At 63.9% G+C, this 57,155-nt stretch carries 47 protein-coding genes and 1 pseudogene (1 of these 48 running past the window's edge); 20 read left to right on the top strand and 28 right to left on the bottom strand.

Going from position 1 to position 57,155, the window contains the following annotated elements; all coding sequences use genetic code 11:
* Both AC3WLP_RS18555 and AC3WLP_RS18550 read right to left on the bottom strand, forming a co-directional pair.
* A protein-coding gene (locus AC3WLP_RS18555) for a dicarboxylate/amino acid:cation symporter (protein WP_012053211.1) crosses the window boundary here: on the bottom strand, window positions 1-1,274 show its 5' portion. The gene continues 34 nt to the left of window position 1, outside the view; 1,274 of the gene's 1,308 nt are visible here — the first part of the coding sequence; its start codon is at window positions 1,272-1,274; the stop codon falls past the left edge of the window.
* A gap of 71 nt (window positions 1,275-1,345) precedes the next feature.
* On the bottom strand, window positions 1,346-2,425 hold the full coding sequence (locus AC3WLP_RS18550; RefSeq protein ID WP_003247270.1) for a 4-oxalomesaconate tautomerase: 1,080 nt from the start codon (window positions 2,423-2,425) through the stop codon (window positions 1,346-1,348).
* 147 nt (window positions 2,426-2,572) lie between these two features.
* Between AC3WLP_RS18550 and AC3WLP_RS18545 the strand changes: the two genes are divergently transcribed.
* Both AC3WLP_RS18545 and AC3WLP_RS18540 read left to right on the top strand, forming a co-directional pair.
* The gene (locus AC3WLP_RS18545; protein ID WP_003247268.1) at window positions 2,573-3,466 is read left to right on the top strand and encodes a LysR family transcriptional regulator; all 894 of its coding nucleotides are present in this window, start codon (window positions 2,573-2,575) and stop codon (window positions 3,464-3,466) included.
* A 153-nt stretch (window positions 3,467-3,619) separates the two neighbouring features.
* Entirely contained in the window at window positions 3,620-4,339 is a 720-nt protein-coding gene (locus AC3WLP_RS18540) for an RHS repeat-associated core domain-containing protein (RefSeq protein ID WP_085983054.1), read from the top strand.
* Window positions 4,340-4,430: 91 nt separating this feature from the next.
* On the opposite strand, the gene AC3WLP_RS18535 is transcribed toward AC3WLP_RS18540, so the two are convergent.
* Complete coding sequence (locus AC3WLP_RS18535) at window positions 4,431-4,727, bottom strand: DUF3144 domain-containing protein (RefSeq protein WP_014753990.1); 297 nt, start codon at window positions 4,725-4,727, stop codon at window positions 4,431-4,433.
* Window positions 4,728-5,123: 396 nt separating this feature from the next.
* Between AC3WLP_RS18535 and mtlD the strand changes: the two genes are divergently transcribed.
* Window positions 5,124-7,247 (top strand): bifunctional mannitol-1-phosphate dehydrogenase/phosphatase, encoded by a 2,124-nt coding sequence (gene mtlD, locus AC3WLP_RS18530; protein WP_014753992.1) that lies wholly within the window; start codon window positions 5,124-5,126, stop codon window positions 7,245-7,247.
* Window positions 7,248-7,326: 79 nt separating this feature from the next.
* On the opposite strand, the gene AC3WLP_RS18525 is transcribed toward mtlD, so the two are convergent.
* The 5 genes from AC3WLP_RS18525 to AC3WLP_RS18505 are packed head-to-tail and all read right to left on the bottom strand — an operon-like array spanning window position 7,327 to window position 13,167.
* Window positions 7,327-8,511, bottom strand: coding sequence for an acetyl-CoA C-acyltransferase (locus AC3WLP_RS18525; RefSeq protein WP_014753993.1), 1,185 nt, complete (start codon window positions 8,509-8,511; stop codon window positions 7,327-7,329).
* Window positions 8,508-8,960: an acyl-CoA thioesterase gene (locus tag AC3WLP_RS18520; protein ID WP_088513122.1), complete on the bottom strand. Its 453-nt coding sequence runs from the start codon at window positions 8,958-8,960 to the stop codon at window positions 8,508-8,510. The genes AC3WLP_RS18525 and AC3WLP_RS18520 overlap by 4 nt, the downstream gene beginning before the upstream one ends.
* Window positions 8,960-10,123 (bottom strand): iron-containing alcohol dehydrogenase, encoded by a 1,164-nt coding sequence (locus AC3WLP_RS18515; protein ID WP_088513121.1) that lies wholly within the window; start codon window positions 10,121-10,123, stop codon window positions 8,960-8,962. Before AC3WLP_RS18515 ends, AC3WLP_RS18520 begins: the two co-directional genes overlap by 1 nt.
* A gap of 33 nt (window positions 10,124-10,156) precedes the next feature.
* Entirely contained in the window at window positions 10,157-11,932 is a 1,776-nt protein-coding gene (locus tag AC3WLP_RS18510) for an acyl-CoA dehydrogenase C-terminal domain-containing protein (protein ID WP_088513120.1), read from the bottom strand.
* Window positions 11,929-13,167, bottom strand: a complete 1,239-nt coding sequence (locus AC3WLP_RS18505; protein WP_088513119.1) for a 3-hydroxyacyl-CoA dehydrogenase — start codon at window positions 13,165-13,167, stop codon at window positions 11,929-11,931. The genes AC3WLP_RS18510 and AC3WLP_RS18505 overlap by 4 nt, the downstream gene beginning before the upstream one ends.
* 85 nt (window positions 13,168-13,252) lie before the next feature.
* Between AC3WLP_RS18505 and AC3WLP_RS18500 the strand changes: the two genes are divergently transcribed.
* Window positions 13,253-14,176 carry a LysR family transcriptional regulator gene (locus AC3WLP_RS18500; RefSeq protein ID WP_088513118.1) on the top strand — a complete coding sequence of 308 codons (924 nt, stop codon included), beginning with the start codon at window positions 13,253-13,255 and terminating at the stop codon, window positions 14,174-14,176.
* 101 nt (window positions 14,177-14,277) lie between these two features.
* A complete protein-coding gene (locus AC3WLP_RS18495) occupies window positions 14,278-16,239 on the top strand; it encodes an alkyl/aryl-sulfatase (protein ID WP_088513117.1) in 1,962 nt (653 codons plus the stop codon).
* 28 nt (window positions 16,240-16,267) lie between these two features.
* Here the strand turns inward: AC3WLP_RS18495 and AC3WLP_RS18490 are convergent, their stop codons facing one another.
* Genes AC3WLP_RS18490 through AC3WLP_RS18475 form a run of 4 tightly spaced genes read right to left on the bottom strand, consistent with a single transcriptional unit; the run spans window position 16,268 to window position 20,126 of the window.
* Window positions 16,268-16,561 (bottom strand): DUF202 domain-containing protein, encoded by a 294-nt coding sequence (locus tag AC3WLP_RS18490; RefSeq protein WP_014754000.1) that lies wholly within the window; start codon window positions 16,559-16,561, stop codon window positions 16,268-16,270.
* The gene (locus AC3WLP_RS18485; RefSeq protein WP_003247256.1) at window positions 16,554-16,940 is read right to left on the bottom strand and encodes a YidH family protein; all 387 of its coding nucleotides are present in this window, start codon (window positions 16,938-16,940) and stop codon (window positions 16,554-16,556) included. Before AC3WLP_RS18485 ends, AC3WLP_RS18490 begins: the two co-directional genes overlap by 8 nt.
* Window positions 16,940-18,250 carry a DUF1329 domain-containing protein gene (locus AC3WLP_RS18480; RefSeq protein ID WP_017147819.1) on the bottom strand — a complete coding sequence of 437 codons (1,311 nt, stop codon included), beginning with the start codon at window positions 18,248-18,250 and terminating at the stop codon, window positions 16,940-16,942. The genes AC3WLP_RS18485 and AC3WLP_RS18480 overlap by 1 nt, the downstream gene beginning before the upstream one ends.
* 22 nt (window positions 18,251-18,272) lie before the next feature.
* Entirely contained in the window at window positions 18,273-20,126 is a 1,854-nt protein-coding gene (locus AC3WLP_RS18475; RefSeq protein WP_017147820.1) for a DUF1302 domain-containing protein, read from the bottom strand.
* A gap of 214 nt (window positions 20,127-20,340) precedes the next feature.
* On the opposite strand from AC3WLP_RS18475, the gene AC3WLP_RS18470 reads away from it, so the two are divergent.
* Window positions 20,341-21,285: a LysR family transcriptional regulator gene (locus AC3WLP_RS18470; protein WP_014754004.1), complete on the top strand. Its 945-nt coding sequence runs from the start codon at window positions 20,341-20,343 to the stop codon at window positions 21,283-21,285.
* 12 nt (window positions 21,286-21,297) lie between these two features.
* Here AC3WLP_RS18470 and AC3WLP_RS18465 read toward each other — a convergent pair whose 3' ends face one another.
* The 3 genes from AC3WLP_RS18465 to AC3WLP_RS18455 form a co-directional block, all read right to left on the bottom strand.
* Entirely contained in the window at window positions 21,298-22,551 is a 1,254-nt protein-coding gene (locus AC3WLP_RS18465; protein WP_014754005.1) for an MFS transporter, read from the bottom strand.
* A 104-nt stretch (window positions 22,552-22,655) separates the two neighbouring features.
* On the bottom strand, window positions 22,656-23,822 hold the full coding sequence (locus tag AC3WLP_RS18460) for an acyl-CoA dehydrogenase family protein (protein WP_003247251.1): 1,167 nt from the start codon (window positions 23,820-23,822) through the stop codon (window positions 22,656-22,658).
* Between the two features lie 14 nt (window positions 23,823-23,836).
* Entirely contained in the window at window positions 23,837-25,384 is a 1,548-nt protein-coding gene (locus AC3WLP_RS18455; protein WP_012053225.1) for an AMP-binding protein, read from the bottom strand.
* Window positions 25,385-25,628: 244 nt separating this feature from the next.
* Between AC3WLP_RS18455 and AC3WLP_RS18450 the strand changes: the two genes are divergently transcribed.
* The 4 genes from AC3WLP_RS18450 to AC3WLP_RS18435 all read left to right on the top strand — a co-directional run bounded on the left by AC3WLP_RS18450 (window position 25,629) and on the right by AC3WLP_RS18435 (window position 29,983).
* Window positions 25,629-26,411: an aldolase gene (locus AC3WLP_RS18450; RefSeq protein ID WP_004577435.1), complete on the top strand. Its 783-nt coding sequence runs from the start codon at window positions 25,629-25,631 to the stop codon at window positions 26,409-26,411.
* 44 nt (window positions 26,412-26,455) lie between these two features.
* Window positions 26,456-27,343, top strand: a complete 888-nt coding sequence (locus AC3WLP_RS18445; protein ID WP_088513116.1) for a dihydrodipicolinate synthase family protein — start codon at window positions 26,456-26,458, stop codon at window positions 27,341-27,343.
* 148 nt (window positions 27,344-27,491) lie between these two features.
* A complete protein-coding gene (locus AC3WLP_RS18440) occupies window positions 27,492-28,706 on the top strand; it encodes a benzoate/H(+) symporter BenE family transporter (RefSeq protein ID WP_014754008.1) in 1,215 nt (404 codons plus the stop codon).
* Window positions 28,707-28,765: 59 nt separating this feature from the next.
* Window positions 28,766-29,983, top strand: coding sequence for an MFS transporter (locus tag AC3WLP_RS18435; RefSeq protein WP_014754009.1), 1,218 nt, complete (start codon window positions 28,766-28,768; stop codon window positions 29,981-29,983).
* A gap of 35 nt (window positions 29,984-30,018) precedes the next feature.
* On the opposite strand, the gene AC3WLP_RS18430 is transcribed toward AC3WLP_RS18435, so the two are convergent.
* Window positions 30,019-31,329 (bottom strand): phospholipase effector Tle1 domain-containing protein, encoded by a 1,311-nt coding sequence (locus tag AC3WLP_RS18430; RefSeq protein WP_088513115.1) that lies wholly within the window; start codon window positions 31,327-31,329, stop codon window positions 30,019-30,021.
* A gap of 227 nt (window positions 31,330-31,556) precedes the next feature.
* On the opposite strand from AC3WLP_RS18430, the gene AC3WLP_RS18425 reads away from it, so the two are divergent.
* Genes AC3WLP_RS18425 through AC3WLP_RS18400 form a run of 6 tightly spaced genes read left to right on the top strand, consistent with a single transcriptional unit; the run spans window position 31,557 to window position 38,368 of the window.
* On the top strand, window positions 31,557-32,516 hold the full coding sequence (locus AC3WLP_RS18425) for an AAA family ATPase (protein ID WP_003247242.1): 960 nt from the start codon (window positions 31,557-31,559) through the stop codon (window positions 32,514-32,516).
* A 4-nt stretch (window positions 32,517-32,520) separates the two neighbouring features.
* Window positions 32,521-33,465 carry a DUF58 domain-containing protein gene (locus AC3WLP_RS18420; RefSeq protein ID WP_004577431.1) on the top strand — a complete coding sequence of 315 codons (945 nt, stop codon included), beginning with the start codon at window positions 32,521-32,523 and terminating at the stop codon, window positions 33,463-33,465.
* Window positions 33,462-33,956 (top strand): DUF4381 domain-containing protein, encoded by a 495-nt coding sequence (locus AC3WLP_RS18415; RefSeq protein WP_003247240.1) that lies wholly within the window; start codon window positions 33,462-33,464, stop codon window positions 33,954-33,956. Before AC3WLP_RS18420 ends, AC3WLP_RS18415 begins: the two co-directional genes overlap by 4 nt.
* Window positions 33,949-35,025: a vWA domain-containing protein gene (locus tag AC3WLP_RS18410; protein ID WP_012053232.1), complete on the top strand. Its 1,077-nt coding sequence runs from the start codon at window positions 33,949-33,951 to the stop codon at window positions 35,023-35,025. Before AC3WLP_RS18415 ends, AC3WLP_RS18410 begins: the two co-directional genes overlap by 8 nt.
* The gene (locus AC3WLP_RS18405; protein WP_003247238.1) at window positions 35,022-36,740 is read left to right on the top strand and encodes a tetratricopeptide repeat protein; all 1,719 of its coding nucleotides are present in this window, start codon (window positions 35,022-35,024) and stop codon (window positions 36,738-36,740) included. Before AC3WLP_RS18410 ends, AC3WLP_RS18405 begins: the two co-directional genes overlap by 4 nt.
* Window positions 36,737-38,368 (top strand): BatD family protein, encoded by a 1,632-nt coding sequence (locus AC3WLP_RS18400; RefSeq protein WP_014754011.1) that lies wholly within the window; start codon window positions 36,737-36,739, stop codon window positions 38,366-38,368. The genes AC3WLP_RS18405 and AC3WLP_RS18400 overlap by 4 nt, the downstream gene beginning before the upstream one ends.
* Before the next feature lie 72 nt (window positions 38,369-38,440).
* On the opposite strand, the gene AC3WLP_RS18395 is transcribed toward AC3WLP_RS18400, so the two are convergent.
* Entirely contained in the window at window positions 38,441-38,872 is a 432-nt protein-coding gene (locus AC3WLP_RS18395) for a DUF2628 domain-containing protein (RefSeq protein ID WP_003247236.1), read from the bottom strand.
* A 489-nt stretch (window positions 38,873-39,361) separates the two neighbouring features.
* Here AC3WLP_RS18395 and AC3WLP_RS18390 point away from each other — a divergent pair, with 489 nt between their 5' ends.
* The 3 genes from AC3WLP_RS18390 to AC3WLP_RS18380 are packed head-to-tail and all read left to right on the top strand — an operon-like array spanning window position 39,362 to window position 44,831.
* Window positions 39,362-40,600, top strand: coding sequence for an exonuclease SbcCD subunit D C-terminal domain-containing protein (locus tag AC3WLP_RS18390; RefSeq protein ID WP_012053234.1), 1,239 nt, complete (start codon window positions 39,362-39,364; stop codon window positions 40,598-40,600).
* Complete coding sequence (locus AC3WLP_RS18385) at window positions 40,597-44,241, top strand: AAA family ATPase (RefSeq protein WP_088513114.1); 3,645 nt, start codon at window positions 40,597-40,599, stop codon at window positions 44,239-44,241. Before AC3WLP_RS18390 ends, AC3WLP_RS18385 begins: the two co-directional genes overlap by 4 nt.
* Window positions 44,238-44,831, top strand: coding sequence for a glutathione S-transferase (locus AC3WLP_RS18380; RefSeq protein WP_088513113.1), 594 nt, complete (start codon window positions 44,238-44,240; stop codon window positions 44,829-44,831). Before AC3WLP_RS18385 ends, AC3WLP_RS18380 begins: the two co-directional genes overlap by 4 nt.
* A gap of 72 nt (window positions 44,832-44,903) precedes the next feature.
* Here AC3WLP_RS18380 and AC3WLP_RS18375 read toward each other — a convergent pair whose 3' ends face one another.
* From AC3WLP_RS18375 to AC3WLP_RS18325, 11 genes are all read right to left on the bottom strand, one after another.
* Window positions 44,904-45,080, bottom strand: coding sequence for a hypothetical protein (locus tag AC3WLP_RS18375; RefSeq protein ID WP_012053237.1), 177 nt, complete (start codon window positions 45,078-45,080; stop codon window positions 44,904-44,906).
* Window positions 45,081-45,202: 122 nt separating this feature from the next.
* Window positions 45,203-46,333, bottom strand: coding sequence for a lactonase family protein (locus tag AC3WLP_RS18370; RefSeq protein ID WP_231138363.1), 1,131 nt, complete (start codon window positions 46,331-46,333; stop codon window positions 45,203-45,205).
* Window positions 46,299-46,589 (bottom strand): DUF5629 family protein, encoded by a 291-nt coding sequence (locus AC3WLP_RS18365; protein WP_003247229.1) that lies wholly within the window; start codon window positions 46,587-46,589, stop codon window positions 46,299-46,301. The genes AC3WLP_RS18370 and AC3WLP_RS18365 overlap by 35 nt, the downstream gene beginning before the upstream one ends.
* A 151-nt stretch (window positions 46,590-46,740) precedes the next feature.
* Entirely contained in the window at window positions 46,741-49,140 is a 2,400-nt protein-coding gene (locus tag AC3WLP_RS18360; RefSeq protein ID WP_003247228.1) for an efflux RND transporter permease subunit, read from the bottom strand.
* The gene (locus AC3WLP_RS18355; protein ID WP_012053239.1) at window positions 49,137-50,177 is read right to left on the bottom strand and encodes a WD40/YVTN/BNR-like repeat-containing protein; all 1,041 of its coding nucleotides are present in this window, start codon (window positions 50,175-50,177) and stop codon (window positions 49,137-49,139) included. The genes AC3WLP_RS18360 and AC3WLP_RS18355 overlap by 4 nt, the downstream gene beginning before the upstream one ends.
* Before the next feature lie 271 nt (window positions 50,178-50,448).
* Window positions 50,449-53,106, bottom strand: coding sequence for an aminopeptidase N (pepN, locus tag AC3WLP_RS18350; RefSeq protein ID WP_014754019.1), 2,658 nt, complete (start codon window positions 53,104-53,106; stop codon window positions 50,449-50,451).
* 13 nt (window positions 53,107-53,119) lie between these two features.
* Window positions 53,120-53,950: a DUF2797 domain-containing protein gene (locus AC3WLP_RS18345; RefSeq protein ID WP_014754020.1), complete on the bottom strand. Its 831-nt coding sequence runs from the start codon at window positions 53,948-53,950 to the stop codon at window positions 53,120-53,122.
* Window positions 53,947-54,207, bottom strand: coding sequence for a YeaC family protein (locus AC3WLP_RS18340; RefSeq protein WP_003247224.1), 261 nt, complete (start codon window positions 54,205-54,207; stop codon window positions 53,947-53,949). Before AC3WLP_RS18340 ends, AC3WLP_RS18345 begins: the two co-directional genes overlap by 4 nt.
* 13 nt (window positions 54,208-54,220) lie before the next feature.
* Window positions 54,221-55,108 (bottom strand): rhomboid family intramembrane serine protease, encoded by an 888-nt coding sequence (locus tag AC3WLP_RS18335; protein ID WP_012053241.1) that lies wholly within the window; start codon window positions 55,106-55,108, stop codon window positions 54,221-54,223.
* Window positions 55,105-56,076, bottom strand: coding sequence for a metallophosphoesterase (locus AC3WLP_RS18330; RefSeq protein WP_003247221.1), 972 nt, complete (start codon window positions 56,074-56,076; stop codon window positions 55,105-55,107). The genes AC3WLP_RS18335 and AC3WLP_RS18330 overlap by 4 nt, the downstream gene beginning before the upstream one ends.
* Entirely contained in the window at window positions 56,076-56,966 is an 891-nt protein-coding gene (locus tag AC3WLP_RS18325) for an NAD(+) kinase (RefSeq protein WP_003247220.1), read from the bottom strand. The genes AC3WLP_RS18330 and AC3WLP_RS18325 overlap by 1 nt, the downstream gene beginning before the upstream one ends.
* Here AC3WLP_RS18325 and AC3WLP_RS18320 point away from each other — a divergent pair.
* Window positions 56,965-57,155: pseudogene (locus AC3WLP_RS18320) on the top strand (DUF1853 family protein); the annotation flags it as partial. The gene AC3WLP_RS18325 and the pseudogene AC3WLP_RS18320 sit on opposite strands and share 2 nt — an antisense overlap.

The following is a 57,155-nucleotide window of genomic DNA, read 5'->3' as shown; positions in this document are numbered from 1 at the left end:
GCCGATTCAGCGACGGGGGTGACCACCGGCTCGCCGTTCAGGCGGCTGTGCAACGTCTGGCGGTCACAGGCGTTTTCCGACAGCGATACCACCACCGTCGCCACAGCGTTGCTGGCAAGACTCGTCAGCGCACGGGCTTCCGACATGAAGCGGTCGACCCCGATCAACAGGGCCAGGCCGGCCAGGGGAATGTCATGGATCACGGTAAGGGTCGAGGCCAAGGCCACGAAACCACTGCCGGTGACACCTGCCGCGCCCTTTGAGGACAGCAGCATGATCGCCAGCATGGTGACCACCTGGCCCAGGCTCAGGTCGATGTTGCAGGCCTGTGCGATGAAGACGGCTGCCAACGACAGATAGATCGCAGTACCGTCCAGGTTGAACGAGTAGCCAGTGGGCAGCACCAGGCCAACCACGCCTTTCTTGCACCCAAGCTTCTCGAGTTTCTCGAGCATGCGCGGCAGCACCGGCTCGGTGGAGGAAGTACCCAGCACGACGAGGAACTCTTCGCGGAAATAGCGCAGCAACTTCCACAGGCTGAAGCCATGGGCGCGGCAGATGCCACCGAGCACCACCAGCACGAAGAAGGCGCAGGCGATGTACAACGTCCCCACCAGCTTGGCCAGCGCACCAAGGGACGTAATGCCGTACTGGCCCACGGTGAATGCCAGTGCGCCGAAAGCGCCGACCGGGGCAAAGCGCATCAGGTAGCCGAAGATGCGGAACACCATGGTCGAGGCCGACTCCAGCACGTCCAGTACCGGCTTGCCCTTTTCGCCCATCGACGAGAGGGCGAAACCGCTGAGTACGGCGATGAACAGCACCGGCAAGACCTCACCCTTGTTGAAGGCACCGATGAAGGTGTCCGGGATGATGTGCATGAAGAAGTCCACCACGCTCAGCTTGGCGGCCGACGCGGTGTACTGGCTCAGGCCCGCTGTGCTCAAGGTAGCAGGATCGATGTTCATGCCGGCACCTGGCTTGAACAGATAGACCGCCGCCAGTCCGATCACCAGGCTGACCACCGTCAAACCCAGGAACAGCAGCAGGGTCTTGCTCATCAAGCGCCCCAGGGAACGCTTGTCGGTCATGCCGGCGATGCCGGTGACGATGGTGCAGAACACCACCGGCGCGATCATCATCTTGATCAGCTTGATGAACGCATCACCCAGCGGCTTGAGGGCCACGGCCTGTTGCGCCCAGAAGTGTCCGACCACCACGCCCAGCAGGACGGCGCAGAGAATCTGGAAATACAGCGATTTGGCGAGTCTCATGGCATCACCCATTGTTGAAATTGTGCGGATGCGCTTGTTACGAATGAGCAGGTCTGGATTGGTGCCTGGAGCTACCCGGCCAACCTGCGGAATGTAGGGGCGTAGACGAACCCTGAGAAGAGCCGTCGGGCGGTTCGCACCACCGAAGCCTGGATCGTCTGGCCCTCGGCACCGCTGCGCGTCAGCGCAACATCGATGCCGCCACTTGGGTGCTCCAGGCGGACCTCGGCCAGTTGCTGCGCGCCTTCGCCCAACAGGTCGGCAATCACGGTGCCAGGGCTGACGCAGGCAGTCGCCAACCCCACCGCTCCCGTGATCGCCAAGGCACGATGGCAGTTGTGCGGCATGAAATAGCGAACCTGCAGCGTGCCGTCGTAGCGCGGCTTGGACACCAGCACTGGCTTGGGGATGACCATGCCACTGACATCGCCCAGGCCCATGGCCTTTCCGGCCTTCAGCCGCAACGCTTCCAGGCGTTCGAGCAGCGCGCTGTTGGCGTCCAGCTGAGCCGGGGTTTCCGAGCCGCTGACACCCAACTGGCTGGCCTCCACCACCATCATCGGCATGGCCATGTCGATGCAGGTCACCGGCACGCCATCAATCACGTCCTGGGCCTTGCCCGTGGGGAACAGCTTGCCGGTCTTGCTGCCGACCGCGTCGAGGAAGGTCAGGTGCACCGGGGCGGCAGTGCCCGGCACCCCATCGATCGCCGTACGGCCTTCGTAGCGCACGATACCGCCGGGCGTTTCGACCAACGAATTGACGAAGGTGCCAGTGTTGAGGTTACGGATGCGCACCAAGGTCTTGCCTTCCTGGCCTTTTACCAACCCCTGTTCGATGGCGAATGGCCCAACCGCACACAGCATGTTGCCGCAGTTGGGGGCCGTATCGACCCGGCGCTGTGCGACCATCACCTGCACGAACAGGTAGTCGACGTCGGCGTCGGCGTGCAATGACGGGCTGATGATCGCCACCTTGCTGGTCTGCGGGCTGCCGCCACCGATGCCGTCGATTTCCAGCTCATGGCCAGAGCCCATCAGGTTGATCAGCAATTCGTCGCGCTCGACCACATTGGCAGGCAGGTCCCAGGCGTGGAAGAACGGCCCTTTGGAGGTACCGCCGCGCATGAGTACGCAAGGAATTCGTTGCATGATTTCGCACTCTTGTTGATCAATGGACATCATTGATGCTGTGAGCAAAAGAGTGACAGGGATGGATAAATCAATCCAATGCAAATATCGTAGCTATTATTGCGATTCAGACATAAATAAAGCGCCAGGCCAGTCGAAGGTTTTCTTATGGAATATGAGCTGCAAGACATCAGATCTTTCGTGAAAATCGCCGAACTTGGCAGTTTTCATGAGGCCGCCGAAGCGCTTCACCTGTCCCAGCCGGCCCTGAGCCGGCGGATCAAGAAGCTGGAGGAAGGCCTGGGCACCTCCCTACTGGAACGCACCACTCGCCGGGTCAGCCTGACCAGCGTGGGCCGCGACTTCCTGCCCAAGGCCAGGCGCCTGCTGGATGATTTTGAAGACTCGATCCTCAGCATCCGCGAACTGGCCGAGCGCCAGACCGGTCAGGTTACCCTCGCCTGCATCCCTACCGCGGCGTTCTACTTCCTGCCGTCGGTGATCCGCGATTACAACGAGCAATACCCGAAAATCCGTATTCGCCTGCTGGACCTTAGCGCCAACGACGGGCTCGAAGCCGTGCTGCGCGGCGAAGCCGACTTCGGCATCAACATGATGAGCGGCCAGCACCCGGACATCGAGTTTGTCTCGCTGGTGCAGGAGCACTTTGTACTGGCCTGCCGGCGTGACCACCCACTGGCGAACCGCGCCTCCGTTACCTGGACAGAGCTGGCTGATTACCGCCTGATCGGCGTCGGCCGCCTGAGTGGCAACCGCATGCTGCTGGACCATGCGTTGTCCGGGCTCAACCTGCGGCCCAAGTGGTTCTACGAAGTGCAACACCTGTCCACGTCGCTGGGCATGGTCGAGGCCGGGCTGGGCGTGTCCGCCATGCCCAGCCTGGCCATGCCCAATGCCGACCACCCCACGCTGGTGAGCGTGCCGTTGATCGAGCCGCAAGTCACCCGCACGCTAGGGCTGGTGTACCGGCGCGGCGCATCGCTGTCGCCGGCTGCGGAGAAATTCGTTTCGATCCTGCTGCAGAAATGGCCAAATCGCTGAAGGAAGCGGCGCGCACAAAATCTAGTAAAACTGCCAGTTGCTAATAAAGGCTGTCTGCAGCAGGTTATGTGCAGGCGCACTGTTAGGAAGCATTCTGACGTGAAACACACAGGTGAACACTTTAATTACCGAATATTTGTCGACGAGAGGCGAATGAAGAAACAGCCGCTGTCGTATACAGCTTACGGGGAACTGTGGGCCAGGCCAGACGCGTGCTTAGGGTACAATGGCGAGTGGAAGGACGAGATTTTACAATCGTATAGTCTTGGCCAGGGTCATCGCTACTATAGCCCTGCCTTGATGCGATTTCTCAGTCCAGACGCGTTGAGCCCGTTTGGGCAGGGTGGGGTAAATACATACTGTTATTGCCTGGGCGATCCGGTAAACAGGCATGACCCATCAGGCCGGATAAGCATCATTAAGCTAATGATGCCTTGGCGTAAAACAGGTCTTACTCAATTTCTGAAACAACATAAGATACCTAAGGAGACACTCAAACCATTTTTAAAATACTGGAAAGGAAACTTTTCAGTGTACAAAAAGCAGGAAGATGGGACCTACAAACACTTCTTGATAAAAGCAAAAGGCAAAAAAGGGAAACATGACGCTCTTCCCCATCCTGTCCTGCGCGATCAACTTGCGGGCAAGATTGTTTACACAAAAGGTGATTTAAGAATCGACCCATGGCTGGATGACGGTCGCGAGAGAAACTATGCTCGTGTTGATAAATATTTTGAAGAGTATGGTTTTGAAAGGGTCACCTACCCTCCTAAATTGCTCACAAACACCGCCCCTGCACAGCCACAACAGAACGAACCCGTTGTTAATGGGTTGTCAGAATCATTGGTTCTCGCTTTACGCAGAGTTCCATAAGGCATAAAGTGAAAGCAATGCATCAAAAGGCCTACATGCACGATAATTCACGCGTTTCATTGGATGAAACTTTCGCGATCTCGCACAGAAACTAGTCGTTCTTACCCAGCATGTACCGGTCAAAATGCTCGATATGCTCATCGAGGTTGTCCTCGAGCATCATCCGGTACTGATCGCAGAAGTACTTCAGAATCTCTTCCCGTGCCGCGCCCAGCTCCGCGCCGTTCTTGAAGCTGCGGGCGCTCATCCAGGCGCTGAAGCGCGCGGCACCGAAGGTCAGCGAGGCGCTGACCTTGCCCAGGTCTTCGAACTTTTCGATCTGCTGGTTCGCCAGTTCGATGTGCGCATCGGCGCGATCGTAAAAGGCCTGGTCGGTAGCTTGGGTCATTGGGGTTCACCTTGTTGCGCAATGCGAGCGGGAGGCCAAGCCTTGCATGTCGCGGCGCATACGTGCAAGGCTGAAAAAGGATCACCCATGACGAAAAGGAAGCAAAGCACCTCATGCTTGGAATCACACGTATCCATCGCTATTTGCGCCCACTGCCTGCAAAACCGACTGCAGCCAGTGGGCGTGACCTCAAGGCCAAACGCGCCACCCGCCTCACCTCAACGGTTGCCAACCTCCTCTGCACGCCCCGCTCCGCCCCGCCTTACCTCTGCGTCACTCCTGAGCGTCCCCCTGTCGAACGTGTGCCCCCGACCTGACTGCCTGCACTGCAGCTCACACACCGTTCTCGCCTGTTGCAGGCGGGATGCCTGACGCAACGACAAGGGGCAACAGCCAATGCTTTTCTTTCACGGTAAACACATTTTCAGCGCCATCTTCGATATGGATGGCACCCTCTTCGACACCGAGCGCCTGCGCTTCAAGACACTCAAGCAAGCGTCTCTGGAAATCTTCGGCAAAGCGCTGAGCGAGCAGACCTTGATTGGCTCGCTGGGCCTGAGCGCAAAAAAGGCCGAAGCCCTTGCCAAGGCGCATAACGGCGACGACTTCCCGTACGCCGAAATCCGCCAACGCGCCGATGAACTTGAGCTGGAGTACGTGCGCAATCACGGCGTACCGATCAAGGCCGGCCTGCTGGAGGTGCTGGAGCGCCTGCGCAAGTCGGGCCTGACCATGGCAGTGGCCACCTCCAGCCGCCGTGCCATCGCCGAGGAATACCTGATCAACGCCAACGTGCTGAAGTACTTCGACATCACCGTTTGTGGCGATGAAGTCGGCCAAGGCAAACCCCACCCCGAGATTTTCCTGAAAGCCGCCCGCGCGCTCAATTGCGAGCCGGGCCAGTGCTTCATGGTCGAGGACTCGGAAAACGGCATGCTGTCAGCGATGCGCGCCGAAGGGCAGGCGATCCTGATCGAGGACATCAAGCCGCCTGCGCCGGAAATCAAGGCGGGCGCGCTCAAAGCCTACCGCAGCATGCATGCGTTTCTCGCCGACCTGAGCGAGTGCGTACCCGACCTGGGCATGCCTGCATTGAGCGAGCCGTTCCCGGCCTCGATGAACCAGTTCAGCGTGGGCATTCATGGTTTCGGCGCCATCGGCGGCGGTTACCTGACGCAGGTATTTTCCCATTGGGACGGCTACACCCGACCGCGTGAAATCATTGCCGCAACCCGCTCGCGCATGCTGCGCGAAAGCGTCAGCGCCTTCGGCCGCTACAGCGTGCGCTACGGTGCCACATCGTTCGACCAGACCATCGACAACGTGCGCATGATCGACATGGACGATGACGACGCGGTCATCAGCATGTACACCACTGCCGAAATCATCGGCCTCAGCCTGCCCGAGCAGGCCATCAGAAGCCAGGCCAGGGTGATCGCCCAAGGCCTGCTGCAACGCTTCGAGCGCCGAGGCCGCGAGCTGACCCTGCTGATCGTGCTGAACAAGGTTGGCGGTGCGGCGTTCGTGCGGCGTCATGTGCAAGCCGAGCTGGCGTTACTGTGCCCGCCTGCGATCAGCGAGCAGGTTTTGCAGAAGACCCATTTCGCCGAAACGGTGGTCAGCCGCATCGTGTCCAAACTGGGCAATGACGCGCTGGTGCGGCAACTGCGCATCAAGTCGCAGATGTTCCAGAACAGCCTGGAAGACGAGCCCGCAAGCACCTGCAAACCTTCAGCGCCGCTACCGGAGTACGAACGGCTGATCGGCCACTTCAGGCCCTTTGCACAGCCCAGCAGCGCCATGAGCCAGCTGCATCTGGTGCTGTTCAACAGCGAAGCCGACATGCCGCTTTACGCCGAACGCGGCAGCGATCTGCTCGAACGCCTGCGCCAGGTGAAGACAGTGCCAGACATCGCCCAGATCCAGATCATCAAGAACCGCCTGTGGAACGGCCCGCATGCCATCGTGGCCTGGTACGCCAGCCTGCTGGGCCATGCCTGGGTCGGCCAGGGCATGGGCGATGCGCGGGTGAGTGAGTTGGCCGAGCGCCTGATTCGCCAGGAGGTCGCGCCCGCACTGGTGGCCGAATACCCACAGATGGCCGAGGTGGTCAGCCGCTTTGCCGAGGCATTCCTCGAGCGCTGCAAAACCTCGTTCAAAGACCCCTGCGCCCGGGTAGGCCGCGACCCCTTGCGCAAGCTGCAACGCAACGAACGCATCCTCAGCAGCATCGACCTTGCCCGCAAGCACGGTATTGCAACCCCGGCCCTGGCGTTTGGCGCCGGGCTCGCCATTCACCACGCCCTGAACTGCAGCAACAGCAAGGACCTGGAAAGCCAGGCAATCAGGCAGGTTTACCTGGATAACCAGGAAAGCGTCGAAGCCGTGCTCACCCATGCCAACAAACCGTTCCCCGGGTTGTGCCCCGTCAAGGACGCGGAACTGATCGCTGCCATCCGTGAAGGCTTCCGCCAATTGCCACAGCCAGCTTCGCGCCACGCGGTTGCTGTAGGCTCATAACCAGCCCTGGCCGGGACACCGTGGGCGCGGGTTGCGCCTGCGTCCCGGTCAGCGCCATGGGCTGGCCTTGGATACCGGCCTAAAGCACTTCGAACAGGCCTGCTGCGCCCATGCCGCCGCCCACGCACATCGTCACGACCACGTACTTCACCTTACGTCGCTTGCCCTCCAGCAAGGCATGGCCGACCATCCGCGCGCCGCTCATGCCGTAGGGGTGGCCGATAGCAATGGCGCCGCCATTGACGTTCAGTTTCGCCGGGTCGATCTGCAACTGCTGGGCGCAATACAGCACCTGGCAGGCAAACGCCTCGTTCAGCTCCCATAGCCCGATATCGTCTACCGTCAGGCCCTGTTGGCGCAGTAGCTTGGGCACCGCCAATACCGGGCCGATGCCCATTTCCTCGGGGGCAAGGCCAGCCACGGCGATACCGCGGTAAAGCCCCAGGGCTGCGATGCCCGAGCGCGCCGCCAGCGCGCCCTCCATCAGCACGCAGGCACTGGCGCCATCGGACAACTGACTGGCATTGCCGGCCGTGACACAACCGCCTTCGACCACGGGCTTGAGCCCCTGTAGATCGGCCAGGGTCGTCGCCGGTCGGTTCCCTTCGTCCTGGATCAGGCGCACCTCTTCATGGCTGACAACACCTGTCAGCTTGTCCACCACCTTCTTGCGTGCGGTGACCGGCACGATTTCAGCGGCGAACAACCCTGCCGCCTGCGCCGCCGCCGTGCGCTGCTGAGACTGCAGGGCGTAGACATCCTGTGCTTCGCGGCTTATGCCATAACGCCGGGCCACCCGTTCGGCCGTTTGCAACATCGGCATGTAGGCGTGCTCGCTCATGCGCAGCACTGCGGGGTCGTAAGCCTCACTGGCCAGCTGGTTGTGCACCTGCTGCACCAGGCTGATCTGCTCCTGGCCTGCGCCAATGGTCACTTGCATGCCATCAACCATGATCTGCTTCGCCGCCGTGGCAATGGCCATCAGGCCTGAAGCGCACTGGCGGTCGACGGTCTGACCGCTGACCGTTTGGGGCAGGCCGGCGGCCAGCGCCGACAGCCGACCCGGGTTGATCGCGGCAGTGCCGCTCTGCATGGCAGTCCCCAGCACCAGGTCATCGACCTGCGCCGGTTCGATACCGGCACGTTCTACCGCGGCGCGGATAGCGACAGCCGTCATGCTGGGGGTTTTCAGGTCGTTGAAGGCGCCACGCATGGCTTTGCCGATAGGGGTGCGAGCAGTGGCGACGATCACGGCGTCTTTCATGATGGCTGTTCCTCAGGGGATAGGGGCTGCAGTTCGCTCAACACGCGCCGCAGGCAGTCAGGTACCGGCACCGGGCGCCGCCCTTCGCGGTCGACGAATACATGGACGAAGCGGCCGGTGGCGCAGGCCAATGGCTGACCGGCAAGGAACACAGCCAACTGATAGTGCACCGAGGTGTTGCCCAACCGGCCCACCACTAGGCCCACTTCGATGTCATGCGGGAAGGCCACCGGCGCCTGGTAGTCGCAGGCGGAGCTGACCACCAGCGCGATCACCCTCCCCTGGTCGATATCCAACCCGCCCTCCCGCACCAGCAGGCGGTTTACGGCGCTGTCGAAAAAGCTGTAATAGACCACATTGTTCACGTGGCCATAGACATCGTTGTCGTGCCACCGGGTGGTTATAGGCGTGAAGTGCCGATAGTGTTCACGTTGCCGGATGTCGCTCATCAGTAGGCTGCCTCATAGATGGCCAGCGCATCGGCCTGGGTGACTTCACGCGGGTTATTGACCAAAAGGCGCTGCTGTTGCATCGCGTCTTCGGCCAGCTGGCCAAGCCGATGACGCGGTACATCGGCGTCGCGCAGGCGGTCCGGTAACCCGCAGCGGCTACCTAGCGCGGCCAGCTCGGCCACGAATTGTTCTGCCTGCTGGCGCTGATCACCGGGCTGCAAACGGGCCCCCAGCAGCGGCACGGCCAGTTCGGCGTAGTCCACTGCCGCCACCGGCAGGTTGAAGCGCAGCACATGCGGCAACACCAGCGCGTTGGCCAGGCCATGGGGAACATGAAAGTGCCCACCCAGCGGATAGGCCAGGGCATGCACCGCCGCCACCGGTGCATTGGCAAAGGCCTGGCCGGCCAGGCAAGCCCCCAGCAGCATGGCCTGGCGGGCCTGCAGGTTGCCGCCATTGTGCACAGCCTGGTCAAGGTTATCCGCCAGCAGCCGCAGCGCCTCACGGGCCAGCAGACTGGACAGCGGGTTACGTTTGAGGCGGCTGGTATAGGCTTCGATGGCATGTACCATGGCGTCGATACCGGTAGCAGCCGTCACCGCCGATGGCAGGCCGAGGGTACAGACGGCGTCGAGCACTGCCAGGTCTGGCAACAGCAGCGGCGAAACAATGCCCATCTTGGTGGTGGCACCGGTGGTGACGATGGCGATCGGCGTCACCTCCGAACCGGTACCTGCCGTGGTGGGCACCTGGATCAACGGCAGCCGGCGGCCCTTGGCCCTGTCGATGCCGTACAGCTCGGCGATGGGCTGCGAACAGTCGCGGTGGGCCAGCAGCGCAACCAGCTTGGCCACATCCATCGAGCTGCCGCCGCCGAACCCCACCACCAGGTCGGCGCCGATATGCCGGGCGCGCTGGGCGGCCGCCAGCACGCATGCCTCGCTAGGGTCGGCCGTAACCTCACTGAAGATCGCCACACCGACCTTGGCTGCCGTGAACCCCGGCAGCAGGTCATCAAGCATGCCAAGGCGGGCGATACCCGGGTCACTGACGATCAATACACGCTTGGCACCGCGTTCACGGCACAGACCTGCAAGGCGCTGCACCGCGCCGGGTTCGCAGAGGATCTGCGCAGTGGTGGCAAAGCTGAAAGGCTGCATCGCACTCTCCTTGTTCGTGTGGTTTGCCGTGCGCTAGAACGCGAAATCGCTCGCCGGTAGCGCCATCAGGCAGTCCGCGCCACCCAGCAGGGCCTCGCGGTGAGCAGTGGCGCGGGGCAGGAGCCGCCGCCAGTAGAACGTCGCGGCGTCAAGCTTGGCCCTGTAGAAGGCTGTTTCCGCGCTGCCGGCGGAAAGCGTCGCTTCAGCGCACACCGCCGCTTGCAACCACATCGCCGCCAACAGCACGTAGGCCGAGTAGGCAAGAAAATCAACCGACACTGCCCCTGACTCCTGGGGGTCGCGTTGACAGGCCTCGACCACATGGGCGGCCAGGACGCGCCATTCCTCCAAACGTTGCCCCACGGCCGTCGCCATGGCCTGCAGGCCGTCGCGCGCATTGGCAGCCCTGACGTGCGGCGCCATTTCGTCGATCAGCAGATTGAGCTCGGCCCCGCCGTCCCCCAGGACCTTGCGGCGTATCAGGTCGAGGGCCTGTATGCCGTTGGTGCCTTCATAAAGCTGGGTGATGCGGCTATCGCGCATCAACTGCTCCATCCCCCACTCGCGGATGTAGCCGTGACCGCCGTACACCTGCACCCCAAGACTGGCGACTTCCTGACCGACGTCGGTGAAGAACGCCTTGACGATAGGGATCAGCAACGCCGCCCGCCGAGCTGCGGCCTGGCGCGCCGGTGCACTTTTCGCAGCATGCTCCAGGTCCAGTTGCCGAGCGGTGTAGATGCCCAGCATGCGACAGCCCTCGGTAAGGGTCTTCTGGGTCAGCAGCATGCGCCGCACGTCTGGATGGACGATGATCGGATCGGCAGGCTTTTCCGCTGCCACCGGCCCGGCAAGCGAGCGCGACTGCAGACGCTCCCGGGCATAGGCCAGCCCTCCCTGAAAAGCGGCCTCGGCAATACCAAGCCCCTGCAGGCCGACCTGGAAGCGGGCATCGTTCATCATGGTGAACATGCAGGCCAGGCCCTGGTTGGCCTCCCCCACCAGCCAGCCCTGGGCACCGTCGAAGTTCATCACGCAGGTCGATGCCCCCTTGATGCCCATCTTGTGCTCCAGCGCCCCACAGCCCAGCGCATTGCGCTCGCCACCGGGCAACAGCTTGGGCACCAGGAACAGGCTGATGCCCCTGACACCGGCCGGCGCATCAGGCAAGCGCGCGAGTACCAGATGAACGATGTTGTCGGTCAGGTCCTGCTCGCCACCACTGATGAATATCTTGCTGCCGGTAATGCGATAGCTGCCGTCCGCTTCCGGCTGGGCGCGGGTACGCAGCAACGCCAGGTCGGTGCCGGCCTGCGGCTCGGTCAGGCACATGGTGCCGGCCCACTCGCCACTGACCATACGGCTCAGGTAGGCCTGCTTGAGTGGCTCGCTGCCATGGCGATGCAACGCCAGGACCGCGCCCTCGGTCAGGCCGGAGTAGATGCGGAACGACAACGACGCTGCCATCAGCATTTCATGGAAGCTGGCCGATGCCATCTGCGGCAAACCCTGGCCACCGTAGGCCTGCGGCCCGGTCATACTGGCCCAGCCATGTTCGACGTATTGCCGATAGGCGTCCCGCATGCCGTCCGGGGTGGTGACCTCGCCGCCCACCCACTGGCAGCCCTGTTCGTCACTGTTGCGATTGAGTGGTGCGATGATTTGGCCAGTGAAGCGTGCGGCCTCCTCAAGGATGCCGTCGAGGGTGTCGCGGTCCAGTTCGATACCGAGTTGCTGGCAATGTCCGCTCAGGTCGAACAGTTCATGCAGCACGAAACGCATGTCACGAAGGGGCGCCTGGTAGTTCATGCCTGAACCTCCCCGCGCGGTTCGAAACGCTTGCCACCGGCCACGAGTGAGTAGAGCAGCCCTGCCGGGCGCCAATGCTCGCCAAGCACGCCCTGCAGGTATTCCAGCCGGGCCAGGATAAACGGCGCCCCCTGCTCGTCAGCCCAGCGCATGGGCCCGCCAGTGGCAGCCGGGAAGCCATAGCCGTGGAGCCAGACCCGGTCGATGTCGCTGCTGCTGGCGGCGATACCTTCCTGGAGAACCTTCGCCCCTTCGTTGACCAGTGCCAGCAGGCACCGTTCGAGGATTTCCTCGGCACTGATGCCCCGACGTCGGTAGCCAAGGTTCTGAGACACCTGCAGCACCAACGCGTCGACCTGCGGGTCATGCTCGGCCTGCCGGCTGCCGGGGACATAGCGGTAATAGCCCTGCCCGGTCTTCTGCCCAAGGCGGCCGAGCTCGCACAGCGCATTATCGACCTGCACCAGCGGGTCGTGCATGCCTTGCCCGGCCAACTGCCGGGCGCGCCACTCCAGGTCGATGCCCACCACGTCGTACATGCGGAACGGCCCCATGGCGAAGCCGAACTGCTGCAGTACCGCATCCACCTGATGTGGCAACGCCCCTTCAAGCAGCAACTTGCGCGCTTCGCCCACATAGCTGCGCAACATGCGATTGCCAATGAAACCAGGGCAGTTGCCTGCCACTATCGCCACCTTGCCCATGCGCTCGCCCAGCGCTTTGGCGGCATCGAGCACCTTCTGATCGGTGTGCGTCCCACGCACGATTTCGAGCAGCTTCATGACATGCGCAGGGCTGAAGAAGTGCAGCCCCAGGACCTGGGACGGCCGCTGGGTGACGGCGGCAATCGCGTCGATGTCCAGCGCCGAGGTGTTGCTGGCCAGGATCGCACGTGGCTTGAGGTGTGCATCCAGTGCACGGAAGATTTCCTGCTTGAGCGCCAGGTTTTCATACACCGCTTCAATCACCAGGTCGGCCTCCGCCAACGCCGGATAGCCGTCCACTGCCTGCACACGCGCCAGGCAAGCTTCGGCCTGGGCCGGGGTGATGCGCTGCTTATCCACCTGCTGGGCCCAGGCCTGGCTGACCATGCCCAGCCCGGCTTCGAGCGCTGCCGCGTTGCAGTCCAGCCACAGCACCGACAGCCCGGCGTTGGCCAGGCTGATGACGATGCCGCGGCCCATGGTGCCTGCACCTATCACAGCCACCTGATTGATCGGGAAGGGAGTATTCACGCGCAACGCTCCTGCTTTTCTTGTAGGTATGAGGACTGTGATCACCCTAAGCAGGCTGAAGGTATTTTTGAAATTTCCATTTCGTATGCCATATATTTTCAGCATGAATATTTCGAACTTCGACCTGAACCTGCTGCGCGTCTTCGACATGTTGCTGCGTGAACAGAACGTATCGCGGGCAGCCGAGCGTCTGGCCCTCACCCAGCCGACCGTGAGCAATGCCCTGGCGCGCCTGCGTGACCAGCTGGGCGACCCGCTGCTGGTCCGCGTGGGCCGGCGCATGCGCCCGACGCCACGGGCCTTGGCACTGGAGGGGCCAATACGTGCGGCGTTACAGCAGATCGAGCAGACGTTGGGCACCGGCGATGGCTTCGAGCCTCAGCGCAGCCATCGCCAGTTGCGCATCGCCCTCACCGATTTCGTCGAACAGCTGTGCATGCCGCCACTCCTGGCGCGGCTGGAGCTACTGGCACCCAACGTGCGCATCGACGTGGTGCACCTGGCCCCCAACCTGCCGGCCGAGGCGCTGGACCGGGGCGACCTCGACCTGGTACTGGGCCGTTTCGACGAGGTGCCGGCGCGCTTCACCCGCCACCCCTGGCGCCGTGAAACCCTGCAGATCGCGCTGCGCCAGCAGCACCCGCACCTGGTGCCGGGCCAGGCACTGGACCTCGACGCGTTCCTGGGTTTGCGGCACATCTGGGTGCACGGCGGCCAGACCCGGGGCATGGTCGACCAGTGGCTGGCCGAGCAAGGCCTGACCCGGCAAATCGCCTATACCACGCCCAACTACCTGCAGGCCGCCCATCTGGCCGCAGCCACCGACATGTGTGTGGTGCTGCCGCGGCAACTGGCCCAGCAGTTCGCGTATCTGCTGCCCTTGGCGGTGCACGAACTGCCTTTTGCCCTGGAGCCTTTCGAACTGGAACTGGTACACCTGAGCCACCGTCAGCACGACCCCGCCCTGGCCTGGCTGGTCGAACAGATCCTCACGCTCCCCCCCGCCTGAAGCCATCAGGAAACGCGATAGCGGCCATGCCGCTCTGGTATTGGCTGGTGCGCAAGCCCCTCCCCTAGAGTGTTCTGCCTCAAGAACAACAAGGAAATCCCATGCGCTTTTCACTGTCGATGCTGGCGCTTGCCCTGCTGGCCCCCCTTCCGAGCCTGGCCGCAACAGCGGCCAAGGATGCCACCGCGGCCACCCTGGCCAGCAACCAGCAGTGGCTGCAACGGTTGCCTTTCGAGGATCGCGTCGATTACGAAACAGCCCGGCGTGGGCTGGTCGAGCGGTTTGACGGGCCAGTCGCGACAGCCGATGGCAAGACCGTGTGGAACCTGGCCCAGTATGCTTTTCTGGAACCGGCGCAATCCCCTGCCACGGTAAACCCGAGCTTGTGGCGCATCGCTCAGTTGAACAACATCGCCGGGCTGTTCAAGGTCACCGAGGGCATCTACCAGCTTCGCGGTCTGGACCTGGCCAACATGACCATCGTCGAAGGGAAGGACGGGCTGATTGTGCTTGACCCGCTGCTTGCCGTGGAGACTGCCAAGGCGGGCCTCGAACTGTACTTCAAGCACCGCCCGCGCAAGCCGGTGACCACGGTGATCTACACCCACCCGCACGTCGACCATTTCGGCGGCGTTCGCGGGGTGATCAACGAGGCGGACGTCAAGGCTGGCAAAGTCCAGATCATCGCGCCCGAGGGGTTCTTCGAACATGCCATCGGCGAAAACGTGCTGGCCGGACCGGCCATGAAACGCCGCGCCCAGTACATGTACGGCGCCCCCCTGCCCCGTGGGCCGCGAGGCCAGGTGGATGCCGGACTGGGCAAGGGCGTGCCGGCCAATGCCACTGTCAGCCTCATCGCGCCGACGCTCGAAATCAGCCAACCGCTGCAACGCATGACCCTCAGCGGCGTGGAGGTGGAATTCCAGCTGACCCCGGGCACCGAGGCGCCGGCGGAAATGAACATTTATTTCCCGGCGCTCAGGGCACTGTGCATGGCCGAGAACGCCACCCATGTGCAGCACAACGTACTGACGCTGCGCGGGGCCCTGGTGCGCGATCCGAAAGTGTGGGCCCATTACCTGGACCAATCGCTGGCGCACTATGGCGACCAGGCCGAGGTGGTGTTCGCCCAGCATCACTGGCCCACTTGGGGTGGTGCGGCCATCCGCGACTACCTGGCCGACCAGCGCGATATGTATGCCTTCATCGACAGCCAGACCTTGCGCCTGATCAATCAGGGCCAGACGCCCATGGAAATTGCCCAGACCCTGGCCAGCCTGCCGCCGCGCCTGGCAAGCAAATGGTACAGCCGCGACTACTACGGCTCGCTCAGCCATAACGTCAGGGCCGTCTATCAACGCTATATGGGGTTCTACGACGGCAACCCGGCCAACCTCGACCCATTGCCACCGCAAGCGGCCGGCAAGCGTTACGTGGCGGCGATGGGAGGTGCCGATCAGGTGCTGACCCAGGCCCGCCAGGCCTTCGCCGAGGGCGACTATCGCTGGGTGGCGCAATTGGTCAACCACCTGGTATTCGCCGAGCCAGACAACACCGAGGCCCGCGAACTGCAGGCCGACGCGCTGGAGCAACTGGGTTACCAGAGTGAGAACGCCACCTGGCGCAATGCCTACCTCAGTGGCGCGCAGGAATTGCGCTCAGGCGTTGCCACCGGTGCGGGTAGCGGCGGCAACGCCGATGACATGGTGCGGGCCCTGACACCCAGCCTGTTTTTCGACTACCTGGGCGTGCGGGTGAATGCCTACAAGGCTGCCGATAGCGACCTGACCATCAACTGGCGGTTTTCCGACCTGGGCGAAGACTACGCGCTCACCCTGCGCAACGGCGTCCTCACCCACCGCGACCTGGCGCGCCACGCCAAGGCCGATGTAGAGGTGACCATGCGCAAGCAGACGCTGGACAGCATTGCCTTGAAGCAGACAGGCTTTCTCAAGGAAGCCACAGCAGGGGCAATCGACATCAAAGGCGAGCGGGTAAAGTTCCTGCAATTCATGGGCGGGCTGGAAGAGGCTGATTCACGCTTCAATATCGTCACGCCCTGAGCGGCAGCGGGCGGCGCCGGCACTGCGCTCAGCCGCCCTTCGCCAACCGGCACAAGCCTGCCAATGCCATGAGCCACACCACGCTACCCAGTGCCAGCACTCCCCACGGCGCAGGCTGGCCGCGTTCGGCCTGCAACATCGCCAGGCCCCGTTCGTAACGCCGCCCCTGGCGGGTCAGCAGCGCCAGCGCGGCCACGCCCGCCAATGCCAGCACGTACACATCGCCCTGACGACAGGCCAACCCCGCCACCGCCATCAGCGCCAGCACAGTGCGCCGCCAGGCCAACTCGGTGCGTTCTGCCTGCAGGCCCGGATCACCCATGCCAGCGTGGCCACAGGACGAGACCTGCCAGCAGTACAGCGACCAGGCAGCCCAGCGCCAACAAGGGCACCAGTGCCGGCAACGGCAATGGACGTCGATGACGCAATGCCCGCTCTACCCGCAGCCAGCGCAGGCAGGCGCCCGCGCTCAGCAATGCGCTCAGCAGCATCAGGCCAGCGACCAGCCACAGCCGCAGGGGTGTCTCGAGGACGTGGCCGGCGAAGGTTTCAATGGCGATAGCGCCACCCAGCAGCGCCAGCGCGGTGCGAATCCAGGCCAGGAAAGTACGTTCGTTGGCCAGGGTGAAGCGCGGATCAGGCGCTTCACCCTGGCCCAACAGCCGCCGCGACCAGTCAGGCCGTGGTTCAGGCACGCCCATCAGCGCACACCAAAGCTGCGCAGGGCGCCGGGCGAGAAGTACGAAAGGCTGGTGCGCACATTGAAGGCAAAGGGCCGACGCTGCTCGTTGATCAAGCCCGATGCATGGTAGCGGCCACTCTTGAGGTCGTAGGTGACCTCCATGGCGTTGACCGCCACCTGGCCGCCGGGGTGAAAGAAACCATGGGCCTGTGAGGTGCGCCACAGCTCGCCACGTGCGTCGTAGCTGTCTGTTTCGAGAATGGCCCAGGTGTCTTCATCCAGGTAGAACCGGCGCTTGGCGTAGATATGCTGCGCCCCGGGCTTCAACGTCGCCTCCACGACCCATACCCGGTGCAGTTCGTAGCGGGTTGGTGCCGGGTCGATGTGACCTGGCTTGATCAGGTCCGCATAGCGCAGCTCAGGCGATGCCAAGCGGTAGCTGTTGTAGGGCACGTGCAGCGTCTGCTTGCCCAGCAGCTTCCAGTCGTACCGGTCTGGCGCGCCATTGAACATGTCGCGGCTGTCGGCGGTCCGCAGGCCGGCGGTGCCTGGGCCGGTGGTGTCATAGGCGATGTTCGGCGCCCGCCGTACCCGGCGCTGGCTGGCACTGTACACCCAGGACAAGCGCGGCTCGGCGACCTGGTCCAGTGTCTCATGCACCACCATCGCATCGCCGGCAAGCCGCGAGGGCGCCGTCATGCGGTAGGTGAAGTAATAAAGTACATTGCCCGCCCCCAGGCTGGCCAAGCCTTCAGGCCGGGCCACTTCCTGACGCGCGCTCATCAGCACGAAGCGGCCATTCTTCAGCGGCGTGACGCTGTCGGAGCTCAGGCTGTAGCTCTCGTTGCGATGCCGGGTCAGGTGGTTCCAGATCACCTCCAGGCCGTTGGTTGGCCGCGGAAAGGCGATGACGCCAGTGAAACCTCGCACACCGTTGCCCTGGTCATCCAGCTGCGCCTGCTCGGCGTTGCGGGCGGCCGATGCCGCGACCGCGTCGGGTACCGCAACACTGCGGTGGGTGGGATACACCGGCAAGCTGAGGCTGGCTGGGAAGCGTTTGAGCAAGGCCACCTGGCCGTCGGTAAGCTGACCTCGGTACTGCCGGTAGTTGGCGGCCGTGATCCGGTACAGAGGCTGCTCATCGGCAAACGGATCCAGCGGCGTGCCGTTGTCGCCCAGGCGTTGCTGGGCTGTACTCAACCCACCTTGCCAGGCCGGGATGCGCCCGTCGGGGCTGGCAGCACGCTCGGCTCCCACCGGGGTCAGGTTGTCGGGCAGGCCGGCTGCTGCCAGCGTGCCACTCGCCCAGAACAGGCCGATCATCACCATACGCATTTTCATTGTCATGCCCTCAGAAAGTGACGCCCAGGCTCAGCGAGATGAAGTCCCGGTCGCCGCGGGTGCCATAGTCGCCGTCGATAAAGTCGGTGTACGACACACTCAGGCTGTAGGTGCTGGCGAGCGTCGCATCCAACCCGACACTGATGGCCCTGGAGCCTTCGCTGAACGCCGACCCCTCCACCGGGCCGGTGCCGTGCACGTCATGTGCCCAGGACAGGTTCGGCCGCAGGTCGAAACCGGCAATCACGTTGGGGTAGGCCCAGGTGGCACGCAGCCGGTAGCCCCAGGAAAACGGGGTCATGAAGCCTTCGTCGTTGCAATGCTCAGGGGTTTTGGAAATGGCCACGCACACGCTGTTGTCCGCCAGTTCGCCGCTGTTGAACGTGCCCGAGCGCCCGTAACGGGGGCCATAGGCGCCCTCCAGACCGCCCACGTAGGTGGCGCCAGCCTCGCCTATCAACAGCAACTGGTTGGCCCCCATCACCTGGCTGAAAGCGTGAACAGCGGTTACCTGCAACTGGGTCATCTCTTTACGGCGGTAGCCGTCGAACAGCGTACTGGCGCTGTCTGGCCGCAGGCCGTCACCCAGCAAGGGCGAGCGGCCATCGACGTTCAACAACGACTGGATGATGTCGGTACCGTTGAGCTGCATGGGCATGTTCGGCCGGTAGCTCAGCTCCCCCTGCAGCGCCGTGCCGGTGCGCAGGGTAGTGGAGAACGAAAGGCCGTAGAGGCGAATGTCCTCGGGGTATTGCACCCGGTACTGCGAGGTGCCCAGGCGTAGCGCGCCGACCAGCGACTGGCCTGCGCTGGAACCCAGAAAAGCGGCACAGTCTGCAAGCCCGATAGCGAGGTTGGCGCACAACTGCGGGGCGAAACGGCGGTTGTCGAAATACGGGCTGCTGACCGTACCCAGGTAAGGCGTGCGGCTGTGGTAGTTCGCCGCGTAAGCACCAAACTCGGTGTCCAGCGCCGCCACGTACCAGCGCAGCGAAACGCCCCACTGCCCGCTGTTGCGGGCATCCTGGTCGCTGCCGCGAGGTATGCGCACGCCTTCGCGGGTGAGGTTCACACCGAACGGCGCAAGCCCGGTCACGGCTGTGGGGTTGCCGAGCAATTTGGCGCCCACGTCCAGGCCATCACACCCATCGGGCAAAAAGTCGTTGTTCGAAAAGAACGTGCCGCAGTTGTCGAGCTGGGTCTGTTCCCAGTCCAGCTGATAGAAACCGTCGACCGACAGCGCTTCGGTAAGGTTCTGGGTGAAGTAGAACAGGTTCACCGGCACCAGCGCGTCCTTCACTTCCGAGCCGGGGCGGCGCAAGGCCGCCAGGTTGAAGGGGTTGATGACGTTCAGTCCGCCCTGGATGAAGGTGCTCTCACCCCAGTTGACCACCTGCTTGCCCAACCTGAGCGAGCCCGGCTGGCCGTCGATGTCATACAGGTAGTAACCGAAGGCATCGAGCAGCTGGCTACCTGCGGTCTTGGCCGAACGCTTGCGGTTATTGTCATCGACCTGCTTGAAGCGCTGATCGTGATCACGCAGGGCCGTGTCGTACCAGTAGGTACCGCGAAGGAACACCCCCAGGTTATCGTGCTTGAGCTCCAGGTCATGGGTGCCTTTGAACACCGCTGAAAACACATCGCCAGAGGCAAAGTTCAGGCGGCCGTCATCGCTGTTGGCGCTGTTGTGCAGGGCCGGGTCAGGGTTGGCAGTCGCAAGGCTGGTACCAAAGGAAAGCGCCGAGTCGAATTGCCCCTCAAGTTCACCCCAGTGAAACTGAGCGGCACAGGCAGACGCAGAAAAAAGTACTGATGAGGCAAGTACCGACAACGGTCCCGAGCGACCGAAAATACGAGATGCCATCACTCTTAACCTCTTATTGTGTTTATTAGAGAGTGAATTGCGAGTTAATGCTTAAGTACGGCGCAAAGGCCTGCAGGCAAGGGCTTGGGTAATTATTCGAACGTTTCTGTTATCCTCGTTTTGCTGCTTACCGATACTAAGTAGGCCACCGGGGCTGAACAAATAGCGTCTCCCGATGGTTGCCATATCACTTCGGCATAGCCTGAGAACCACAATGACTTTGAAACAGCTGCGTTATTTGATCGCCATTGTCGAAGCCGGCAGTTTTTCCAATGCCGCACGCCAGGCGTTCATCGCCCAACCGGCCTTGAGCAGACAGATAGGCCTGCTGGAGAGCGAACTGGAAATGCAACTGCTGGCGCGCCAGCATGACGGTATCGAACTGACCGATGCCGGGCGGCAGTTGTACGAGGTGGCCCGATCGGTCGTGCAGCAACTCGATTCGGTGAAGGATGAGCTGAAGTCCAGCCGCGGCAACCCCAAGGGGCACGTGGCCATCTCGATTCCCGCCACGGCCTCGGCACTGTTGTTGCCGGCCATCATTACCCAGGCCCAGGCACGCTTCCCGGGGATCAAGCTCACCGTATGGGATGGCCTGAGCCGCGAAGGTGGCCAGGCGATCGAGCTGGGCAAGGTGGATTTCGGCGTAGTGCCCAACGCCGAAGAACTTGTCCATGTGGTCGCCGAGCCCGTGTTTTCCGAAGACCTGTACTGGGTCGGCCTGCCTGGGCACGGTCCTGACGAGTCGCCCATCACCTTGGCTGAAGCCGCAGCGAGCCGCCTGGTAATGCCACCCCGTAGCCTGCACTTGCGCAGGCGCATCGAGCAGGCTGCCATGGAGACCGGTGTGACCCTGGACTCCAGCTACGAACAGCAGTCCGCCCCCGGTATCACCAGCCTGGTCCGTGCTGGCCTGGCGGCCACCATCAGTAACTGGCCGCCGCTGCTGGATTTGGCCGCGCCTGCCAGCGCGCGGCTGATAGTGGAACCGCGCATCACCCGCACCATCGCCTTGGCCCACTCGCAGCACAAGCCGCTGTCGTTCGCCGCCGCCTGCATGCGCGATCTGGTGCGCGCACTGCTGGTGGATGCGGTGCGCAACGAGCGCTGGAAAGGAACCTTGATCGAGCGCGAGGCCCTGGCGGAGCAGAGCCTCTGAGCGCTGTGCACATCACGCTTGGGCTGGCGCAGCCGTGCCCACCTGCACCAGACGTTGCCGGGTTTTCTGCGGGTCCATCCAGGCCAGCCCGATCAGCCCGGCAATCACCAGCACCGCGCCGCACACCAGAAATCCCTGGCCAAACCCTGCCGTGTGCCCGGCCCCGGCGCCCTGCACCAGCAAACCGGTGACCACCGGTGCCGACAGCCCGGCCAACGAGGCGATACCGTTGCCGATCGCCAGAATGCCGCCGCGCTGCCCGCTGGGCGTGAACTCCGCCAGCATGGCAGGCCCCACGGAGTACATCACCAGCGCCAGCCCGCCGCTGAAGGTGAGGCTGACGATCCGCTCGACGTTGCTCAGACCGGGCAGAAACAACGCCGCTGACAGCAGCCCGCTGGCGATCAGGCACACTGAAACGAACGCACCGCGCGACCAGCGCGTGGCAACCCCGGCACGCATCATTCGCTGTGACAGCCAGGCCATGAACAGGCTCAGCGGCGTGGTAACCACCACGAACAGAACGAACACCTGGCCGGTCATGATCGGGTCGATCCCCAGCCCGGTTTCCAGGTAGCTCGGTACCCAGGTCAGGGTCAACGCCAGGGACCAGTTGGCGGCGAAGTGGCACAAGTAGTTGCCCAGTACCGTGCGGTCACCGAGCAGCCGACGATAGGGAACAGGGGCCTGCCCTTCTTCACGCTGGCCCGGGCGAATGCGGTCGAGGTTGCCCTCGCTGCCCAGCCACCACCACAGCACACACCACACCGCCCCGATCACCGCCAGCACGATGAAGTTCATGCGCCAGCCGTAGTGCACACTGATCCATGGGATCATGGCACCCGCTACCAACAGCCCCAGCGCACTGCCGGTATGCAACAGCGCCACGGGAAGGTTGCGACGGTCGTTGGGGAACCACTTGTACAAGGCATGTGTAGCCACCGGTGAGGCCGGTCCCTCGCCAATACCCAGCAGCACCCGGCAGGCGACGATCGCCCACAGCGAGCTGACGAACAACATGGGCAACTGGATAAGCGCCCAGAACGCGCCCATCCCCAGCAGCAGGGTGCGGGTTGGCCGGCGATTGGCCATGAAGCCGCCTATCACCGCCGAGATGGCGAAGAACCAGTGCAGTGCGCCCCCTACCAGGCCGAACTCGGCAGGGGACAAGCCCAGTTCCCTGGACATCGGCACCGCCACCAGGCCAATGACCACCTTGTCCAGGAAGTTCACCAGCATCAACAGCGCCAGCAGTACCGCAATCATCCAGGCCGTGCCTGCACGCGCGGGGGTGTCAGTATGAGTCATGATGATCTCTCGTTATTGTTCTTGTCTGGAGAGCCCGGCCGCCACGGGCCGGGCATACCGCGTCATTGCTCAGGCATGAGCACGCCCTTGGCGATGGTGTTGCGCTGGATCTCGCTGGTTCCCGTGAGAATGCGCATCATACGTGTCGCACGGAATATCCACTCCACCGGGTTGCCACGCAGCAGCCCGGCACCGCCGTGTATCTGCACGGCGCGATCGGCGATGCGGAAGGCCGTCTCCGAAACGAACAGCTTGCACATCGGGGCCTGGGTGCGGATATTGCCACCGGCGTCATTCACCGCTGCCGTGGCGTAGACCATGCTGCGTGCAGCATGCAGCTCGGTGGCCATGTCGGCGATCATGTGGTTGATCGACTGGAACATGGCGATAGGCTGGCCGAACTGCTTGCGCGTGCGGGCATAGTCGATCGAGAGGTTCAGTGCCAGGCCGGCCAGCCCCAGCAAGGTGGGGCAATGCAGCAGGCGGTTGAGGGTGATGCGCCCCATCGCCAACTTGAAGCCCTGCCCTTGCTCACCAATGCGGTTGGCCGCCGGCACCCGTACGTCCTCAAGAATGATGTCGCCATGCGCACCACCGCCGGACATGACCGAATAATCGCTTTCAACCCTTACCCCCGATGCGCTCAGGTCGACGAAGAACGCCGAAATCCCCTGGGCACCGCGCCCGGGATCCGTCACCGCAAGCAGCACGGCGATGTCGGCATAGGGCGCCCCTGAAATGTAGCGCTTGGCGCCATTGAGCACATAGTGTTCACCTTCCCGCCGTGCGGAGGTCTTGATCGCCGTTGCATCAGAGCCGGCTTCGCTTTCAGTCAGGGCGAAGCACACGGCCTTTTCGGCACGGCACACCGGCTGCAGGAACGCCTCGATCTGGGTCGGGCTCGCCACCTTGAACAGATGGCCGATACGGGGCGGTCCGGAAAGCTCACCGAGAATGTGCGGCGCCAGCATCGAGCCAGTGAGCACCGTGGCTTCCTTGACCGCACACAGGTCTGACACGCTCAACCCGGCGCCACCTATCGCCTCGGGCAGCATGATGTTGTAGAAGCCCTGCTCGCACGAGCGCTGCCATACCTGCTGCAGCACCGCCCGCGGGTGCGGCTCTGCCCAACTGAGACCGGCTTGCTGTTCCAGGGGCAGGATTTCGTTGCGAACGAAGCCACTGATGGCCTCGATGATCTGCTGGGCCTTTTCGCTTGGCTGATACATGGTCGTTCCTCGTGTCAGATACGGCGTTCGCTGTTTTGCCAGTAGGCGTCACGGATCAACCGGCGCACCACCTTGCCGTTGGGGTTTTTCGGCAGCTCGCTGACGAAGTCCACGGCACGTGGTTTCTTGAAACCGGCCAGGGCCTGGGCGCAATGTTCGATGACGTCCTGCTCCTGCAGCGCCATGCCCGGCTTGAGCACGATCACCGCCCGCACCGCTTCGCCCCACTGCTCGTCAGGCACCCCCACCACCGCCGCCTCGAACACCTGCGGCATGCTGTAGAGCACCTGCTCGACCTCGCTGGGGTAAATGTTGAAGCCACCGGAAATGATCATTTCTTTCTTGCGGTCGACGATGAACACATACCCCTGCTCATCCACCGTGGCCAGGTCGCCAGTCAGGTAGTAGCCGTCGCGCATCACCTCGGCGGTGAGGTGGGGGGCGCGCCAGTAGCCCTGCATGATGTCCGGGCCCTTGACTACGATTTCGCCCACCTCTCCCGGCTGGACGTCCTGGAAGTGGTCGTTCACCACGCGCAGGTCGGTTTCGAAGTAGCAACGTCCGCACGAGGCCAGGCGCCGGTAGTCGCCGCCCTCGCACAAATGGTCCTGTTCGGTCAGGACGGTTACCAGCGAGCAGGTCTCGCCAGCACCGTAACCCTGGGCCAGGATCGGCCCGAATACCTCGATGGCCCGTTTCACCAGCGCTGGTGCCATCGGCGCGGCACCGTACATGACCAGGCGCAAGCTGCTCAAGTCGTAGCGCTCGACATCAGGGAAGTTGACCAGGCGATTGATCATGGCAGGCACCAGGAACAAGCGGGTCACGCCTTCGCGCTGAATGGTCTCGAGCAACAGCTGGTCATCGTAGCGCTCCAGCAGCAGGTTGCAGGCACCGACCGCCAGCAGCGGCATCAGCTGCATGCCGCTGGCATGGGTGATAGGGCCGACGTGAGCCATGACGTCCCCCGGGGCGGCGCGACGGGTCGGGCTGGCGAGGCTCTTGCGGATTAGCGCCTTGCGGTTGCCCACGCTGAGCATCGCAGCCTTGAGCACACCAGAGCTGCCAGAGGTGTAATGCAAAACGGCAAGGGCGTCGTCAGGCAGGTCGCAGCTGATTGGCTGGCTACTGCCTTGTGCCAGCAGCGCGGCATAGGTGATGTCACCGCCCCGCTCACCCAAGGTCACGATCAAGCGTAATGAAGGTACCTCCTGCCTGCGGTCCAGCAACGCCTGGGCGAGTTGCGCATCGGCGATCAGCGCGACACTGCAGGCGTCGTTGAGCACCTGAATGACTTCATCCGGTGCCAGACGCGCATTGACCGGTACCTTGACCAGGCCGGCCTTGTAGAAAGCCACCTCTGCTTCCACCAGTTCGGCGCGGTTTGGCGCCAGGATGGCGACATGCTCGCCCGTGGCGATGCCCTGTGCCAGCAAGGCCGAGGCCAGCTGGTTGGCCCGCTGTTCGAGCTGAGCGAAGGTCAGCCGGGTGTGGCGGTCGATTACCGCCAGACGTTCAGGCCAGTATCTGGCACTTCGACTGGATAGGGTTCCAAGGTTCACGTTGTTGTTCTCGTCGACGGTTAAGACCCGCTCGATGCTAAACAGCGTGAAGCCGGGGCAAGTAATACCAGTTGCGTATGCACGCCATAACAGATTGCGCTGGCACTGATGTGTTGAGGCCCTGAGGCAAGGATGACACATCGCTTGCATATGACACCTTGTGTCATTATGATCAACGCCGTGTCCTGGCGTCGCCTCCGCGCCGATCAGCCATCCCTAGTCTCCACCCCTGCAGGTACCGCCCATGACGACCACCATGCACACCCCCAAGGACCAGCTTGTCAAACTCGCCCAGCAACAGATGCTGACGGCGCTGACCGACAACACCTACACCGTACGACAAAAGCTCGCCCTCACCTGTCGCATCCTGTTCGACGGCGGCCACGACTCTGGCCTGGCCGGGCAGATCACTGCGCGTGCGCAGGAACCTGGCACCTACTACACCCAACAACTGGGGCTTGGCTTCGACGAAATCGCTGCCTCCAACCTGCTGGTGGTGGACGAAGACCTGACGGTGCTGCAAGGCCGTGGCATGGCCAACCCGGCCAACCGCTTCCACAGCTGGCTGTACCGCGCCCGCCCCGACGTCAACTGCATCATCCACACCCACCCGCTGCACAGCGCCGCCTTGTCGATGCTGGAAGTTCCGCTGGCCATCTCGCACATGGACCTGTGCCCACTGTTCGACGACTGTGCATTCCTCAAGGAATGGCCCGGTGTGCCGGTGGGCAACGAAGAAGGCGAAATCATCGCGAACGCGATTGGCGACAAGCGCGCAATCCTGCTTTCCCATCATGGCCTGCTGATCGCTGGGCGTTCGATCGAGGAAGCCTGCGTGCTCGCCCTGCTGTTCGAGCGGGCAGCAAAGATGCAACTGCTGGCCATGGGCGCCGGTGACATCCGCCCCATCCCCGAAGCACTGGGCAAAGAGGCCCACGACTGGATTTCCACCCCCAAACGTCACGGTGCTGCCTTCAGCTACTACGCGCGCCGTGCCTTGCGTGCCCATGGCGACTGCCTGGGCTGATCGAAGCTGTACTCTTCCCTCAACAACGGCAAAGGTGCCTGGTCATGTCTACACCTGTAATTCGCGGCGTTATCGGCTACACCATCACTCCCTTCACGGCAGACGGCACACTCGACCTGGATGCCTTGGGCACGTCCATCGATAGCCTGATTGCAGACGGCGTGCACGCCATCGCGCCGCTGGGCAGCACCGGCGAAGGGGCTTACCTGTCCGACAGCGAATGGGAAACCGTGGTGCGCTTCAGCCAGGTACGCATTGCCGGGCGCGTACCCAGCGTGGTCAGCGTCTCCGACCTGACCACCGCCCGCACCGTGCAGCGTGCCCGCCTAGCACAGGCCTGCGGTGCTACGGCGGTGATGGTGCTGCCCATCTCTTACTGGAAGCTCACCGAAGCCGAAGTGATCGCCCACTACAAGGCGGTCGGCGCCGCCATCGACATTCCGATCATGCTCTACAACAACCCGGGCACCAGCGGCACCGACCTGTCGGTGGAGCTGATCCTGCGTATCCTCGGCGAAGTGCCCACTGTGACCATGGTCAAGGAAAGCACCGGTGACATCCAGCGCATGCACCGCCTGTTCACGGCTACAGATGGTCAGGTGGCGTTCTACAACGGTTGCAACCCGCTGACCCTGGAAGCCTTGGTGGCCGGCGCCACGGGCTGGTGTACCGCCGCGCCCAACCTGATCCCTGCACTCAACCTGGCACTGTGGGACGCCGTACAACAAGGCGATCTGGCCGAAGCCCGTGCGTTGTTCTACCGCCAGTACGAGCTGCTGGAGTACATCACCCGCCGTGGCCTGCCGACCACCATCAAGGCCGGCCTGAAAATGCTCGGCCAGGAGGTCGGCGCCCCACGCCTGCCCCTGCAGCCGCTGGATGCGCAAGGCAGCAACCACCTGAAAAACCTGCTGGTGGCGCTGACCAACTGATGCACAAACCTGCCCGGCAACCTGTCGCTGTCGGGCAGCCTTTTTTTCAGGAACAGCCTTGGGCTGCGAAAGGGCCAATGACGCTGCAGTCGGATTACCCCTTCGCCGCACAAAACCGCTCCTCATCTGACCATTACCAGAGGCAACCATGGACGCGCCTGCTCAAAGCTCTGCAACGCCGCTCAGGCTGACAGACATCCTTCACCCGGTGATTGCCGGACTCGTTTCGGTGATCGTCAACTACGGCGGCACGTTCATCCTGGTGTTCCAGGCGGCCAAAGTGGCCGGGCTGAGCCCGGAGCTGACGTCATCGTGGGTCTGGGCGGTGTCGATCGGCGTCGGCCTCAGCGGCCTGGCATTGTCCTGGTACAGCCGCGAGCCGGTCATCACAGCCTGGTCCACGCCAGCCGCCGCGTTCCTGGTCACCGCCCTGGCCAGCGTGCCCTACAGCGAGGCCATAGGTGCCTACCTGCTGTCGGCCGCCGGCTTCGTGGTGCTGGGGCTGAGCGGGTGCTTCGAGCGCCTGGTGCGCGTCGTGCCCGGCGGCATTGCCGCCGGCCTGCTGGCCGGCATCCTTCTGCAGTTTGGCATGGGTGCCTTTGCCAGCCTGTCGGTCGACCCCACCCTCGCCGGGCTGCTGATTGCAGCCTATGTGGCCTTCAAACGCTTCACCGCCCGTTACGCCGTGGTCGCCATATTGCTGCTGGGCCTGGGCTACCTGTTGCTGCAGGGGCAAGTGGGCCTGACGACGTTGCGGCTGGAATTCGCCTCACCGGTTTTCACCGCGCCCACCTTCTCCCTCAACGCGGCCCTCAGCGTGGCCCTGCCCTTGTTCCTGATCACCCTCACCGGCCAGTACATGCCCGGCATGCTGGTGCTGCGCAACGATGGTTTCAAGACCAGCGCCAACCCGATTGTCGCCGTCACCGGCATCGGCTCGTTGCTGATGGCGCCCTTCGGTTCACACGCGTTCAACATCGCTGCCATCACCGCGGCCATCTGCACCGGCAAGGAAGCCCATGAAAACCCGGACAAGCGCTGGGTGGCGGGCATCGCTGCCGGTGTCTGCTACATCCTCGTCGGGGTGTTCGGGGTCACGCTGGCGAGTGTCTTCATGGCCCTGCCGGGCACCTTTATCACCACCCTGGCGGGCCTTGCCCTGCTGGGCACCATCGGTGCCAGCCTGGCCAGCGCCCTGGCCGATGCCCGTTCACGCGAATCAGCACTGATCACCTTCCTGGCGGCGGCGGCCAACATCAGCCTGTTGGGCATTGGCGGGGCTTTCTGGGGCCTGGTCATTGGTCTGCTGGCCCATGTTGTGCTGAACGGTCGCTTGCCCGGTTTGCGCGGCGCCTCCCGCTAAACGAGCTTTCCACCACCTTGCCGTGCGCCAGGGGCGCACGCTGTTCAACAGGTATCGACATGCCCCACGCTGGCCCCAAGCTGCTGATCCAAATTGCTGCCGTGCACTTCGTCAGCCACGTGCACATCATGCTGATCCCGGCGCTACTGCCCGTATTGCCCGGCCTGCTGGGCGTGGGCTTCGTAGAGCTGGGCGTAGCCCTGGCGGTGTTCAACATCGTCTCCGCGCTGGTACAGGCCCCGCTGGGTTACGCCGTCGATCACTATGGCGCACGTAAAGTGCTCAAGGCTGGGCTGTTGCTGGGCAGCCTCAGTTTCGTGCTACTGGCGGCCAGCCCCGGGTATGCGGTATTGCTGGTGGCGATGGCCATGGCTGGCCTGGCCAATGGTGTGTACCACCCGGCCGACTATGCGCTGCTGGCCAACGGCATCGAGCCCGCACGCCTGGGGCGGTCGTTCTCTATTCATACCTTTGCCGGTTTCCTCGGTTCAGCCGTTACCCCAGCCGTATTTCTCGGCATCGCCGCGGCGCTCGGCACGCGGGCAGCCCTGGCGGCGGGCGCGGTATTCGGGGTAGCCGCGCTACTGCTGATATCGATACCAGGCAGTGGCGTTTACCGGGTCGCCAGGCCTGCCAACAAACAAGACACAGGCCCGGCCGCAGCAACAGGCCGCGTACGTTTGTTCACCCCCATGATCGGCGTGCTGACGGTGCTGTTCATCCTGCTCAACCTGAGCACCAGTGCCATCGAGAAGTTCTCCGTAGCCGCCCTGGTCCAGGGCCAAGGCCTGACACTGGCCTGGGCCAACGCCGCGCTCACCGCTTTCCTGCTGAGCAGCGCAGCCGGCGTGCTGTACGGAGGCGCTTTGGCCGACCGTACCCGGCGCCATGGCCTGGTGGCGGCGCTGGCCTTCGCGCTGGCGGCTGCGCTGACCGCTCTGGTGGCACTGGGGCTGCTGCAGGGCTGGGCATTGGTGGTCGTACTGGGCGCCATTGGCTTGCTCACGGGGGTCATCGCCCCATCACGGGACATGCTGGTCAAGGCGGCGGCGCCACCCGGGGCCGAGGGCAAAACCTTCGGCCTGGTGTCGACCGGGTTCAACATCGGTGGCGCCATCGGGCCGGTAGCGTTCGGCTGGATGCTCGATCAGCGCCTGCCCAACGGGATCTTCATCGCATCGGTGGTGTTCATGTTGCTGACGGTGCTGCTGACCCTGGCACAGGAGACGTATTCAGCCAGAAGGCGCGCGACTGAACAGCTGGCGCGCGCCCTGTAGGCCCGATGCAGCATTGCCAGGCCAGGGACAGTCATTCATTGCGTCGGGTTGGCATGCGCCACTCGACCGCCTACCCCCGGCCGATTGACGAACAGCACATCCAGCACACTGTTGCGCAAACCCTTCAGTGCATTCCAGTTCGCTGACGCATGCATGTATCTGTCGCGCAACAGCCGCTGTTCTTCCTCGCTCAACCCCACCTGGCCAGTTTCCCCCAAGGCAAAGGCATGCAGTTTTCGGCTGATGCCCGACAACTCATCCGGCAGCCGATGCTCAGCCTGCGCCCCCAACGGCGCAAACGGCACACCCGCGCGCACCGCCAACGCCCGCATCACGCTCAAGTACACCCGGGACAAGTGCCCCGCCACTTGCCGCTCCCGGTACACCGCCGCATAGACCTGCTTTTGCGCCTCGTCCCGATGCCCACCGGCAATCGGCTCCTCCCAGGTCATCACGCGCGGCCTGGGTTCGCCCATATCGGCAAACGCCGAAGCCAGCAAGGCGCTCACCTTGGCATGGACGCGGCACTGCTCGACACGCATGCCTGCGGGCACACGCTGGGACTGAGGTTTACACAGCAGCACCTGCTCCAGGGTGGTTTCCGGGTAACCACCTCCAATGTTCGAGTGCACACCCGGCAGCACGATATCGTGGCCACTGCGTACCAGCGGGAAGTTATGCCGCCGCTCGTCCTCGGCCACCAGTTGCACCACGTGCCGGGCAATACCCGCACCCAGGCCCAGGCGCAGGCCACCGTGGCGGCCGTCTGCAGGGTCGAAGTCACCCTGTAAGGGCGCGATGATCGCCGCCACGGTGTCGAACAGGCCGATAAAGTTGATCGAGGTTTCGCACGCCACCGATAACAGCCCGCCCGCGTCCTCGTGCAGCAGGTTGGCCAGATGCCGCACCGCCGCCGCACCCCGGCTGAAACCGAAAAGATCGAACTCGACCCCTTCCAGCGTTGCCTGCGGATGCGCCCGGCGCCACGCCTGCAGTTGCTCGGCCATCGCCTGCAACGCCTCGGCAACCCGCGCCTCGGCCCCCGTGCGCCCATGCCCGGTGGCCGAGGCGTAGACATGGTCGGCTTCACCCGCCAGCGTGCCCACGCCTTCCACATAGTGCTTCAAGAACGCCTGCGGCCCGTCGGTATTGGCCGCATCAGCCGGATACAACGCATGCAACAGGGCCACATTGCTCAAGGCGTTGCCATAGCTGCCGCCCTTGTCGCCCTGATCACCCATCGTCATGGCATTGTGCTGGTTATTACCGGTGCCATCGAAGAAAACGCCAAACCGCAAGGTGATCGGCGTAAGGTTTGGCGTGCTGGCGCTGGTCATTTTCATCATCGTGCCTCCTGCTTGTCCGAAAAGCACAAGCAGGCGCCAGCACGCCGTCACGGAACATCAGGCAATGGCCAGCCATACGTGGGACATTTCTTTGCCCGCATGCCCGGCTGCAACGATAAATTTACCCGCCGCCATTGGTGGTCGCCCCCCCGGATAGATTAAAGTATCCCCCCTTGCCAAGGCTGCTGCCTCACGCCGCCTCAGGCCCCTACCAGGAACCGTCGCCGATGGAACACCGTGAAGCGCTGATCGCGCTGCGCACTTTTCTTTCTACCCAGATCCTAGGCCAGGAGAAACTGGTCGAACGGCTGTTGATCGTGCTGCTGGCCGACGGCCACATGCTGGTCGAAGGGGCACCGGGCCTGGCCAAGACCAAAGCCATCAAAGAACTCGCAGAAGGCATCGAAGCGCAGTTCCATCGCATCCAGTTCACCCCCGACCTGCTCCCGGCCGACATCACCGGCACGGAGATTTACCGCCCGGAAACCGGCAGCTTCGTGTTCCAGCAGGGGCCTATCTTCCATAACCTGGTGCTGGCCGACGAAATCAACCGCGCACCGGCCAAGGTGCAGTCGGCGCTGCTCGAAGCCATGGCCGAGCGCCAGGTCAGCGTGGGCCGCAGCACCTATGACCTGTCGCCGCTGTTTCTGGTCATGGCCACACAGAACCCGATCGAGCAGGAAGGCACCTACCCGCTGCCCGAAGCCCAGCTCGACCGCTTCTTGATGCATGTAAAAATCGGCTTCCCCGACGCCGCCGTAGAGCGGCGTATCCTGGCGCAGGCCCGGGGTGAAGCCCTGGGCGGCGAGACCAAGCCTGAGCGCCGGGTCAGCCAGCAGGCCATCTTCGCTGCGCGCAAGGAAATCCTTGGCCTGTACATGGCCGACGCAGTGGAGGAATACCTGGTGCAGCTGGTCATGGCCACCCGCACCCCGGCCAAGTTCGACACCGAGCTGGCCGACTGGATCGCCTACGGCGCCAGCCCGCGTGGCTCCATCTCGCTGGACCGCTGCGCGCGTGCCCACGCCTGGCTGGCCGGGCGCGACTTCGTCAGCCCCGAAGACATCCAGGCCGTGCTGTTCGACGTCCTGCGCCACCGCATCATCCTCTCGTTCGAGGCCGAGGCGGCAGGGATCGACCAGGACCGCGTGGTCCAGCGCATCCTCGACGTCGTCGCCGTTGCCTGACCCCATGCCCACTGCGCAGCTGGCCGAACACGGCATCCGCATTGGCCTTGCCGAGCTGATCGACATGCGCCACCGCGTGCGCGAAATCCAGCTGTTTTCCAAGCCCGGCCAGCGCAGCCCGCTGGTCGGCCTGCACCATTCCAGGCTGCGCGGGCGCGGCGTGGACTTCGACCAGGTGCGCGTTTACCAGGCCGGCGACGATGTGCGCAACATCGACTGGCGTGTCACTGCGCGTACCCAGGAGCCGCACACCAAGCTGTTCCACGAAGAACGCGAACGGCCGATCTTCATCCTCGTCGAACAAAGCCAACGGCTTTTCTTCGGCTCAGGGCTGATGTTCAAGTCCGTGCTGGCGGCCCAGGCGGCGGCGCTGTTCGGCTGGGCAGCGCTGGGCCACAACGACCGCATCGGCGGCTTGGTGTTCGGCGACAACGAACACCACGAGATCAAGCCCCGACGCAGCAAACAGAGCCTGCTGCAACTGCTCAACCGCTTGGCAAAGGTCAACCAGTCACTGCACACCGAAGCCATACCCGGGGCCGACAGCCTCGGCCTGGCCCTGCGCCGCGCCCGCGAAGTGCTGCGCCCCGGCAGCCTGGCCATCGTGATCTGCGATGAGCGCTCGCTCAGCGCCCAGGTAGAACAGCACCTGGCCATGCTCTCACGGCATTGCGACCTGCTGTTGCTGCCGGTATCCGACCCACTCGACCACGCGTTGCCCGCCGCCGGCCTGCTGCGCTTCGCCCAGCGCAGCGCCCAGCTGGAGCTCGACACCCTCGACGCCAACCTGCGCCAGGCCTACCGCCAGCAGGCCGAGGCCCGCATCGAGCGCTGGGAGCTGATGGCGCAAAAGCTGAGGGTGGTCCTGATGCCACTGAGCACGCAAAGCGAAATGATCGAGCAACTGCGCGAGTACCTGAACGCCCAGCGGCCCCGGAGCGCGTCATGAACCCGCTCGACCAGTTGCACCCACTGATTGCCCCGGCACCGGTCAGCCTGTGGCCACCCGCACCAGGCTGGTGGCTGCTGCTGGCCGTCCTGCCACTCCTGGGCTGGGGCCTGTGGCGGCTGCGCCGCTGGCGCCCGGGCAAACGCCGCATCGTGCGCGCCGAACAACCCCTGGACCCGGTACGCCTGGAGGCCTTGGCCGAGCTGGCCCGCCTGCCACGCCCGTATGACGGCGCCCCGGCCGGCGCCTGGCTGCAACAGATCAACGCCCTGCTCAAACGCCTGTGCCGCAACCACTACCCAGGCGCCAACAGCCACACCCTCAACGGCCGCCAGTGGCTGGCCTTTCTGGATAACCGCTGCCCGGCCGCCGGCCTGACCCGCTGGATGGTACTGGTAGAAGGCGCCTATAAACCCGAGTGCAAGCTCGATGACAAGGCCATCGCCGGGCTCAGCCAAGCCGTCGAAACCTGGATCCGCAAGCATGTTTGAACTGGCCTGGCCGTGGGTCTTTGCCCTGTTGCCGTTGCCATGGCTGGCGCGCCTGCTGCTGCCCGCCGCCGACAGCGGTGAACCGGTGCTCAAGGTGGGCTTCCTCAGCGAGCTGGAAGGCCTGGCCGGGCGCCGCGCACGGCTCAACCTGCCCACCTGGCGCCAGCAGGCACCGTTCGTCGTCATCTGGCTGTTGCTGCTGTGCGCCGCCGCTCGCCCGCAATGGCTGGGCGAACCGGTGCCGATCGCCGCCAGCGGCCGCGACCTGCTGGTGGCGGTGGACGTGTCCGGGTCGATGGACTTCCCCGACATGCAGTGGAAGAACGAGGACATCAGCCGCCTCGACCTGGTCAAGGCGCTGATGGGCGACTTCCTGCAAGACCGTGAAGGCGACCGTGTGGGCCTGATCCTGTTCGGCAGCCAGGCCTACCTGCAGGCGCCGCTCACCTTTGACCGGCGCACCGTGCGCACCTTCCTCATCGAGGCGCAGATCGGCATCGCCGGCAAGAACACCGCCATCGGCGACGCCATTGGCCTGGCGGTCAAACGGCTGCGCGAACGCCCGGCACAAAGCCGGGTGCTGGTGCTGATCACGGACGGTGCCAACAACGGCGGGCAGATTCACCCGCTGACAGCCGCCCGCCTGGCGGCCCAGGAAGGCGTGCGCATCTACACCATCGGTATCGGCGCCAACCCCGAAGCCAGTGGCACACCAGGCCTGCTCGGCCTCAACCCGAGCCTGGACCTGGACGAAGCCGCGCTCAAGGAAATTGCCGACATCACCCACGGCGCCTACTTCCGCGCCCATGACGGCGCCGAACTGGACGCTATCGGCGATACCCTCGACCAACTGGAGCCCGTGGCCCAGCAACCGACCCAGGCACGCACAGCCCAGGCCCTGTACGCCTGGCCCCTGGCGCTGGCGCTGCTGCTCAGCGTGCTGCTGGTGGTAGCCGTGCAGTGGCCTGACAACCTGTTGCAGCGCCTGCTGCGCAAGCCGCGCTTCCTGCAGCCGCACCCGGAATGGCGCCAGCGCTTGAAGCGCCTGCGTTTAAGGAGGCGGCGATGATCGACTTGTGGCCCCAATGGCTGCGCCCGCTCTGGCTGCTGGCGGTTCCCGTGCTCGGCTGGCTGCTGTACAAGCTGTGGCACCGGCGCAAGCGTGCCGGGCGCTGGCAGATGATTCTGCCGCCCGCCTTCCATGGTGTACTGCTGGGTGGCGGCAGCGGCAGCACCAGCAAACTGCCGTGGGTGGCGCTGGGCCTCGCCTGGTTACTGGTGATCCTGGCGCTGCTCGGGCCCAGCTGGCAGCGGCTGGAAGAAAGCCGTCAGCGCCCGGCCGACCCCCTGGTGATCCTGCTCGAACTGACCCCGCAAATGCTCGCCGAGGACAGCCCGCCCAACCGCCTGGAACAGGCCCGGCGCAAGATCCTCGACCTGCTTGAACACCGCCGCGACAGCCAGACGGCGCTGGTGGTGTATGCCGGCTCCGCGCACACCCTGGTGCCGCTGTCTGACGACCTGGCCACCACCCGCAACTTGCTCGAGGCCATCGACCCGTCGATCATGCCAAAACCCGGCCAGCGTGCCGACCTGGCCGTGCAAAAAGGCCTGGCGCTGCTGGCCCAGAGCGGCCTCGGCCAAGGCCGCCTGCTGCTGGTAGGCTCGGCACTCAGCGCCGCCGAGCGCCAGGGCATCACCCAGGCCCTCGGCCGCCAGGGCCCAAGCCTGCTGATGCTGGGCATCGGCAGCCGCGAAGGCGCCCCGGTGCGCCAGGCCAATGGCGAATACCTTAAAGACGACCAGGGCGGCATCCTCTTGCCTCGCCTGGACAGTGCCAGCCTGAAGGGTTTTATCAGCGGCACGGGCGGGCGCTACCGGCACGCCCGCATTGACGACCTCGACCTGCGTGGCCTGGGCCTGTTCGACAACCCGCGGAGCGGGCGCAATGACGGCCAGACCCTGCAACTGGACAGCTGGGCCGACCAAGGTTACTGGCTGCTGATTCCGTTGTTGCTGCTGGCCGCCTGCGCTGGCCGGCGCGGCTGGCTGTTCTGCCTGCCGCTGCTGCTGGCCTTGCCGCAGCCTAGCCAGGCTTTCGAGTTCAACGACCTGTGGCTGCGCCCCGACCAGCAAGGCCAGAAGCTGCTGGAGCAAAACCGCCCGGCCAGCGCTGCGCGTCACTTCCAGAACCCGCAATGGCGCGGCATGGCCCTGTACCAGGCCGGCGACTATGCCGGGGCCGCCGAGGCATTTTCCCAAGGCGACACTGCAGCAGCCCACTACAATCGAGGCAATGCCCTGGCCCATAGTGGCGAGCTGGACGCCGCCCTGGATGCCTACGAGCAAGCCCTGGAGCGCCAGCCCGACCTGCAGGCCGCGCTGGACAACCAGGCGCTGGTGCAGCAACTGCTGCAGCAACGTGAAGCCAAGGCCGAGGAACAACCGCCCGGCAGCGATGCCCAAGACACGCCCGGCAGCGAAACCGAAGGCAACAGCAGCTCGGCCAGCAGCCCGGCCCAAGGCACACCCGGCGACGACCAACAGGCCAGCCCCGAACAACCCGGCGAAAGCAGCAGCAACAGCCAGGCCGCACCCGGCAACCAGGCCGGGGGCGACGACAGTGTCATCCAGCCGCCACAGCGCCCGGTGTCGACCAGCCTCGACGGCGAACAGCGCCAAGCCCTGGAGCAATGGCTGCGGGAAATCCCCGACAACCCGGCAGAGCTGCTGCGACGCAAATTCTGGTATGAACAGCAATTGCATCAGGAAAAATCACGATGAGTCGCTTCGGCGTCTTTCTCCTCACCCTGCTCTGGGCCGTGCTGGCCCAGGCCGAGCCGCTGCTGCAGGCCAGCGTCGACCGCACCCGCCTGGAAGCGGGCGAAAGCCTGGAACTGACCCTGGAAAGCCAGGACGTCACCCAGTTCGGCAAGCCCGACCTGCGCGCCCTGGAAGGTGACTTCGAAGTCCGCGGTACGCGCCAGTTGAATAGCCTGCACACCCTGGACGGCGAAACCCGCGCCAGCACCCGCTGGATCATCACCCTGCTGCCACGGCGCAGCGGTAGCCTGCGCATCCCCGAGCTGCGGCTGGGCCAGTCACACAGCCAGGCCATCGAATTGCAAGTGCTGCAGGCCGATGCCAGCCGCCAGGACAACGCTCAGGTCTTCATCGAAGCGACCCTCGACAGCCATGACGTCTATGTCCAGGCCCAAGCCGTGCTGACCCTACGCATCTACCACTCGGTAGCGCTGTACGACGACAGCAGCCTCAGCCCACTGCAACTGGAGAACGCCAAGGTCGAGCCGCTGGGCGAGTCGCGCACGTATGAAAAGGAAATCAATGGTGTGCGTCATGGCGTGATCGAAACCCGCTATGCGGTGTATGCCCAGCAAAGCGGCACCCTCGACATCCCGCCACTGACGTTCACCGCCACGGCAGCCGCCAGCAGCGACGAAGCAGCACAGGCCAATGGCACGGCCCGCGCCGGCCACCAGGTGCAAGTCAGCTCGCTGCCCTTGCGCCTCACGGTACGGCCGATTCCGGCAGCCTGGCCGGCTGGCTTGCCGTGGTTGCCCGCCAGCAGCCTGACCCTGGAAGAGCACTGGAGCCCCGACCCCAGCAGCCAGCAGGTACAGATTGGCGACTCGCTGACGCGCAACATCACCTTGCGTGCCGAAGGCTTGTCCAGCACCCAACTGCCGCCGCTGCCGGCCACAGAAATCATCGGCCTGCGCCGCTACCCTGACCAGCCGATGCTGCGCAACGAAATCAGCGAACGGGGCATGACCGCCAACCGCGAAGAGCGCGAGGCCCTGGTGCCGACTCACAGCGGCACGCTGGCCTTGCCGGCGCTGGAAGTGGCCTGGTGGAACACCCGCGAAGACCACCTGGAGCACAGCAGCCTGCCGGCGCGCACGCTGAACGTGCTGGACAACCCGGCACTGAGCGCCGACACCCCGGTGGGCGACAACAGCAGCGCCAGCACCCTGCTGTGGCCCTGGCAGCTGTCCACACTGGTGTTCGCCCTGACCACTGTGCTTGGCTTTGCCCTGTGGTGGCGCGCCCGTTCGCGGCCAGCGGTGCTGCGCACGGCACAGAACGGGCCAAGCCCACGCACCTTGCTGGACGACATCAAGCGCGCATGCCAGGCCAACGACCCCCAGGCTACGCGCCAGGCACTGGATGCCTGGGCCCGGCAGCAACCCGAAACCCTGGCCGAGATGGCGGCGCGCTTCGTGCCGTTGTCGGATGCGCTGGATGGTTTGAACGGGGCGTTGTACAGCGAGAGCGGGCAGTATTGGCAGGGGGAGGATTTGTGGCGGGCGATTGGTACCATTCCGCCAGCTGAGCAGGTGTTGCTGCCGGCGGGCGAGAACGGCAGCTTGCCGCCGCTCTATCCCAAGTGATGCGCAGTGGCTGCTTGCGAATTTTCAGCTCATGGCCGCCCCTGACAATACTTGCCGAACGTACCAGCCGAGTCAGATGAACCGCTGCCCCTCGAACGGGTTCCAGCTCTGCTGCCCTTTGGCCTGCTTCAGGTAATAGGCCCGGTTGGTCAGGAAGCTGTACAGAAACGCAAATCCCATGCTGATACCGTTATCCAGAGGACGCGGGATTTCGCTGCCCGTCGCCACCTCATAGACGCTCAGCAGCAGCCCGATGCCGATGATGATGGCCAGCATGACCAGGTTCTTCTTCCACAGCCCCAGCACGAACCAATAGATCGGGCCGAAGAAAAAGGCTATGAAATTGTTGTTGATCAGCAACTTCTTCCCGAATGGCAAGGCGCGGAATGCGGCTTTGTATGACTCGGAGGTGGGGGCGCCGTACTGATCGAAGAAGGCGAAACGCTCCCGCCATTTTGGCTTGAGGTTATCCGGGGAAGATTGGGTCTGAGGGATGCCTTCCATTGGTGACTCCTGTGATTGTCGTCCGTGGGTTTCGAATAGCCGTGATCATGGCCGTTTCGGAGGGTAGATCAGCCTACTTTTGAGGGCAAGCTTGATCCCTGGTACAAAGCGAGAGCCAGCTCACAGAACGTTCAAGGCGGAAGTGGCCGAGCGTGTGCTCGCTGCTTTGCCGCGACACGTCTTGTGGGGCAAACCGAGATGCGCGACACCCTGCTATCAATGTCAGCTTTTCATGGAACCAACGTGGCAACCCGCGTCAACGCCTGGAGTCGCAGGACGCTACCGCGATAAGCCAATGCCATCCATGAACAAGGGGTTTGATGCGCGGGCTTGCCTGCAGGACAACCAGCACCGTACGCCGATGAGATCAAGCGCTGAACTTTCGGGCCGCACAGCGGCCCCGTGCTTGGGTTACCATACCGCCCTTGCGCAACACCCATCACCCAAGCCAAGCCCTCGCTTGCTCGACTCGACACCAACAGGTCATCCATGCGTCTGTTTCATACCTCCGACTGGCACCTGGGCCAAAGCCTGCACGGCCAGGAACGCGACTTCGAACACGCCTGCTTCCTCGACTGGCTGCTCGGCCAGCTGCGCCTGCGCCAGCCGGATGCGCTGCTGATTGCGGGCGACATCTTCGACACCGTCAACCCACCCGTCAAAGCCCAGGAACGCCTCTACGACTTCATCGTCCAGGCCCATGAGCAACAGCCCAAGCTGGACATTGTGATGATCGCCGGCAACCACGACTCCGGTTCGCGCATCGAGCTGCCCGCCGCACTCATGCGCCGCCTGCGCACCCATGCGTTGGGCCGTGTGCACTGGCTGGACGAGGGCCAGCTGGATGCCGAGCGCCTGCTGATCCCTCTGACCAACGGCCGGGGCAAGGTCGCTGCCTGGTGCCTGGCCCTGCCCTTCCTGCGGCCGGCCGAAGTCACCGGCCCGCAGCTGGGTGACGATTACCTGCAAGGCATCACCCAGGTGCACCAGCAACTGATCGCCGCCGCCCTGAAGAAACGCAAGAAAGACCAGGCGCTGATCGCCATCAGCCACGCGCACATGGCCGGTGGCGCGGTGTCGGAAGACTCCGAACGCAGCCTGATCATCGGCAACGCCGAGGCGCTGCCGGCCAAGCTGTTCGACAAGGCTATCAGCTACGTCGCCCTGGGCCATCTGCACAAACCGCAGAAGGTCAACCGCGAAGAACGCATCCGCTACAGCGGCTCGCCAATCCCGCTGTCGTTCGCCGAAATCAACTACCCGCACCAGGTCCTGGAAGTGGAGCTGGACGGCAACGGCCTGGTCAGCGTCGAGCCACGCCCCGTACCACGCGCCGTGGCCCTGCAACGGGTGGGCCCGGCACCGCTGGGCGAGCTGTTGCAGCAACTGGCCGACCTGCCCGTGATCGACCTGCTTGAAGACCCCAACCGCCAGCCCTGGCTGGAGGTGCGGGTGATGCTCGACGAGCCGCAACCCGACCTGCGCCAGCAGATCGAAACCGCGCTTGAAGGCAAGGCGGTACGGTTGATCCGCATCAGCGCCGAGTACGCCGGCCGCAACAACGCCGAGGACGATGACCTGGCCTTTGTCGAACTGGCCCAGATGACCCCGCAAGACCTGTTCAGCCGCGCCTGGGAGCAAGCCTACGGCAACCCCGCCGACGAGCAGGCGCTGGCCGACTTCGCCCTGCTGTTGCAGGACGTGCAGCAGGAAGAGGAACAGCCATGAAGATTCTCGCCATCCGCCTGAAGAACCTGGCATCGCTGGCCGGCCCGATCGACATCGATTTCACCGCAGAACCGTTGGCCAGCGCTGGCCTGTTCGCTATCACCGGGCCTACCGGTGCTGGCAAGAGCACCTTGCTTGACGCCCTGTGCCTGGCGCTGTTCGGCACCGTGCCGCGCCTCAATGCCATTGGCCGTGAGGCCAAGGTGCCGGACGCCGACGGCGACATCCCCACCTCCGACCCGCGCAACCTGCTGCGCCGTGGCACCGGCAGCGGGTTTGCCGAGGTCGATTTCGTCGGCATCGACGGCCGCCGCTACCGCGCCCGCTGGGAAGCCAACCGCGCCCGCGACAAGGCCAACGGCAAACTGCAGCACAGCCGTCAAAGCTTCTACGACCTCGACAGCGAGCAAGTGCTCGGCAGTGGCAAGAACGAATACAAGCAACTGGTCGAAGCCCGTTTGGGCCTGAACTTCGAACAGTTCACCCGTGCGGTGATGCTGGCCCAGAGCGAGTTCGGCGCGTTCCTCAAGGCCGACGACAAAGACCGCAGCGAGTTGCTGGAAAAGCTCACCAACACCGCGATCTACACCCGCCTGGGCCAGCGTGCCTTCAGCAAGGCGCGCGAAGCCGGCGAGGCGCACAACACCCTGAAAGAGCGCGCCAGCCACCTGCTGCCGATGGCTGCCGAGGCCCGTGCCGAGCTCGACAAGCGCCTGGAGCAGGCGCAGCAGCAGTTCAAGGCCGACCAGGCCGGCGAGCGCCAGCTGGAGCAGCAACGCAACTGGCTGAATGAACAATGCCAGCTACAGGCCCAACACACCGAAGCCAGCACCACGCTGCAGGCCGCCGAACTGGACTGGCAACAGCTGGCCGAACCACGCCTGGACCTGGCACGCCTGGAGCGCCTGGCCCCACAGCGTCACCAGTTCCACCGCCGACAGGCCCTGAGCGCACAGCTGGCGCCAGTGGCCGCGAAAATGGCCGAACAGCAACAGCAGCAAGCCGAACTGCAGGTGCGCACCCGCGAGCTCGAACAGGCGCTGGACACTGCGCGCCAAGCGCTTGCGGACCGCCAGGCCCAGCACAGCGAGAACGCGCCGCGCCTGCGCCAGGCCTTTGCCGCCCAGGACAGCCTGGCACGCCTGAACCAGGAGCTGGCCGCCCAGCGCAGCATCAGCCAACAGGCGCAACAACAGGTCGCTGACGGCCAGCAGCAACTGCAGCAGCTGGAAGACAACCAGCAGCGCAGCGTGCAGCAACTGGCGCAGATCGACACCGCGCTTGCCGACAGCCAGCACCTGGCGGGCCTGGCCAATGCCTGGCACGCCTACCTGCCGCAACTGAAACAGGTGATGCTAATCGGTGGCCGCCTGACCAAGGGCCGAGAAGAGCTACCCGGCTTGCAGGCCCAGGCCAGCCAGGCCAATGCGCACCTGCAGGCCGAGCGCGATGCCTACGACCTGTTGTTCCGTGAAGCCAAGGCCGAACCCCAGGCCCTGGCCGAACAGATCGACCTGCTCGGCGGCATGCTGCAGGACAACCGCAAACAGCAGCGCGCCGTAGAAGAAATGTCACGCCTGCACGGCCGGGAACAGGAGCTGCGCCAGCAGCTGGATGCCCTGCGCGAACGGCAGCAGCAGGCCATGCTGCAACGCCAGCAACTGATTACCGAAGGCACCGCCGCCAAGGCCGAGCTGGAGGCCGCCGAGCAGGCGTTGATCCTCACCCGTCAACTGCTGGAACGGCAACGCCTGGCACGCAACACCAGCGTCGAAGAACTGCGTGACCAACTGCGTGACGGCGAACCCTGCCCGGTCTGTGGCAGCGCCGAACACCCCTTCCATCAGCCAGAAGCGCTGCTGCAGAGCTTGGGTCGCCATGACCAGGCCGAAGAGCACGCCGCGCAGAAGCAGGTCGAAACGCTCAACAACACGCTGGTGGAGCTGCGTACCCAGCTGGGTGTGGTCAATGCCCAGCTCAAGGACTTCCAGCAGCAACAGCAGCAACTGGGCGAACAGTTGCAACCGCTGGTGGCTCAGGTACAGGCACACAGCCTATGGCCAGCCCTCGCCCCGCAGGACGACAAGGCCCGTAGCACCTGGCTCGACAGCCAGCTGCGTCGCCTGGATGAAGAAATCAGCCAGGACGAGAAACGCCAGAGCGCCCTGCTGGCCCTGCAAAAAGACGCCGCCCGCCTGAACCAGCAATTGCAGGCGGCCCACGACGCCCAGCAACAGGCCCAGCGCCATCTGGAGCAACAGCACCAGGCCCTGGCCAACGACGAACAGCTGTTGCAGCAAGGCCTGAACGACCTGGCCGGCGTACTGCCAGAGGAAGCGCTCAAGGCCCTCAACGACGACCCGTCCAATGCCTTCCTCGCCCTCGACCAGCAGATTGCCCAGCGCCTGCAGCAACTGGAACAGCGCAAGGACGAACAGGAAGAACAGCAAGCCCGGCAAGCCCAGCTGGACAAACTGCGCGATCAGCAACAGGCGCGCGTGCAAGGCCTGCAACAGTTGCAACACACGCTCGCGGCCCTCGACGAACAGCGCCAGCAGGCCCAGACGTCGCTCGGCGAGCTGCTAGGCGAACATGCCAGTGCCGAAGCCTGGCAGCAGCATATGGAAGCCACGCTGGAACAAGCCCGCGCCCTCGATGCCGACACCGCCCAGCGCCTGCAAGATCTGCGCACCCAAGGCGTGCAACTGGCCAGCGAGCTCAAGGCCAATACCCAGCAACAACAGGCACTGGATGCCGAATGCCAACAGTTGCAGGCCCAGATCGCCCATTGGCGCAGCGAGCATCCGGAACTGGACGATGCCGGCCTCGATCGCCTGCTGGCCATGGATGACGCGCAAGTCAATGAATTGCGCCAGCGTTTGCAAGGCGCGGAAAAAGCCATCGAGCAGGGCCGCGTGCTGCTGCAGGAACGTGAGCAGCGCCTGCAACAACACGCCGCACAAATGACCGTGGACACCTCGGCCGAAGCCTTGGAACACGCCCTGACCGAGCTGCGCGGGCGGCTGGTCAACCATGAGCAGCAGTGCGCCGAATTGCGTGCACAACAGGCCGACGATCAGCGCCGCCAGCAGGCCCACCAGGCGCTGGCGGCAGAAATCGAACAGGCCCACCAGCAGTGGCAACGCTGGGCCCGCCTCAATGCCCTGATCGGTTCGGCCTCCGGTGATGTGTTCCGCAAGATCGCCCAAGGCTACAACCTTGATCTGCTGCTGCACCACGCCAACGCCCAGCTACGTCAGCTGGCCCGTCGCTACCGCCTCAAGCGCGGCGGCAGCGCCCTTGGCCTGCTGGTGCTGGACACCGAGATGGGCGACGAACTGCGTTCGGTGCACTCGTTGTCGGGCGGGGAAACCTTCCTGGTGTCGCTGGCCCTGGCGCTGGGCCTGGCGTCGATGGCGTCCAGCACCTTGCGTATCGAGTCGCTGTTCATCGACGAAGGCTTCGGCAGCCTCGACCCCGAGTCGCTGCAACTGGCAATGAACGCCCTCGACGGCTTGCAAGCCCAGGGCCGCAAAGTGGCGGTGATTTCCCACGTACAGGAAATGCACGAGCGCATCCCGGTCCAGATCCAGGTGCGGCGCCAGGGTAATGGCCTCAGTGACGTGGAGGTGTGCGGGTGATCCTCTACTCGTTCCGCCGCTGCCCATGGGCCATGCGTGCGCGCCTGGCCCTGCGCTATGCCGGCTGCGAGGTGGAAATTTGCGAGGTGGCGATGAAGAACAAGCCGGCAGAGCTGCTGGCCTTGTCGCCCAAGGGCATGGTACCGGTGCTGGATACCGGTGCCGAGGTACTGGAAGAGAGCCTGGACATCATGCGCTGGGCGCTGACGCAAAACGACCCGCAGGATTGGCGGCTACAGGCCACCCCTGCGGCTGCGCAGCAGGCTGAAACGCTGATTGCGCGCAATGACACCACGTTCAAGGCGCACGTGAACCTGTACAAGTATGCCGAACGTTACCCGGAGCATTCCCGCGAGCATTACCGCCAGCAGGCCGAGGCCTGGCTGGCGGAGCTCGAAGGCTTGCTGGTGGGGCGGGCTTACCTGCTGGCCGACCACCCGAGCATGGCCGATGCCGCGTTGCTGCCCCTGATGCGCCAGTTTGCCGGGGTCGAACCGCAGTGGTTCGCCGAGGCGGCTTATCCGCGTGTGCGGAGCTGGCTGGAGGGGTGGCTGGCTTCGGAACTGTTCAGGTCAGTGATGGCCAAATGAGTTCACGCGATACCTTGTAGGAGCGGCCTTGTGTCACGACGCAGGCCGCTCCTACAGGACACCGCACAAGGCTCAGTGGTGGTGCTTGCCACTCAGGGCCGCATGGAAATGGGCGCTCTGGCGCAGGTACTGCTCGGTGTAGCTGTGGGTGGCAGAAGCCTTGCTGCTGTCGGCATGGGCATGCGCTGGCAGGACGACCGATGCGGAAATGGCGGATGCGGCAATAACCGGGAAGAGATTGAAGTTCATCTGGGCTGACCTCGACGGCGGTGGTTTGACGGTGGCCCTTTTGGGCCTTGGGTCAAACTTACGCCGCCGAGGCCGCACGCAAAAATTCATTGCAGCAGTACCGATTATCACGCTGATCGATATCACTCGATGAACTTGAGGTCCGAGGGTGCATCCTGCTTCAGCGTCTGCACCGTCTCCAGCAGCTTGCCACTGCGCGGATCGCGACGTATCACCACGATCTGGTTGCTCTTCTGGTTGGCCACCAGCAGGAAGTTGTCACTCGGGTCCAGGGCAAACTCCCGAGGGTGATCGCCTTCCACCGGGCGACGCTGCAGGAACGTCAACTGGCCGTCCTGCTTGCCCACGCTGAACGCCACAATTTCATTGGCCGTGCCACGGTTGCTCACGTACAGGAAGCGCCCGTCCGCCGACAGGTGCAAGCCACCTGCCGCCTTCGCTGCGGCCTCCTGGCGCTCGGTCAGGGGTAAGCGCTGGCGTTCAACCAGGTTGCCGTCCTGCACATCGAACATCACCACCTCGGCGTTCATTTCCAGGGTGAGGTAGGCGTGCCGGCCCTTGGCGTCGAACAGCAAGTGACGCGGACCGCTGCCCGGCGGCAAGGCCACGGACGCAGGTATCGCCGCTGTCAGCGGGTGGTCCGCACTGGCACCGTCGTAGCGGTAGATAAACACCTTGTCGGCACCCAGGTCGCTGGCATACAGGTGCTGGCCATCCGACGACAGCACCAGCGAATGCACGTGGGCGCCGGCCTGACGCTCAGGGTTGACCCCGCTCGCCTTATGCCGGGCCTGTTGCACCACGGGCTTGAGCGTGCCGTCCTTGGCCACCGGGATCACCACCAGGCTGCCACCGGGGTCGGGGTTGACCGCGTAGTTGGCCACGAACAGGTAGCGCTGGTCACGGCTGAGGCTGGCGTGGGTGGGCTCGTCGCCCTGGGTGACCACTTGGTTGAGCGGCTTGATTTCGCCTTTGCTGCTGATGCTGAAACTGCTGGCATGGCCCTGCGGGGTCTCATTCACCGCGAACAGCTGACGCTGGTCGGCCGACAGCACCAGCCACGAAGGGCTGACGCTTTTCACCACCTGCAGAGGTGTGGGGCCGATTTGGCCGGCCTTGTCGTCGAAATGGTAGCGGTAGATACCCTGGCTGGCGCCATCGGTGTAGCTGCCCACCAGCAAGGTGGCAGCGTGGGCAGAGATTGTCAGGCTCATCAGGCTAGCGGTCAGCAGGCTCGTCCAGGTCCGGTTCATCTTGGTCATCATCCGGGGCACGAAAGGCACTCATACAGACTAGCCGATGCTCGCCGTTGGCATCGTTGAGTTGCCATTCATCGCCGGAGGCGATAGCGGCGGCGACTTGTTCGGGGGTGAAGGACCAGCGGCGAAGCTGGCGGCCGTCCATGCATTCGACGGTGAGACCGGATGCGTCGGCGGTGAAATCGAAGGCATGCAGGCCGTCAATCAGGAGCATGTCGCAGGACTGCAGGGCGGTGGCGAGGGGGGACATGGGGGTACCTGTGGAAGATGTGGCGGCATTATAACCCTGGTGCTGCTTTGCAGCCCAATCGCGACACAAGGCTGCCTCCACACGGGAACGCGAACCTAGTGGAGGAGCGGCCTTGTGTCGCGATTGGGCCGCAATGCGGCCCCCTTGCGATTCAATGGGCGAAAATCGAGCCCCCCTCCTTGCCCACCATCTTCTCCGGCTTGATCAGGAACCGTGCCAGCGCCGGCAGCAGCCACAGCGCGCCAAACATGTTCCACAGCAGCATGAAGGTCAGCATCAGCCCCATATCAGCCTGGAACTTGATTGCCGAGAAGATCCAGGTGCACACGCCGATGGCCAGGCACAAGCCAGTGAACAACACGGCTTTACCCGTCGAGCGCAGGGTCTGGTAATAGGCCTCCTGCAACGGCAGCCCCGCACGCAGGAAGCTCTCCAGCCGGCTGTAGATGTAGATGCCGTAATCCACGCCAATCCCCACCCCCAGCGCCACCACCGGCAAGGTCGCCACCTTCACCCCGATGCCCATATAGGCCATCAGCGCGTTGCCCAGCACCGAGGTCAGCACCAGGGGCAGCACGATGCACAGCGTGGCGGCGAACGAGCGGAAGGTGATCAGGCACATCACTGCCACGCAGATGTACACCAGGATCAGGATGGTCAGTTCGGCCGACTTGATCACTTCGTTGGTCGCTGCCTCGATACCGGCGTTGCCCGCCGCCAGCAGGAACTGCAGGCCTTCCTTGTCATGGCTGTCGGCAAACGCCTTGGCCACGGCGGTGACACGCTCCAGCGTTTCAGCCTTGTGGTCATTGAGGAACACCAGCACGGGTGCCAATGAGCAGTCGCCGTTGTAAAGGCCGTCAGCCCGGGCGATGGAGTTGTTGAGGATGTCCGGGTTACGCGACAGGGTTTCCCATTTCAGGCTGCCCTCGTTCATGCCCTTGATCACCTGCTTGGAAACGGTGACCAGGGAAATCGCCGACTGCACGCCAGGGGTATTTTCCATGGTCCACATCAGCTCGTCGATCGGCGCCATGGTCGAGTGGACCGAGCACTTCTCCGACGGCGTCTTGACCATGATCACCAGCACATCGGAACTGGTCGAGTAGTTGCTGATGATGAAGTTGTTGTCCTGGTTGTAGCGTGAGTCGGGGCGCAGCTCCGGTGCACCCTGGTCGAGGTCGCCGATCTTCAGGTTCTGGCTGTACCACAAGCCCCCGGCGAAGGCGAGCAGCGCCAGCACCACCGACACCGGCGCTACCTTGGCACTGGCGAAGTTCGACAACAGGCGCCAGAACGGGTGCTCGCGCGTCGCGTCTTTCTTGCTGCGCTCGATGGCCTTCTTGCTGATGCCCACGTAGGAGATGGCCACCGGCAGCAGGATCAGGTTGGTGAACACGATCACCGCCACGCCGATGGAGGCGCCGATGGCCAATTCGCGAATCACCCCGATGTCGATGATCAGCAGGGTAATGAAGCCCACCGCGTCGGCAAGGATGGCGATCATTCCCGGCAGGAACAACTGACGGAATGTGCGCCGGGCAGCGGTAAGGGCGTTGTCGGCGTCACTCGACTGCAGGGCGATGCCGTTGATCTTCTGCACCCCGTGGGAAATGCCGATGGCGAAGATCAGGAACGGCACCAGCATCGAGTACGGGTCCAGGCCAAAGCCCACCGCATGCATCAGCCCCAGCTGCCAGACCACCGCCACCAGCGTGGTAATGAGCACGGCGACAGTGCTGCGGATGCACCAGGTAAACCAGTACAACAGCACCCAGGTGATCACCAGGGCGACGCCGAAGAACATCGCCACCATCACCAGGCCATCGATCAGGTCACCGACCTTCTTGGCAAAGCCGACGATGTGGATTTTTACATTGGGGTTCTGCGCTTGGAACTTGTCACGGATCTTCTCTTCCAGCAGGTGAGAGAACTGCTGGTAGTCCAGCTTCACCTGTTTGCCCGGGTCCTGCGGGTCGGGGTAGCTCTCCAGCAGCGGCACGTCGACGATGCTGGACTTGAAGTTGTTGCCTACCAGACGCCCCACCTGGCCTGACTTGAGCACGTTGTCGCGCAGGGTATCGAGGCTGTCCTGCGACCCGTTGTAGGTGTTAGGGATGACCTCGCCACCGGAAAACCCCTCTTCGGTGACCTCGCTCCAGCGCACGCTGGGGCTCCACAGTGACTTCAGCCCGGCCCGATCGACACCCGGGATGTAGAACACTTCGTCATGGATCTGACGCAGGGTCTCCATGTAGTCCTTGTCGAAGATGTCACCGTTCACCGCCTCCACCGAGATGCGCACGGTGTTGCCGAGGTTGGCCAGGTCGTTGCGGTGCTCCATCATCTGCTCGATGAACGGATGCTGCAGCGGGATCATCTTCTCGAAGCTGGTGGAGGGGCGAATCTGCGTGGCCTGCCAGAACAGGAAAATGCTGACCAGCACGCACAGGGCGATGACCACTGGGCGGTTGTTGAAGATCAGGCGTTCGAGCAGCGTGGCTTTATCCTGGTGATGCGGGTGCATGGCAATGCTCTCCCTGCTGGTCATGGGCGCACCTCCCGGGCCGCCTGATCAGCCCCTTCGGCGCTGGCCAGGTGCACCCCCCCCTGCCCCACCAGCAGCAGGCCGCCGTTGGCCAGGCCACTGACGCCGGCCAGGGCCAGGCGGTCGGCACGGTTGTACACGCTGAAGGTCTGGCCGTCGTCCGTGCTGCGCAGCACGCTGCCACCATTGCCGACCAGCACCAGGCTGCCATCATCGACAAGCGTAGCGCCTGCCAGGCCGAACTCCAGGGTACCGCGCGCGGCCTTGAGTTCGATCGGCTGCCAGCTGTCACCGAAGTCGCTGGAGCGGAACAGGTTGCCGCGAAGGCCGTAGGCCAGCAGGGTCTGCGGCCTGGCGGTGCCGATCACGCCGAACAACGAGCCCTCGTAGGGGCCCTGGACCTTGGCCCAGGTCTGGCCGTTGTCGGTGGAGCGAAACATGCCGCCCTGCTCACCCACGATGAACAGGCCGGCATCGCGCACGTGGGCGATACCGTTCAGGTGCAGCTGGTCCGGGTTGTCCAGCCGCTCGGCCACATCCTGCCAGTGCTGCCCACCATCGGTGGTTTCCAGCAAGGCACCATAGGCCCCCACGGCAAAGCCGTGCTGAGCGTCAAGGAAGGAGACATCGAGCAAGGGCGCTTCACGGGCGAGGTCTTCGAACTGCTTGCTCCAGGTGGCGCCGCCGTCGCTGCTGGCGAGGATCTGCGCGTCATGGCCGACGGCCCAGCCACGCTTGTCGTCGAGGAAAAACACGGCAGTGAGCAATTGCCGGGTGGGTACCCGGGCCTGGGTCCAGGTACTGCCTTGGTCGTCGGAGAACAGAATGTGGCCGCGATCACCCACCACCACCAGGCGCTTGCCGGCATGGGTGGCGTCGATCAACAGGCTTTGGCTGGCCTTGGCCGATTCGGTGGAGTATTCGTCGGCGGCCGCGGCCTGGGCGCTGTCTGCCCACACCCCCAATGCCAATGCCAGCATCGCGCTGGCTGCCCATGGCCAGGCACCACGCCTGGCTGGCGTACGTAACTGTTCCCTCATGACTGCCCCCTTGTTGTGTTCTTTTTGGTGGGTCAATGCATTGCAGGCTTTGCAAAAAGCCTGATCTAGAGGCCTGCAATCGCTTGAGGGGATCGTAGCGGGGATGTTTGCGGGAATACAACGGGCGGGGTGTTATGTTTTGTTGTCGGCCGGGGAAAGCCGGGGCCGCTGGGCGGCCCTTCGCGGGTAAACCCGCCCGACAAAGGTTACGTCCCCCTGTAGGAGCGGGTTCACCCGCGAAGGGCTGCAAAGCAGCCCCAATTCACAAGAATTACGCCAGACTCTTGCTCACAACCTCATACACATCACTGGACAACTCACCCGAAGCCAGAATGCGCTCCAGCTCACCCTTCATCAGCGCCTGACGCGCATCGTCATACTTGCGCCAGCGTGTCAGCGGCGCCAGTTGCCGCGATGCAATCTGCGGATTCAGCGCATTCAGCTCGATCACCAGGTCCGCCAGGAAGCGATACCCGGAGCCATCGGCAGCATGGAAGTTGACCAGGTTCTGCCCGGCAAAGGCACCGATCAGCGCACGCACCTTGTTCGGGTTCTTCAGGGTAAAGGCCGGGTGCTGCATCAACGCCTTGACCCGCGCCAGCCCGCCCGGCAGCGTGCTGGCCGCCTGCACGCTGAACCATTGGTCCATGACCAGCGGGTTGTCCTTGAAGTGCTCGGCAAAGGCCTCCAGCGCTTTGGCGCGCTCGGCCTCGAACGGCGAGTTGACCAGTACCGCCAGCGCGGTAAGGCGCTCGGTCATGTTGTCGCAGTGCTCGAACTGCTCCAGGGTCGCGTCCAGCACCTGTTGCTTGCCACTCTGCATCAGGTACGACAGCGCGATGTTCTGCAGGCTGCGGCGGGCAAAGTGCTCGGCCGAGGCCACATAGGCAGTGCTGCGCGACACTGCACGGTTGGCCTGGTAACGCGCCCACAGGGCGTCGAACAGGTGTTCGGCGATCTGCTGGCGTGCGAACTCACGGGCGGCGTGGATGGCGTCGACGTCGGCCACCTGGCTGATCTCGGTAAGGTACGCCTCACCTGGCAGCGAGAGCATTTCGGCCACCATGGCAGGGTCCAGCGATTCGTTGCCCAGCACAGTGCCCAGGGCGGTGATCAGGCGCTGGTCGAGCTTCAGGGCTTCACCGCGTTGATGCTGGCCGATCAGTTCCTGCAGTACCTGCACCGACAGCTGCTGGCCCGCTTCCCAGCGGTTGAAGCCGTCGCTGTCGTGCTGCATCAGGAACATCAGCTGGTCGCGGTCATACGGGAAGCTCAGCTTCACCGGGGCGCTGAAGCCACGCAGCAGCGACGGCAGCGGCTTGGCCTGAATGCCCTGGAAGGTGAAGGTTTGCTCGGCCTCGGTCACCGACAGCACGCGGCTGGTCCCTTGAGCGGCGTCTTCGCCCGCCAACTGCAGCGGTAGGTCATTGCCGGCGGCATCCAGCAGGCCCAGCTCCACCGGGATCACGAACGGCAGTTTCTCGGCCTTGTCCGGGGTCTGCGGGCAGCTCTGGCGGAACGTCAGGCTGTAGGTCTGCGCGGCGGCGTCATACGCCTCGCTGACCTCCAGACGCGGGGTACCCGCCTGGCTGTACCAGCGCTTGAACTGGGTAAAGTCGACGCCGTTGGCGTCTTCCATGGCCTTGATGAAGTCGTCGGTGGTTACCGCCTGGCCATCGTGACGTTCAAAGTACAGGTCACTGCCTTTACGGAAGCCTTCGGTACCCAACAGGGTACGGACCATGCGCACCACTTCGGCGCCCTTCTCGTAGACGGTCAGGGTGTAGAAGTTGGAGATTTCGATGAAGCTGTCCGGGCGCACCGGGTGGGCCATGGGGCCGGCGTCTTCGGCGAACTGGTGGGTGCGCAGGTAGGCGACGTCTTCGATGCGCTTGACCGTGCGCGAGTTCATGTCGGCACTGAACTCGGCATCGCGGAACACCGTGAAGCCTTCCTTCAGCGACAGCTGGAACCAGTCACGGCAGGTGACACGGTTGCCCGACCAGTTGTGGAAGTACTCGTGAGCGACCACCCCTTCGACGCGCTGGTGCGCAGCATCGGTGGCGGTTTCGGCGCGGGCCAGCACACAGCTGGAGTTGAAGATGTTCAGGCCCTTGTTTTCCATGGCGCCCATGTTGAAGTCATTGACCGCAACAATCATGAAGATGTCCAGGTCGTACTCGCGGCCATAGACTTCTTCGTCCCAGCGCATGGACTTTTTCAGGCTGACCATGGCGTGGTCACACTTGTCGATATTCTCGGGCTCGACGTAGATGCGCAGGGTCACCTCACGGCCGGACTGTCGGGTGAAGCTGTCTTCAACGCACCACAGGTCACCGGCGACCAAGGCGAACAGGTAGGCCGGCTTCATGAACGGGTCTTCCCAGGTCGCCCAGTGACGGCCGTCTTCGGCCGGCCCGCTGCCGATCGGGTTGCCGTTCGACAGCAAGACCGGGTAGCGATGCTGCTCGGCGATGACCGTGGTGGTGAAGGTGCTCATCACGTCCGGGCGGTCGAGGTAGTAGGTGATCTTGCGGAAGCCCTCGGCCTCGCACTGGGTGCAGAACATCTTGCCCGACTTGTATAGGCCTTCCAGGGCGGTGTTGCTTTCCGGGTGGATCTTCACGCTGGTGTCGAGGGTGAAACGCTCGGCCTTGGGCTGTACGGTCAGGCTGTCGGCGTCGAGCCGGTAGTCGCCTGGCTGCAATTCCTGGTCATCCAGGGAGGCGCGCAGCAGTTCCAGCTGCTGGCCATCGAGTTCCAGTGGCGGCAGGCCGGCACCGCGTGCCGGGTTGCGGCGCATGACCAGTTGCGCGTGAACCAGCGTGTGGTCCTCGAACAGCTCGAAGGTCAGGTGCGTCTCGTCGATCAGGTACTCCGGCGCCTGGTAATCCTTGAGGTAGATCACTTGCGGTTGTTCGGTACGCATGTGCAGGTCCTTTTTACTGGAGCACGGCCAACTGGTAGGCCGTGTACTTGCGAATATTGATCACACCGGTGTCGAAGATCAGGTACTGGCCCTTGATGCCCAGCAGCGTGCCCTCGGCCACCGGGTCCTTGTCGAGGTTGAAGCTGACAATCTTCTTCGGGTACGCCTCGACCGGGTAGTTCATCTGCACCACTTCGGCGTCCGGCAGCGGCTGGATCGCCTGCAGGCCAAAGCGCCCCTGCAGCTCGCGCAGGCCGTCGGCGCAGGCTTCGAAGATCTGCTCCCGGATGGCCGGCAGGTCGAGCACCTCGGCATCGCCCTTGAGCAGCGCGCGCCAGTTGGTACGGTCCGGCACCTGGCTGCGCAGCACGTCTTCGACCAGGCCCGATTGCTGCCGGGTGGCCACGCGCATGATCGGCAACGCCTGGCTGGCGCCCTGGTCGAGCCAGCGGGTGGGCAGCTGGGTGGCACGGGTGATGCCGACCTTGATCCCCGACGAATTGGCCAGGTAGACGACGTGGTCGGTCATGCAGAACTGTTCGCCCCACGACGGCTCCCGGCAGGTGCCGGCGTCGTAGTGGCATTTTTCCGGGGCCATGATGCACACATCGCACTGGGCCAGCTTGGTCATGCACGGGTAGCAGTAACCCTGGCTGAAGCTGGTCTTGGTGCGCTTGCCGCAATGGCTGCAATGAATGGCGCCGAGGTATTCCAGGCGCAGGCGCTGACCGATCATGGGGTTGACCGGCACCTGCGTGTCATCCAGGCGGAAGCTGTACTGCACCACCGGTGCCTGCAGGCTTACAGCCATCTTGCTCAACGAGCCACGTGCGAGTTCGATCAATGTACCGAGTCCGACTTGAACAGAATGTTGGCGATGGGCGCGGACTTCGACGCGCACTCCTGCGGGCCCATGTAGCCGGTGCGCTGGTCTTCAGGCAGGTTCTTCATCTCCCAGGCGATGACCGCCTGCAGCGACAGCTCTTTCTGCTCGGCGGTGAGCTTGCGGCCATCGGACCATTTGCCGATTTCCACGGCCAGTTTCAGGCTCTGGTAGATTTCCGGGGTAATGTTTTCAATCATTTGCGCGAAAGTGGACATAGTGTCTCCTGATTCAAGCCGACAGTTTACGCCGGGCCAGCGCCCCACCCAAGAGCCCGGTCAGGCATCCGATGAGCAGCCCGCCGACGTGGGCGGCATTGGCGATCTGGCCAAGGCCGAGCGTGCCGACCACGCCGGTCAGGCATACCACCAGCCAGATCAGCATCATCACCAGCACGCCCTTGGGCAGGTTGAAGTAACGGTCAGGCGCCAGCCACTGGTACAGCCAGATATGCCCGAGCAGGCCGTACAGCACGCCGGACAGACCACCAAACAAGCTCGGCCCACTGGTGTAGTGCTGGGCCAGGTTGGACACCAGGCTGAACAGCAGGGTCAGGCCCAGCAACGCCCACGGGCCCTGGCGCAGTTCGATGCGTTTGCCCAGCTCCCAGTACCACAGGCTGTTCATGGCCAGGTGCAGCACGCCGAAATGCAGCAGCATGGGTGATACCAGGCGCCACCACTGGCCTTCATCCAGGGTTTGCGCCAGCGAGGTGAAGTACAGGTAGTCGCCCTGGACACGGAAGTCGAGGAAGGTGAACCAGCTGATGGTGGTGAAGTTGTCACCAAGGCCCGTAAGGCCGGCGACGATGAAGCACAGCAGCAGTGTGAGGGTGGTGATTTTGCAGGCCTTGGCCTGGGCTGCCAGAGAAGGCTGTGTGGGGGCATTCGCGGGTGAACCCGCCCCTACAGGTTCGGCGCTGGCCGGCAGGTCGGCGTTGCCGTCGGGGTAGCGCTGGTAAAGCTGCAGCACATCTTCGGCCAGGGTGTCGGGGGCCCAGAGGACCTGGGCATCGCCCTCCTCGCTGACCCGGTGCGGTACCTGCAGGCGTTGCAACAGGTGGACGAAGCCGCTGAGGTCGACCGACAGCGGCAGGCGCATCACTTCGATAATGTTCATTGGTTGGCCTGTGGGCGGTCGACGTCGACCCAGACGAACTTGTGTGGGTCTATACGGGTTTCATCATCCAGCCGGTAGGCGACCAGCTTGCCGTAGAGCACGGCGCTGTAGTCCAGGCAGGCCAGGTTGGCGCGGATCGGTGCCGGTCGGCCGCTGCGCCAGTAATGCCCGACGAACAGCATCGGCTGGTCTTCGTCATAACGCAGCAAGGCGTTCTTCTGGCTGTGGCTGAGCGGGGTGCTGGCCACTTCCTCGGGCAGGGCATCGGGCTGGAACACGATGTCACCGTAGGTTTTCGGGTCTTCTTCCCAGAACTTGGTGCGGAAGAACGCGCGGGTCAGGCCGTCGCCGCCGGTCAGCGTCAGCCCGTCCGGCAGGCGCATGTCGGTACCGCGCAACAGGCGGTTGCACACCGTGTCGGCAAAACTGCCACTGACCGCCGAGGCCTGGATGAAGTGCTCATCGATGCGTCCGTCGGGGTATTGCCGGCGCAGCGGCTCGATCAGCCGCGGGTCCCAGCAGGCGTGCACCAGACGGAAGCGCCCTGCGTCGATGAACAGCGGCAGCTGGTAGAACCAGTTGACGAAATCGTGCCAATCGCCGGGGTGTTGGGCAAACTGGGTCAGGGTTTCGTCGATCAGCCGGGCATGCCGCGGCGTGTGTTCGCGGACATAGGCCTTGCCGCTGCCAGGCAGCGCCGGGGTGACCCAGCCCAGGGCATTGTATTCGTGGTTGCCCATGATGCAGAACGCCTGGCCGGCTTCGACCATGTCGTGGACGATGTGCAGCGCCTCACGAATGCGTGGCCCGCGGTCGACGATGTCGCCAAGGAACAGCGCCTGACGTCGCGGGTGGCGCCACACGCCAGCCACGCGCTTGTATCCGAGGGCGTCGAGCAGGCGTTCAAGGGTCAGTGCACAGCCGTGCACGTCGCCGATGATGTCAAAACTTCGCGCCGGATCGAGCATCAGTCGTCACTGCTCCCCAGGCGGCTGCCCCAACCCAGTTTGGTGCGGCAGACCTCGTAGTAATTGTGGTCCAGCGGGTGGATCAGGCGCAGCTTTTGCGGCTTTTTGCTGACCGTGATGGTGTCGCCGGGGGCGCACGTGAAGTGGTTCTGGCCGTCACAGGACACCTGCGGGTAGATCTGCAGGTCCTTGGACACCACGATCTTCAGCTCGCTGTTGCCGTCAACCACGATCGGCCGGCCCGACAAGGTGTGCGGGTACATCGGCACGATGACGATGGCATCGAGCTTGGGGTGCATGATCGGGCCACCGGCCGACAGCGCATAGGCGGTGGAGCCGGTGGGGGTGGCGACGATCAGGCCGTCGGCCTTCTGGCTGCAGACGAACTGGCCGTCGATGTAGATCTCGAACTCGATCATGCGCGTGGACTTGCCCGGGTGCAGCACCACGTCGTTCAGCGCATCGCCCTGGCCGATGGCCTCGTGGTGGCGACGCACCTCGGCCTGCAGCAGGAAACGGTTTTCTACCAGGTAGTGGCCGTCGAGCACTTCGGCGACCTTCTGTTCCAGCTCGTCGGGGCGGATGTCGGTGAGAAAACCCAGGTTGCCACGGTTGATACCCAGCACCGGAATGTTGTGCCGGGCCAGCGCGCGGGCAGCGCCCAGCAGGCTGCCGTCGCCGCCGACCACGATGACCAGGTCGCAGACCTCGCCCAGCAGCTTGCGGGTGGACGTCTGCAAGCCATGGCCGGGCAGCACTTCGGCAATGGTGTCCTCGAGGATCACGTGCAGGTGGCGATCGAGGAGGAATTTTTTCAGTCGGCGAATGGTGTCGAGCACCTGCGAGCTGCCAAGGCGACCGATGATACCGATATTGCGAAATTGCTCCATGGGGCTCCTGCGAGGCTCTGCGGCGGGTGACGATGCGCCGATTATGGGCGAAACCACCGGGCAGCGGCAAACCGGCTATGCTCGCAGGATGACGCCATTCGCCCAGCTTCACGACCTGCCCCGACAACTGCAGCACTCTACCGTGCGTGACCTGGCATGGGCCCTGTTGTCGCCGCCCCTGCTCAGCGC

Source organism: Pseudomonas sp. FW305-E2, assembly GCF_058782925.1.
Note: the sequence above shows the minus strand (reverse complement) of the source record. Positions and strands in the feature narration are given on the sequence as shown.

What these genes read in the sequence shown, in the direction of transcription:
- AC3WLP_RS18550 (WP_003247270.1), bottom strand. Translation starts at nt 2,425, where the DNA reads ATGCAACGAATTCCTTGCGTACTCATGCGCGGCGGTACCTCCAAAGGG.
- AC3WLP_RS18545 (WP_003247268.1), top strand. Translation starts at nt 2,573, where the DNA reads ATGGAATATGAGCTGCAAGACATCAGATCTTTCGTGAAAATCGCCGAA.
- AC3WLP_RS18540 (WP_085983054.1), top strand. Translation starts at nt 3,620, where the DNA reads ATGAAGAAACAGCCGCTGTCGTATACAGCTTACGGGGAACTGTGGGCC.
- AC3WLP_RS18535 (WP_014753990.1), bottom strand. Translation starts at nt 4,727, where the DNA reads ATGACCCAAGCTACCGACCAGGCCTTTTACGATCGCGCCGATGCGCAC.
- mtlD (WP_014753992.1), top strand. Translation starts at nt 5,124, where the DNA reads ATGCTTTTCTTTCACGGTAAACACATTTTCAGCGCCATCTTCGATATG.
- AC3WLP_RS18525 (WP_014753993.1), bottom strand. Translation starts at nt 8,511, where the DNA reads ATGAAAGACGCCGTGATCGTCGCCACTGCTCGCACCCCTATCGGCAAA.
- AC3WLP_RS18520 (WP_088513122.1), bottom strand. Translation starts at nt 8,960, where the DNA reads ATGAGCGACATCCGGCAACGTGAACACTATCGGCACTTCACGCCTATA.
- AC3WLP_RS18515 (WP_088513121.1), bottom strand. Translation starts at nt 10,123, where the DNA reads ATGCAGCCTTTCAGCTTTGCCACCACTGCGCAGATCCTCTGCGAACCC.
- AC3WLP_RS18510 (WP_088513120.1), bottom strand. Translation starts at nt 11,932, where the DNA reads ATGAACTACCAGGCGCCCCTTCGTGACATGCGTTTCGTGCTGCATGAA.
- AC3WLP_RS18500 (WP_088513118.1), top strand. Translation starts at nt 13,253, where the DNA reads ATGCCATATATTTTCAGCATGAATATTTCGAACTTCGACCTGAACCTG.
- AC3WLP_RS18495 (WP_088513117.1), top strand. Translation starts at nt 14,278, where the DNA reads ATGCGCTTTTCACTGTCGATGCTGGCGCTTGCCCTGCTGGCCCCCCTT.
- AC3WLP_RS18490 (WP_014754000.1), bottom strand. Translation starts at nt 16,561, where the DNA reads ATGGGTGATCCGGGCCTGCAGGCAGAACGCACCGAGTTGGCCTGGCGG.
- AC3WLP_RS18485 (WP_003247256.1), bottom strand. Translation starts at nt 16,940, where the DNA reads ATGGGCGTGCCTGAACCACGGCCTGACTGGTCGCGGCGGCTGTTGGGC.
- AC3WLP_RS18480 (WP_017147819.1), bottom strand. Translation starts at nt 18,250, where the DNA reads ATGGTGATGATCGGCCTGTTCTGGGCGAGTGGCACGCTGGCAGCAGCC.
- AC3WLP_RS18475 (WP_017147820.1), bottom strand. Translation starts at nt 20,126, where the DNA reads ATGGCATCTCGTATTTTCGGTCGCTCGGGACCGTTGTCGGTACTTGCC.
- AC3WLP_RS18470 (WP_014754004.1), top strand. Translation starts at nt 20,341, where the DNA reads ATGACTTTGAAACAGCTGCGTTATTTGATCGCCATTGTCGAAGCCGGC.
- AC3WLP_RS18465 (WP_014754005.1), bottom strand. Translation starts at nt 22,551, where the DNA reads ATGATTGCGGTACTGCTGGCGCTGTTGATGCTGGTGAACTTCCTGGAC.
- AC3WLP_RS18460 (WP_003247251.1), bottom strand. Translation starts at nt 23,822, where the DNA reads ATGTATCAGCCAAGCGAAAAGGCCCAGCAGATCATCGAGGCCATCAGT.
- AC3WLP_RS18450 (WP_004577435.1), top strand. Translation starts at nt 25,629, where the DNA reads ATGACGACCACCATGCACACCCCCAAGGACCAGCTTGTCAAACTCGCC.
- AC3WLP_RS18445 (WP_088513116.1), top strand. Translation starts at nt 26,456, where the DNA reads ATGTCTACACCTGTAATTCGCGGCGTTATCGGCTACACCATCACTCCC.
- AC3WLP_RS18440 (WP_014754008.1), top strand. Translation starts at nt 27,492, where the DNA reads ATGGACGCGCCTGCTCAAAGCTCTGCAACGCCGCTCAGGCTGACAGAC.
- AC3WLP_RS18435 (WP_014754009.1), top strand. Translation starts at nt 28,766, where the DNA reads ATGCCCCACGCTGGCCCCAAGCTGCTGATCCAAATTGCTGCCGTGCAC.
- AC3WLP_RS18430 (WP_088513115.1), bottom strand. Translation starts at nt 31,329, where the DNA reads ATGATGAAAATGACCAGCGCCAGCACGCCAAACCTTACGCCGATCACC.
- AC3WLP_RS18425 (WP_003247242.1), top strand. Translation starts at nt 31,557, where the DNA reads ATGGAACACCGTGAAGCGCTGATCGCGCTGCGCACTTTTCTTTCTACC.
- AC3WLP_RS18420 (WP_004577431.1), top strand. Translation starts at nt 32,521, where the DNA reads ATGCCCACTGCGCAGCTGGCCGAACACGGCATCCGCATTGGCCTTGCC.
- AC3WLP_RS18415 (WP_003247240.1), top strand. Translation starts at nt 33,462, where the DNA reads ATGAACCCGCTCGACCAGTTGCACCCACTGATTGCCCCGGCACCGGTC.
- AC3WLP_RS18410 (WP_012053232.1), top strand. Translation starts at nt 33,949, where the DNA reads ATGTTTGAACTGGCCTGGCCGTGGGTCTTTGCCCTGTTGCCGTTGCCA.
- AC3WLP_RS18405 (WP_003247238.1), top strand. Translation starts at nt 35,022, where the DNA reads ATGATCGACTTGTGGCCCCAATGGCTGCGCCCGCTCTGGCTGCTGGCG.
- AC3WLP_RS18400 (WP_014754011.1), top strand. Translation starts at nt 36,737, where the DNA reads ATGAGTCGCTTCGGCGTCTTTCTCCTCACCCTGCTCTGGGCCGTGCTG.
- AC3WLP_RS18395 (WP_003247236.1), bottom strand. Translation starts at nt 38,872, where the DNA reads ATGGAAGGCATCCCTCAGACCCAATCTTCCCCGGATAACCTCAAGCCA.
- AC3WLP_RS18390 (WP_012053234.1), top strand. Translation starts at nt 39,362, where the DNA reads ATGCGTCTGTTTCATACCTCCGACTGGCACCTGGGCCAAAGCCTGCAC.
- AC3WLP_RS18385 (WP_088513114.1), top strand. Translation starts at nt 40,597, where the DNA reads ATGAAGATTCTCGCCATCCGCCTGAAGAACCTGGCATCGCTGGCCGGC.
- AC3WLP_RS18375 (WP_012053237.1), bottom strand. Translation starts at nt 45,080, where the DNA reads ATGAACTTCAATCTCTTCCCGGTTATTGCCGCATCCGCCATTTCCGCA.
- AC3WLP_RS18370 (WP_231138363.1), bottom strand. Translation starts at nt 46,333, where the DNA reads ATGAACCGGACCTGGACGAGCCTGCTGACCGCTAGCCTGATGAGCCTG.
- AC3WLP_RS18365 (WP_003247229.1), bottom strand. Translation starts at nt 46,589, where the DNA reads ATGTCCCCCCTCGCCACCGCCCTGCAGTCCTGCGACATGCTCCTGATT.
- AC3WLP_RS18360 (WP_003247228.1), bottom strand. Translation starts at nt 49,140, where the DNA reads ATGACCAGCAGGGAGAGCATTGCCATGCACCCGCATCACCAGGATAAA.
- AC3WLP_RS18355 (WP_012053239.1), bottom strand. Translation starts at nt 50,177, where the DNA reads ATGAGGGAACAGTTACGTACGCCAGCCAGGCGTGGTGCCTGGCCATGG.
- pepN (WP_014754019.1), bottom strand. Translation starts at nt 53,106, where the DNA reads ATGCGTACCGAACAACCGCAAGTGATCTACCTCAAGGATTACCAGGCG.
- AC3WLP_RS18340 (WP_003247224.1), bottom strand. Translation starts at nt 54,207, where the DNA reads ATGTCCACTTTCGCGCAAATGATTGAAAACATTACCCCGGAAATCTAC.
- AC3WLP_RS18335 (WP_012053241.1), bottom strand. Translation starts at nt 55,108, where the DNA reads ATGAACATTATCGAAGTGATGCGCCTGCCGCTGTCGGTCGACCTCAGC.
- AC3WLP_RS18330 (WP_003247221.1), bottom strand. Translation starts at nt 56,076, where the DNA reads ATGCTCGATCCGGCGCGAAGTTTTGACATCATCGGCGACGTGCACGGC.
- AC3WLP_RS18325 (WP_003247220.1), bottom strand. Translation starts at nt 56,966, where the DNA reads ATGGAGCAATTTCGCAATATCGGTATCATCGGTCGCCTTGGCAGCTCG.